This window comes from Pseudomonas sp. 3HC3, from assembly GCF_044904505.1.
Taxonomy (GTDB): Bacteria; Pseudomonadota; Gammaproteobacteria; order Pseudomonadales; family Pseudomonadaceae; genus Aquipseudomonas; species Aquipseudomonas putida_Y.
Genome location: NZ_JADDRH010000004.1, coordinates 56,773 through 114,443, shown reverse-complemented (window position 1 = coordinate 114,443; position 57,671 = coordinate 56,773). Strand labels below are relative to the sequence as shown.

Genomic DNA, 57,671 nt, shown 5'->3' with positions numbered 1-57,671 from the left:
TCTGGTCTTCGCTGATGCGGCCTTCCATGAAGGCACGGGCGTAGACGCCTGGCGAAGCGTGGCCCTGGAAGAAGACCAGGTCGCCGCCGTGTTCTTCGGTAGGGGCCTGGAAGAAGTAGTTGAAGCCGATGTCGTACAGGGTGGCACTGGAGGCGAAGCTAGAGATGTGTCCGCCCAGGTCCGAGTCTTTCAGGTTGGTGCGCATGACCATGGCCAGCGCGTTCCAACGCACCATCGAGCGAATGCGGCGTTCCATGAACAGGTCGCCAGGCATGCGTGCTTCGTGGGTGACAGGGATGGTGTTGCGGTATGGCGTGGTGATCGCATACGGCAGCTGGGAGCCACTACGGGTGGCCAGCTCGCCCATACGGGTCATCAGGTAATGAGCGCGGTCTTCGCCTTCTTTGTCGAGGACCGACTCCAGGGCATCCAGCCATTCCTGGGTTTCGATTGGATCGAGGTCTTGCATGGCTTGCTCCAGGGCGGAAAGGCAACCAGAATCGATTGCCTGAGATTGCGACTGGCCTTATGGGCAGACGTCGTGAATTCTTGGATTACCGGGGTGTCTTCCGGCGCGTTGTAGTTTTACTACATTTGCTTTCGCATTTCATGCTTTTACACGACACGAGTAGTAGTAAAACTACATTTGTGCGACGTTTGGTCGCACCTTGGCTTGTGAGGAAAAACGTTCATGTTGGTTGGCATTGTGTCGCGAACGGGTGGTTCTTGATGTTTGTTGCCAAGTTTTCATTTTTTTCAGCTATTTCCAACTTTTGTACGACAGTCCAACCGTGGTCCGGCTTCCCCTTGGCCGCTTTCTCCCCTCTATTTCACGCCGATCAAGGATAGACCATGCGCCTACCTTTGCCCTCCGATCTGCCCGCCATCTTGCAGCCGCTGGTCACTCGCAACCAGCAGTTCATCAGCGATGCCGTCGCCGGCCACCCCGAACTCGACCTGCAGGCCTGGAGCCCGCTGCACCGGCAGCAGTTCGACCAAGTGGCTGCTGCCAGTGAATTCGTGCTCAGCCTGGCCCAGCGCGAGCCCGCCATGCTGTTTGCCCTGCTGGCCAGTGGCGAGCTGGAACGGCGTTACGCCCCGGGTGAGCTGCGCGGGCAAATCGCCGCAACGGCCCAGGCAGCACAGAGCGAGGACGAACTGGCGCGCAACCTGCGCCGCGCGCGCAACCGCCAGCAACTGCGCATTATCTGGCGCGACATTACCCGTCAGGCGGAACTTTGCGAAACCTGCCGGGACCTGTCGGACCTTGCCGATGCGGCCATCGACGAAGCCTACCAATGGCTGTACCCGCGCCATTGCCAGCAGTTCGGGACACCCATCGGCAACCGCAGCGGCCAGCCGCAGCACATGGTGGTGCTGGGCATGGGCAAGTTGGGAGCGGTAGAGCTTAACCTGTCGTCGGACATCGACCTGATCTTCGGTTTCCCCGAGGGCGGTGAAACCGAAGGGGTGAAGCGCTCGCTGGACAACCAGGAGTTCTTCACGCGCCTGGGCCAAAGGCTGATCAAGGCGCTGGACCCGGTTACTGTCGACGGCTTTGTATTCCGCGTTGACATGCGCCTGCGTCCCTATGGTTCGGCGGGTGCCCTGGTGCTCAGCTTCAATGCACTGGAGCAGTACTACCAGGACCAGGGCCGCGACTGGGAACGTTACGCGATGATCAAGGCGCGGGTGGTGGCCGGCGACCAGGCGGCCGGCGCGCAGTTGCAGGAAATGCTCCGCCCGTTCGTGTACCGCCGCTACCTGGACTTTTCCGCAATCGAAGCGCTGCGCACCATGAAGCAGCTGATCCAGCAGGAAGTGCGGCGCAAGGGCATGGCCGAGAACATCAAGCTGGGTGCCGGTGGTATTCGCGAAGTGGAGTTCATCGCCCAGGCCTTCCAGCTGATCCACGGCGGGCGTGACCTCAGCCTGCAGCAGCGGCCGTTGCTCAAGGTGCTGGCCACCCTCGAAGGCCAAGGCTACCTGCCGCCAGCAGTGGTGGCCGAGTTGCGCGAGGGCTATGAGTTCCTGCGGTACACCGAGCACGCCATCCAGGCCATCGCCGACCGCCAGACGCAAATGTTGCCGGAAGGTGAGACCGATCAGGCACGAGTGGCCTACATGCTCGGCTTTGCCGACTGGCAGAGCTTCCATGACCAGTTGATGTACTGGCGTGGCCGCATCGACTGGCATTTCCGCCAGGTCATTGCCGACCCGGATGATGAAGACGGCGAAGGCGAACTGGTGGTGGGTGGCGAGTGGTCGCCGTTGTGGGAGCAGGCGCAGGATGAAGAAGCCGCTGGCCGGCAATTGCAAGAGGCTGGCTTCAAGCAACCCGCCGAAGCCTTGCGGCGCCTGGCCGGGCTGCGTTCCAGCCCGCAGTTGCGCTCGATGCAGCGCATCGGCCGTGAGCGACTTGACGCGTTCATCCCACGGCTGTTGGCCCAGGCGGTGGAGCATGACAACCCCGACCTGGTGCTGGAGCGGGTGCTGCCATTGGTCGAGGCGGTGGCACGGCGTTCGGCCTACCTGGTACTGCTGACCGAAAACCCCGGTGCCTTGCGCCGTTTGCTGACGCTGTGCGCCGCCAGCCCGTGGATTGCCGAGCAGATTGCCCTTTACCCGTTGCTGCTCGACGAACTGCTCAATGAGGGCCGCTTGTTCAGCCCGCCCCTGGCGCCAGAACTGGCCAGCGAGCTGCGCGAGCGCCTGACGCGTATCCCCGAAGACGACCTGGAGCAGCAGATGGAAGCGCTGCGCCATTTCAAGCTGGCCCACAGCCTGCGCGTGGCCGCCTCGGAAATCAGCGGCAATCTGCCGTTGATGAAAGTCAGCGACTACCTGACCTGGCTGGCTGAAGCCATCCTCGACCAGGTGCTGGCCCTGGCCTGGCGCCAGACCGTGGCCCGCCACGGCCAACCCAAGCGCAGCGACGGCAGCCTGTGCGACCCGGGTTTCATCATCATCGGTTACGGCAAGATGGGCGGCCTGGAGCTGGGCCACGGTTCGGACCTGGACCTGGTCTTCATCCATGACGGCGATCCGCAGGCGGAAACGGACGGTGCGAAGCCTATCGACAGTGCGCAGTTCTTCACGCGTCTGGGGCAGCGCATCATCCACTTGCTGACCACCCAGACCAACTCGGGCCAACTGTACGACGTGGATATGCGCCTGCGCCCGTCCGGCGCCTCGGGCCTGCTGGTCAGCTCGCTGGGCGCCTTCGAGCGCTACCAGCAGAACGAAGCCTGGACCTGGGAACACCAGGCGCTGGTACGGGCCCGCGTGCTGGTGGGTTGCAAGCAGGTGGGTGCGGCATTCGAAGGTGTGCGTGCCAAGGTACTGGGCCAGGCGCGCGACCTGGAAAAGCTGCGCGGCGAGGTGAGTGAAATGCGCGCCAAGATGCGTGACAACCTCGGTACCAAGGCTACGGCTGCCGGTACTGCGGCGAACGCCTTCGACGCAGGTGTACCCTTCGATATCAAGCAGGATGCCGGCGGTATCGTCGATATCGAATTTATGGTGCAATACGCCGCTTTGGCCTGGTCCCATGACCATCCGGCCCTACTGCGATGGACCGATAACATCCGCATTCTGGAAGAGCTGGAGCAGGCGAACTTGATGCCGGCCAGTGACGCGGTGCTGTTGCGTGAAGTGTACAAGGCGTTCCGCTCGGCCTCCCACCGCCAGGCCTTGCAGAAGCAGGCCGGGGTGATTGATGCGGCGCAGTTTGCCGATGAACGCCGTGAAGTGCGGCGGATCTGGGGTGAGTTGGGCTTAAGCTGATACCGTGTTGGCTTGTTCGCGGGCAAGCCCGCTCCCACAGGTACTGCACAGGCCCTGAGCAGTGTGCAATCCCTGTGGGAGTGGGCTTGCCCGCGAATAGGCCATGTGAGTGGTACACTGTCCGCCACATAGCCTGAATATAAAGAGGGGAGGCCAGGCTGTACCGCAGCCTGTAGCCTCCCCGAGCGTTTCTGGACTAAGCATGAGAATACTGATCATTGGCCCCAGCTGGGTCGGCGACATGGTAATGGCGCAGACCCTGTTCCAGTGCCTGAAACAGCAGCACCCCGACTGCGTGATCGACGTGCTGGCCCCTGAATGGAGCCGGCCGATCCTCGAGCGCATGCCTGAAGTGCGTCAGGCCTTGAGCTTCCCGCTCGGCCACGGTGCGCTGGAGTTGGCCACGCGGCGGGGCATCGGCAAGTCCCTGGCCGGCCAGTACGACCAGGCCATCCTGCTGCCCAACTCGCTCAAGTCGGCGCTGGTGCCCTTTTTTGCAGGCATTCCCAAACGCACCGGCTGGCGGGGTGAAATGCGCTTCGGCCTGCTAAACGATGTGCGCAAGCTGGACAAGGCCCGCTATCCGCTGATGATCGAGCGCTTCATGGCCCTGGCATACGCGCCCGGCGCCGAGCTGCCGCAGCCATACCCGCGTCCCAACCTGCAGATCGAAGCGCAAAGCCGCGACGCCGCCCTGGCCAAGTTCGGGCTGGAACTGGACCGTCCGGTACTGGCGCTGTGCCCTGGCGCCGAGTTTGGCGAAGCCAAGCGCTGGCCGGCAGAGCACTATGCCGCTGTGGCCGATGCGATGATTCGCCAAGGCTGGCAAGTGTGGCTGTTCGGCTCGAAGAACGATCACCCGGTCGGTGAGCAGATCCGCGACCGGCTGATTCCGGGGATCCGTGAAGAGTCGTACAACCTGGCCGGTGAGACCTCGCTGGCTGAGGCCATCGACCTGATGTCCTGCGCCCATGCCGTGGTGTCCAACGACTCCGGCCTGATGCACGTGGCCGCTGCGCTGAACCGTCCATTGGTGGCGGTGTACGGCTCGACTTCACCCGGCTTCACCCCGCCGCTGGCCGAACAAGTGGAAGTGGTGCGCACCGGTATCGAGTGCAGCCCGTGCTTTGACCGCACTTGTCGCTTCGGCCATTACAATTGCCTGCGTCTGCTGGAACCGGGCAAAGTGATCGCCGCCCTGCACAGCCTCAGCGGACCGGACCTGATCGATACCGTGGCCGAGGTCGACTAAGTGCGGGTACTGATCATCAAGACCTCGTCGCTGGGGGATGTAATTCACACCCTGCCGGCGCTTACCGATGCCGCCCATGCCATTCCCGGCATCCGTTTCGATTGGGTGGTGGAAGAAGGCTTCGCCGAAATCCCCAGTTGGCACCCTGCGGTCGACCAGGTCATCCCGGTGGCGATCCGTCGCTGGCGCAAGAACCTCTGGCAAACCATCAAGAGTGGCGAGTGGAAGGCGTTCAAGCAGCGCGTGCGCGAGCGCAAATACGACCTTGTGATCGACGCCCAGGGCCTGGTCAAGTCGGCCTGGTTGACCCGTTACGTGAAGGCACCCGTCGCCGGCCTGGACCGCTACTCGGCGCGCGAAGGCTGGGCGAGCCGCTTCTACGACCGACCTCTGTCGGTCGCTACCGGCCAGCACGCGGTGGAGCGGGTACGCCAGCTGTTTGCCATGGCCCTGGCCTATGATCTGCCGGAAGGCATCGGCAACTACGGCCTGGACCTCGACCGCCTGCAACTGCCGCCGGCTGCGCCCTATGTGGTGTTCCTGCATGGTACCACCTGGGCGACCAAGCACTGGCCCGAAGCCTACTGGCGCGAACTGGCCGAGCGCATGGGCCGGCGCAAGCTGGAAGTGCGCCTGCCCTGGGGTAATCCGGCCGAGAAGGCGCGTGCCGAGCGAATTGCCCAAGGCTTGAACAACTGTCAGGTGCTCCCCAAATTGAACCTTGCCGGCGTCGCTCGTGTTCTGGCGGCGGCAAAGGCCTGCGTGGCGGTCGACACCGGCCTTGGCCACCTGGCGGCGGCACTCGATGTGCCCACCCTTTCGCTGTTTGGCCCTACCAACCCGGGCCTGACTGGCGCCTACGGACGGACCCAGATTCACCAAGCCAGTGACTGGCCTTGCGCTCCCTGCCTGCAGAAGAAGTGCACCTACAAACCGGGCGCCGATGACCTGGCCCGGTTCGATCTGAAACGCGAGTGGCCGCTGTGCTTCACTCGCCTGAATCCCGAGCATGTGGCGAGCCGCTTGAGCGCGTTGCTGCTGGCTGAGGATGTCCGTTGATGCAACTGGCTTTCGTGCTTTACAAATATTTCCCCTTCGGCGGGCTGCAGCGCGATTTCATGCGCATTGCCCTGGAATGCCAGAAGCGGGGCCACCAGATCCGCGTGTACACGCTGATCTGGGAGGGTGACATTCCGCCGGGCTTCGAAGTGCTGGTGGCGCCGGTGAAGGCGATTTTCAACCACCGCCGCAACGAGAAGCTCAGTGCCTGGATGGCCGCCGACCTGGCCAAGCGCCCGGTCGACCGCCTGATCGGCTTCAACAAGATGCCGGGGCTGGACGTGTACTATGCCGCCGACGGCTGCTTCGAAGACAAGGCGCAGACCCTGCGAGGCGGTTTGTACCGCCGCTGGGGCCGCTACCGGCACTTTGCCGAGTACGAGCGTGCGGTGTTCGCCAAGGACGCCCATACCGAAGTGCTGATGATTTCCGAAGTGCAGCAGCCGCTGTTCATCAAGCATTACGGCACCCCGGTAGAACGTTTCCACCTGCTGCCGCCAGGCATTTCCCAGGATCGCCGGGCGCCGGCCAATGCCGCCGAGATCCGCGCCGAATTCCGCAAGGAATTCAACCTGGGGGATGACGACCTGCTGCTGGTGCAGATTGGCTCAGGCTTCAAGACCAAAGGCGTGGACCGCAGCCTCAAGGCACTGGCCGCGCTGCCGTCAGCCCTGCGCAAACGCACCAGGCTGATGGTGATCGGCCAGGACGACCCCAAGGTATTTCAGCTGCAAAGCGCTACCCTGGGCCTGGGCGACCAGGTGCAGTTCCTCAAGGGCCGTAGCGACATCCCGCGCTTCCTGTTGGGCGCCGACCTGCTGATTCACCCGGCTTACAACGAGAATACCGGTACGGTGCTGCTCGAAGCGTTGGTCGCCGGCTTGCCGGTGCTGGTGTCCAAGGTGTGCGGTTATGCCCACTACATTGCCGAGGCCGACAGCGGCCTGGTGCTGGATGAGCCGTTCGAACAAGAGCAGCTCAACGGCTACCTGCAGCGCATGCTCGAAGACCCGCAGGCCCGCGCCAGCTGGTCGCGCAATGGCCTGGCATTTGCTGATAGCGCCGATCTGTACAGCATGCCGCAGCATGCTGCCGACGTGATCCTGGGGCAAAAAACCGCATGAAGCTGATATTGGCCGAACCCTTCAAACGCCTGTGGGCCGGGCGTGATGCCTTCGACGCCGTGGAGGCGCTGCAAGGCGAGGTCTATCGCGAGCTGGAAGGGCGCCGCACGCTGCGCACCGAAGTGGCTGGCGAGGGCTTTTTCGTCAAGATCCACCGCGGCATCGGCTGGGGCGAGATCTTCAAGAACCTGTTCACCGCCAAGCTGCCGGTGCTCGGTGCCGGCCAGGAATGGCGGGCGATCCAGCGCCTGCACGAGGTGGATGTGCCGACCATGACCGCAGTCGCCTACGGCGAGCGTGGCAGCAACCCGGCCACGCAGCACTCATTCATCATCACTGAAGAACTGGCGCCGACCATCAGCCTGGAAGACTTCAGTATCGACTGGGTCAAGCAGCCGCCCGAGCCGCGTCTTAAGCGTGCACTTATCGCCGAGGTGGCGAAGATGACCGGCGGCATGCACCGCGCCGGGGTCAACCACCGCGATTGCTACATCTGCCATTTCCTGCTGCACACCGACCGACCGGTGACGGCGGATGACTTCAAGCTGTCGGTGATCGACCTGCACCGGGCGCAAACCCGTGCCAGAATCAGCCGCCGCTGGCGCGACAAGGACCTGGCTGCGCTGTACTTTTCGGCCTTGGACATCGGCCTGACCCAACGCGACAAGCTGCGCTTCCTGCGCGGTTACTTCCAGCGTCCACTGCGGCAGGTGCTGAAGGACGAAGCTGCGCTGCTCGCCTGGCTGGAGCGCAAGGCCCAGAAACTCTACGATCGCAAGCAACGCTATGGGGATGCACTCTGATGGCGAGTTGGACACTGGCGCCGGGTTACGAACACCTGGCGGCGGACTTCGGCAGCCTTGATGCGGTATTCGCCCTCCAGGGCGAACGCCTGACCCGCGACCCGCTCAGTGAGGTGGTACGCATCGAACGTGACGGGATCAACTACTACGTCAAGCGCTACACCGGGGCCGGCAAGCACATGCGACGGTACCTGGGGCGGCCACGCATCAAGGCCGAATGGCAAAACCTCAAGCAATTCGCAAAATGGGGTATCCCCACCGCCGAAGTCGTGGCCTGGGGCCTGGAGCGCAACGGCCTGGCCTTTGGCCGTGGCGCGATGATCACCCGTGAACTGCCGCGCACCGAAGACCTGTCGGCCCTGGCCGAACAAAACGATCCGCGCTTGGCCGACCGCACCTGGGTCGACCATATCAGCCGTCAACTGGCGCGCCATACCCGGGTCATGCACGAGCACCGCTTCGCCCATAACGATTTGAAGTGGCGCAACCTGCTGGTCGATGACCAGGGCACGCTATTCTTCATCGACTGCCCCACCGGCGACTTCTGGCGCGGATTCATGTGGCGCCACCGGATGATCAAGGACCTGGCATGCCTGGACAAAGTGGCCAAATACCACCTGTCAGCTACCCAGCGCCTGCGCTTCTACCTGCAATACCGTGGCCGTGACCGGCTGAATGTGCGTGACAAGAAGCGCATTCGTCGGGTACTGGGCTTTTTCGAGGGAAGGGAATGACCGATTACCTGGCCAGCGCGGACCTCGCGCTGCTCAAGCGCCATGGCCTGGACGACTTCGAGGCGCTGTGGGCGCTGCAACTTGATGCTGTGGACGAACCCAACACCGGCCGTGGTGGCTGGAGCAGCGTCTTCCGTCTGGAACTCGAAGGCAAGGGCTACTACCTCAAGCGCCAGAGCGACTACCTGACCCGGACGTTGCACCGGCCGTTCGGCGAGCCCACCTTTGCCCGGGAATTCCGCAACATCAGTCGCTACCAGAAGCTGCGCATTCCGGCATTGCAGGCGGTGTTCTACGGCGAGCGCAAGCAGGGTGGCAAACACCGGGCCATCCTGATGACCCGCGCTCTGGACGAATGGGCCGACCTCGAAAGCCTGCTGGCGCAATGGCCGCGGTTGGGTGAGGCCGAGCGCACCGGCATCCTGCAGGCCTGCGGCCAGCTGGCGCGTACCCTGCACAGTGCCGGGCAGGTGCATGGCTGCTTCTACCCCAAGCACATTTTCTTGCGCCAACGGCGCGACGGCTGGGATGCGCAACTGATCGACCTGGAAAAGACCCGTCCCCTGTTGCTCGGCATGCGTGACCGTCTCAAGGACCTGGAGCCACTGCTGCGCCGCGCCCAGGCGTGGAGCGTGCAGGATGTACGTACTTTGCTGGCTACCTACCTGGGGCAGCCCGCCGACGGCGCGCTGGTCGATACCTGGCTGCAACGGTTGACGCAACGCCGTCGTGAAAAAGAGGCCCGCTGATGCGTTTGTCTGAATTGAAGGATGCCGGGCGCAGCCCATCGCTGCCCCTGAGCATCACGTTGGTTGATGCCGCCGGCAGCGCCGACTTGCAATTGCTCAGCCTGCTGCGCGTGTTGCCGGGCCAGCGTTATGTGGGCGCTGGTGTCTGGCGTGGTACACCGGTGCTGGCGAAGTTGCTGGTCGGTGGTAACGCCGCACGGCATTTCCAGCGCGAACTGCAGGGTGTGAAATTGCTGGCCGAACAAGGCCTGACCACGCCGAAGCTACTGGCCGACGGCCTCAAGGAAGGCGAGGGCGGCTGGCTGCTGTTCGAGTTCCTTGACGGTGCCCAAAGCCTGGCCGATGCCTGGGCCGCAGTGGAAAAACTGCCAGTGCTGGCGGACGAGCAGCACCTGGTACTGGGCGAAGCGCTCACGGCTGTGGCGCGCATGCACGCTCAAGGCCTTTGGCAGGAAGACCTGCACCTGGACAACCTGCTGCGCCATGCCGGCAAGCTGTATCTGATCGATGGTGCGGGCATAAGGGCGGAAACACCCGGTCAGCAGTTGTCGCGTCCACGCGTGCTGGAAAACCTCGGGGTATTCTTCGCCCAGTTGCCCAAGCGCCTGGAGCCGTTCATAGAAGAGCTGCTGGTGCATTACCTGTTGGCCAACGCCGAGCATGCGTTGCCGCTGGAAGCCCTGCAGAAGCAGGTGGACAAGGTGCGCAACTGGCGCCAGAAGGACTATCTGGACAAGGCTGGCCGCGAGTGCAGCCTGTTCAGCGTCCAGCGCACCCTCTCGGGCTTGCAGGCGATCCGCCGCAGTGAAGTCGAGGCCATGCAGCCTGTGCTGGAGCAGGCCGATACGCTGATCGACAAGGGCCATTTGTACAAGACCGGTGGCGCTGCCAGCGTGGCACGCATCGAGGTCAATGGTCGCCAGTTGGTGATCAAGCGCTACAACATCAAGAACACCGCGCATTGGTTCAAGCGCTTCTGGCGCCCGAGCCGGGCCTGGCATTCCTGGATTGAAGGCCACCGCCTGGAGTTCCTCGACATCGCCACGCCACGCCCCCTCGCGGTGCTGGAACAGCGGGTGCTGGGCCTGCGCAGCCGTGCCTACCTGGTCACCGAGTATGTCGACGGCCCGGACCTGACGGCATGCTTCGCGCCCTACGTCGAAAGCGGCGATGCGCCCGAGGAGCAGGTGGATGCCTTGGTGCACGTGATGCAGCAGCTGATTCGCGAGCGCATCAGCCACGGCGACTTCAAAGGCCATAACCTGTTCTGGCACAACGGCCAGTGGTCGCTGATCGACCTTGATGCCATGTGCCAGCATGCCACCCAGCTCAGCTTCGCACCGGCCTATGCCCGTGACCGGGCACGGCTGCTGCGCAACTGGCCCAATGGCAGTGCCTTGCATCAGCGGCTGGACCGGCTGTTGCCAAAACTGGTCGACTGAGGCCGCCGGCTCCGCTGTCAGTGGGCCGGCGGTGGTTGATCTGGCAGTGTCAGCCAGTCACTGCTGCGCCCTGCCTGGCGAACGCGTATCAGCCAATGGCCGTTTTCGTGGCGCAGCACCGCCCACGGCACCACGCTGGCGTTGCTGGCGATGGCAATCTGCAAGTGGTAATGATCCGGCAGCAGGTGGCGGCGCACAGGTAACTGTCCGTTCTCGAGCGCCAGGTACAGCTGATCGTCAGCCTGAAAAAGCCCTTGTTCAATGTTTACCGGCAGGCCGGCCGCAGGCGTTTGTAGATAGCAGTCCTGCAGTAATTGCTTCAGGTCGGGCAACCCGTCGTACCAGAGCACCGGTGAGTCGATCACCCACTGCCCGTCGGCTTTGCGTCTGAGCGGTTGCTGCAGATAGGCATCTGGCTGGTCAGGGTCGATGGCCCGCCAGCGGTAGCCGTCGAAGCTGACCCGGTAATAGCGGTTGTCGTTGTCCTTGACGAAGTACAGCGATTGCCCACCAAACGCCGAGCTTTGCTCGTAGACACCTTCACCGTAGATACCGTCTATGCGATAGCGCAGGCTGCTGCTGTCCGGTTGCGCCTGGACGCGTGCGGGCAGCGGCAGTGGCGGCTGTTTGGGCATCCCGCGCAGCGATCGGCGTAGCACTCTGGAACCCAGAAAACTGGTACCCGCATCGTTGAGGTGGCTAAGCGCCTGATAGGCATGCCGCATCACCCCTTCCACATCCTCTTGCTTGAAGGCCTCGGCGCCATCCCAGATATCGATTGCCATGCGGCCGATCGACAGTACCAGCAACGCGCGGTTGGGCAGCAGCAGGCTGATGAAGTCCAGCAAGCGCCAGCTCAACGCCATCACCGATTCCGCGTTCACCTCCTTGGTCGTCATGCTGTCGGCATCGGCCTGGGCGATCAGCGCCCGAGCCTCGGCCATGTAGTAGACGAAGAAAAGGTCGTCTTTGACCTCGGGCGTTTTCAGATGTGTGCTCATGCGTCCCTTGTCCAGTAGCCGCTGCACCGTAGCAGCAGGCAGCAATGGCAGGCGTTGGGCCACGTATGCTTTCAACTTGGGCTGCTGGCGCAATGTGCGAAGCAGTTCGCGGGTCGTGCGAAACCGGCGCCAGGCCCTGCGGTCCGGGGCATCCGGGGTGTACAGCACGCATGCCGGAGACTTGTACGGGGTGCTGTTGAGCAGAAGCACGCCCTGCAAGGTATGGCCCATGATGTTCAACTGCCGAACAGTGACCGGGTAGCCTGCTACCGGCGCACGCAAGGCATTGTGTGGTTGGTCCAGCACTGCGCGCACCCAGTTGTAGCCATGTTCGAAAGGGTCTTCGCCAAAGTGTCCGGCATAGCGCGCCTTGACTGCTTCAGCGTGCATGCGTGCACGGTTGACCTTGCTGTGCGCAGTCAGGCGCCATTTGCCCGCTCTGGAACTGATGAGTTGGGTGTGCAGGTATTTTGCGTAGCTGTCACCCACGTTCAGTTCCCGGACCATGTGCTTGACATACTGCGGCGTGAGCCCGGCGGGCATGGCTTTGTCGTGGGCGTGGATCACCCGGGCAGTCAGCCAGTAGTCGGTGGCGAACCACGGCAAGTTCTTGAGGGCGATCTCTTCGAGGGTGTTGATTTCCTCGACCATCTCCACCATCTCGTGGCCCACGCGTCGCATGCCTACATAGGTGACATAGGACGAGAGGGCGAAGGGATGCATGATGGCGCCCGTGCGGCGGGCGCGCACGATGATGATTTTGATTTCGCGAGGATCTGTGTCGTACCCCAGTTCATGGCTCAGGCGCTCGCGAAGGCGTGCGTTGGCCCAGGCCAGCAGGCTATTGCGTTGTTTGAAGTCGTTAAGGCTCAGCACTCCCGGGGCAGCAGCCTGCTCGGCGATTGCTACCAGCGTTTGCATTGCCTGCATCATATGGCTCAGGCCTTGCGCAGGTGTATTGCGCAGCCAGTTGGGCAGGTTCTTCTCAAGCAATTGGGAGTAGCGTGTTTGCAGGGTGGGTTTGGCGCCGACTTCGTGCCATAGCGCCAGGGCTTTATGTATTCGGGTGTGCTGGTCTGGTGAGCCGTTGCTCCACAAACCGGTGTCACTCAGGCGTTGGCGTTGGGCTTCTATCACGCTGTCGATCTGGGCCTCCAGCAGGCTGTCGGCGTACCAGTCATAGCGCAGGCGCTGTGACCGGCGAGCGCGGTCCGCCTGCGTGTCAGTGTACAGATGCAGCAGCGGTCTGCTCTGGAGTGGGTCTTCCAGGCGTTCGCAAAGCTCCAGGTGCAGTGCGGCAAGGGAGTCGAAGGCCTCGATGCCTTGTGACAGGCTGCACAGCAAGGCAGCGCCTGCGGCATCCTGAGGCGTGAGCATGTGGCCCTCGGCGGTACCGGCAACGATGATCAGTGTGCCTGGCAGGTAGCTGCGCCAGTTGGGCCGTATGCCTTCCAGCAGCACGCGGTAGACCTGTGGCCTGCTGGCCAGTGGAAGATGCCTGCGTTGCGAGGGTAGCGGTTGTTCCAGGCAGGCCCGCAGTTGCTCGGCCGGTCCATTGGCCAAGGTCTGGTCTCCCAGGCGCAACTCAACCTCGGCCAGCATCAGCGCCTTGCGCAGTGCCAGCAGCTTTTGTCTGGGGTTTTCGCCTTGCTCATCGGCCGTGGTCCAGAAGCTGGCCAGTTCGCCGTGCAGCCAGGTGCGTGTGTCGGGGTTGATGGGGTGTTGAAGGTCGAGGGTCGGGAGGCCGTCGAGCAGGTCACCGATCTGTCGGTCGATCTGTTCCAGTTGTTCGAGGGGGCGCATGGGGCGGTTCCTTGGTTGAGGAAAACCCAATGCTTGGCAATGCCTGCGGTTGCGTGGTGGTAGCGGGCTAGCGCCCCCGCCGCCAGAGCAGCCCGCGCAGGCTCAGCAGGGCCGGCAAGCCCAGGCCGGCCCATGCCAGAACGTCCCAGCCACCGTCGCCGAGCAGCGCAGCGAACAGGCCCAGGAAGCCAAGCAGGGCAATCAACGCTGGCCAGGCGAAGAGGCGTGCAGTGGCTTGCGACCTGTGGCTCATGCGCGCGCCTCCCTGGGTTTGCGCAGCTTGCCCCACCACAGGTAGAGGCCGCTACCGAGCACGATGATTGTCAGCACGTCCAGTAACGCCCAGAGGATCTGCATCGGTCGCCCGCCGTAATCGCCGAAATGCAGTGGCTGCGACAGGCCCATGACATCCATGTACCAGGGACGGTCGCCTACCGCAGTCACTGCAAGGGTGCGAGCATCGATCAGTACCGGCGTGAACAGGTGCGAACTCAGGTGGGTGGCACCGTTCATGAACACCGCATAGTGGTGCTCGCTGGAGAAACGCGTGCCAGGAAACGCGATGAAGTCCGGGCGCATGCCCGGCGCGGCCTGTTCGGCAATGTCCAGCAGGCGAGTGGCTGGGGCGCGCTCGACGAGCGGCGGGGCGTCGCGGTAGGGGGCAACCATCGCAGCCAGGCTGTCGTTGCGCCAGGCAGCGATGACCAGGTCGGACAGGGCGCTGATTACCCCGGTCACGCTTACCGTCAATACCCAGGCCAGGGTGACCACGCCGATCAGGTTGTGAAGGTCGAGCCAGCGCAGGCGGCGGGATTTTTTGTGGCGTACGGTGCCGAACTCCAGGCGGCGCATGAATGGCGCATAGAGCACGGTGCCGGAGACGATGGCGACAATGAACAATACGCCCATGAAGGCCAGCAGCAGCTTGCCCGGCAGGCCTGCGAACATGTCCACATGCAGGCGCAGCATCACCATCATGAAACCGCCGTTGGCGGCCGGCATGGCCACCGCCTCGCCGGTGCGAGCATCGAGCATGAAGGTGTGCGACAGGTTGGGGTCGGTGCCGGCGGTGGCGGCGGTAATGGCGACCACGCCGTTGGGCTCGTCTTCATCGTAGCCGAAGTACTGCATGACCTCGCCGGGGCGATGTTGTTCGGCCTTGAGCACCAGTTGCTGCAGGTCGAGGTGCGGGGTGCCTGCCGGCATTTCACGCAGTTCGGGGGCGTCGCCTAGCAGGTGTTCGAGTTCGTGGTGGAAGATCAGCGGCAGGCCGGTGACTGCCAGCAACAGCAGAAACAGGGTACAGACCAGGCTGCTCCAGGTGTGGATCAAGGACCAGCGGCGGATGGTGGGGCTTTTCATACGGTACCGATTGTTGTCGGTTGGAACCCGGGGCCGCAGGGCGGCCCCAGCTCACTCAGAACTTGTAAGTGGCGCTGGCGACAACGCTGCGCTCATCGCCGTAGTAGCAGTAGTACGCGTCACAAGTAGAGAGGTAATCCTTGTTCAGCAGGTTGGTGGCGGTGATCGCGACCGACGCGCCCTTCAGGCTGCCGTTCAGGCGACCGAGGTCGTAATGCACCGAACCATCGAAGACGGTGTAGGCCTTGGCCTTGCCCAGGTAGGTATTGCCTTGGTCGCCGTAGGTATTGCCGGTATAACGCGCGCCCAGGCCGATGCCGAAGCCGTCAAGCACGCCCGAGTGCCAGGTATAGTCGCCCCAGATGGACGCTTGCTGGTTAGGCATCAGTTGCAGGCGGTTACCTTTGAAATCGCCATCCTGCACCTCGGACTTGGCCAGGGTGTAGGCGGCAATCACCTTCAGGTTGTCGGTCACATCGGAAACCGCTTCCAGCTCAAGGCCGCGGACTTTCACTTCACCGGTCTGGCTGGTGATGGTCACACCACCGACCGTGTTGGTGACCGAGACGTTTTTCTGAGTCAGGTCGTACACGGCTGCCGACAACAGGGTGTTGGACCCCGGCGGCTGATACTTCACGCCCAGCTCCCACTGTTTGCCTTCGGTGGGCTTGAACGAGTCCGAGGCCGACACACTGGCATTGCTGGACGGCTGGAACGACTCGGCATAGGACAGGTACGGCACGAAGCCCGAGTCGAACACGTAGCTGATGGCTGCGTTGCCGCTGAACTTCTTGTCCCGCTGGGTATTGGTGGCATCGCCCTGGTTGAAGAACTTGGTGCCGGTATGCACCCAGTCTTCACGACCGCCCAGGGTCAGGCGCCAGTTACCAAGCGCCATCTGGTCCTGCACGTACAGGCCGGTCTGACGGGTTTTCTGGTTGTAGTCGTAAAACGCGGTCGAGCGATCCGGGCGAGTGATCGGCAACCCATAGACCGGGTTGTTGACGTTGCTGTCCGGCACGGTGAAGTCGAAGATCGACAGGTAGTTGGTGTTGATGCGCTGGTGGTCCAGGCCGATCAACAGCGTGTGGTCGATGTCCCCGGTAGCGAAGTCCGCCTGGAAGTTGTTGTCCACCGCAAACTGGCTGATGTCTTCATCGGTGTTGGTGGACATGCGGCTGACAGTGCCATCGTCCTGCACCGGCGGCGAGCTCTTGTTGTAACTGCCAGGGGTGATGGTCTGGAACGACAGGTCCGACTTGGTGTAGCGCAGGTTCTGGCGGAACTGCCAGACGTCGTTGATGCGGTGTTCGAAGGCGTACCCCAGCGCGTAGTAAGTGCGGTCATAGAACTCGTAATCCGGGTCACCCAGGTTCTTGTGGTGCGAGATCTTGCCGAATGGCATGTCGATCTTGGTGCCCTGGATGGGCCGGAACTGGCTGGTGGCACCGGTATCGTCACGTGTGAACTGGCTGAGGAAGGTCAGCGTCGTGTCTTCGTCAATGTTCCAGGTCAGGCTTGGGGCAATGTTGTAGCGCTTGTTGTCAATGTGGTCAATCTGGGTGCCACTGTCACGGATAACGCCGCTGACGCCATAGAGAAAGCGACCTTCATCGTCGATCTTGCCGGTGCTGGCAAAGTTGATCTGACGATGGTTGTCGCTGCCGTATTGAAGCTCGATTTCGTGAGCGTTTTCGGCTTGCGGACGGCGGCTGACCATGTCCAGCAGGCCGCCAGGTGGGGTCTGGCCGTAGATCGATGAGGCCGGGCCGCGCAGCAGGGCGAGGCGGTCGAGGTTCCAGGTTTCGGCTTTCGGGTTGGCGTACACGCCGCGGGGCAGCGGCAGGCCATCGAGGAACTGCGTTGGCTCGAAGCCGCGCACGCGCATCCAGTCATACCGCGTATCGCTGCCGAAGCTGGCGGAGACGATACCTGGCATGTAGCGCACTGCATCATCCAGGCTGTGTACACCACGATCTTTCATTTGCTCGCGGGTGGCGACAGAGATGGAGCGGGGGACTTCTACAAGAGCCGTGTCAGTCTTGGTGCCAGCAGCGGTGCGTGAGGCCATGTAGCCTTCAACCGGGCCCCAGGCGCTTTCGCTGGCGCTGGTGGCATTGACTGTGGTTTCCGGCAAGGCCAGGGTGCCATCCGGCACGGCCACCAGGCTGTAGCTGCCCGCACTGCTCTGCTGCAACTGCAGGCCGGTACCGCTCAGGGCGGCTTGCAGTGCGCCCAGGCCGTCGTATTGGCCGCTGACCGGGGCCGAGGTACGGCCGCTGACCAGTGCCGGGTCGATGGCCAAGGCAATGCCGGCCTGGCTGGCGATCTGGTTGAGAGTGGTGGCCAGTGGCGCGCTGGGCAGGTTGTAGGCGCGCGACGTGGATTGCTCGGCGGCGAACAAGGCAGGGCTGGTCAGCGGGGCAGCCAGGCCGATGGCCAGGGCCACCAGGCTGGGGCGCAGGATATGATCAACGGCACGGGACATGCGGCGGTTCCTCGACGGGTAAGTGCTTGCTGCTTCCTTGCCGAGCGAGATCTGAAAAGTGACAGGGTGAATCTGAAAAATATTGAGAATTATTTAAAATGGGTTTTGCCAGCACCGGCCTCTTCGCGGGTGAACCCGCTCCTACGACGACCCCGATGTGTGCCCACCACCGTGGTAGGAGCGGGTTTACCCGCGAATACGGTGGCGGCGGCAACGGTGAACGGCTAGTGGAAATTGGCCAGCAGGCCCGGCCTCTTCGCGGGTGAACCCGCTCCTACGACGACCCTGATGTGTGCCCACCACCGAGGTAGGAGCGGGTTTACCCGCGAATACGGTGGCGGCGGCAACGGTGATCGGCAGGTGGAAATTGGCCAGCAGGCCGGGCCTATTTGGAAGTGACGTTCACCCACCACTGGGTATGTCGCTCGATCTTCACCGGCAACGCCGGCACCAGCGAGGCCAGCGCCAGGTCGGTGTTGGTCAACGGGAAGCTGCCGGTCACGCGCAGGTCGGCGACCTTGGCATCCACCCCGAGGTAGCCGCTGCGGTACTGGCCCAATGTGGCGAGCAGGTCGCCCAGGCGTACGTTGTCGACCACCAGCATGCCGCGGGTCCAGGCATCGGCACCGGCGGGCACCGTGCCAACCTGGCCGAGGCCGTTGGCGTTCATCAACACTTGCTGGCCTTCGCGCAGCACCTGTTCGTCGCCGCTGTCATGCGGCATGGCGGCAACCGAGGCTTGCAGCACTTCCAGGCGCGTACCGCCGGCTTCGCGGCGCACCAGGAAGCGCGTGCCCAGTGGCCGCAAGCGACCATCTTCAGTACGTACCAGCAGCGGGCGCGGGTCTTGGTGGCCGGTTTCGACCGAGATTTCGCCTTGGTGCAGCACAATCACCCGTTGCGCGCCGGCATAGTCGATGTCCACGGCGGTGTGGGTGTTCAGGCTCAGCAGTGTGCCGTCTTCCAGGCGCAAGGTACGCAATTCACCCGTGGCGGTGCGCTGGTCGGCCAGCCAGTAGCTGGGTGCCAGCGACGGCGCGCCGCTCCATGCCAGTAGCGCGCCGAGCAGAAACGTGCCGGCCAGCCCGCCGCCAACCTTGCCAATGCGCCGCCGCAGGCTGGCGCGCGATTGCAGCAGCGCCTGGCGTGCCGGGCCAGCCGCCGCGCTAACGCGCTGGTCCATGGCGCCGAGCTGGCGCCAGGCACGTGCGTGCTCTTCGCTGGCGGCATGCCAGCGCATGAATTCATTGCGTTCATCAGGCGTGCCGCTGCTGTCGCCGAGGCTGAGTTTCCAGGCAATCGCGGCTTCCAGGACCCGGGACGAAACCGGGACGTTGCTCACGTCGGCTCCCCGTACAGGGCTACGTAGCACTGGCGCATGCCTTGGGCGATGTACTGGCGCACCCGTGATACCGAAACGCCAAGGCGCTCGGCAATCTCGGCATGGCCCATGCCGTCCAGACGGCTGTGCAGAAACGCCGCGCGAGCCTTGCTCGACAGCTTGCCGAGCAGGCGGTCGATGGCTTTGAGGTCTTCAAGGATCAGGTGCTGCATTTCTGGCGAGGGCTGTTCGGCTTCAGGGATCAATGCCAGCTCGGCCAGGTAGGCCTGTTCCAGCGCGGCGCGACGGAAGTAGTCGAACATCAGCCCCTTGGCCACGGCGGCCAGAAACGCGCGGGGTTCGCGGGGAGTGTCCAGTTGCTCACGACCAAGCAGGCGCACGAAGGTGTCCTGGCTCAGGTCTTCAGCACGTTGGCGGCAGGCCATGCTGCGTTGCAGCCAGGCGAGCAGCCAGCCGCGGTGGTCGCGGTATAACGCACCGACCAGATCGGCGTGTGGGCTCTGTGCAGAAGACAAGCAGCGTCCCCCCGGAACGAATGCATTAACTAACGATAATTATTCGCGATTGTGGCAGAGGGGAGGGGGTGGGTGCAATGGACGCTTATCGGATTGCCATCATGGAAAAGGCTGATAGGCACTACAACACTCAATTCCTACAAACCGTGACTCTGAATCTTGCGCCGTCGCCACCCGCGCAACCGTTGCTCCAGCTGCAGCGGGCTGTCCAGTTGCTGGCGCCGGGCCTGGCTGAACAGGATCAGCGCCAGCTCTGCGGTCACCAGGGCATCAGCACTGGCATGATGGCGCTCTTCAACCTGCAAGCCAAACCGCGCTACCCAGTCATCCAGCCCGGCCTCGCGCAGCACTGTGTCGGGGTTGAGCATCGGCGCCAGCTCGGCGATATCGAGGAATGGCGACTGCAAGCGGTACCCCAGGCTCTCTTTCAGCGCACGCGCCAGCATGCGCTGGTCGAATGGCGCGTGAAACGCCAGCACCGGGCTGTTGCCAATGAAGTCGAGTAAATCCAGCAGGGCCTCGACCGGGTCGCAACCGGCAGCCAGGGCGCTGGGGCCCAAGCCGTGGATCAGTACGCTGGCGTTGGTCTTCTGCAAAGGCCGGTGCAGTGTGCGTTCGAACTGCTGGGCAAAGTCGATGGCACCGTCTTCGATGGCCACCGCCCCGATCGACAGCACCTGATCACGGTTGGGGTTGAGCCCGCTGGTTTCCAGGTCCAGCACCACCCAGCGCTGCTCGCGCAGGGTACATACCCCCAGCGGCACGGGCTTGAGCATCCGCGCCAGACGCTGGCGTGTGGTGTGGTCCAGTTCGGGCGCGCTGGGGCGCAGCCAGGCGAACAGGCTCACAACTGGTACCGCAAGGCCAGGCTGCTTTGCAGGCGTTGGGCCTGACGCAGGGACTCGCGCAGGATGCGCCGGTCCAGGTGGTTGAGGCTGTCCGGGTCGAGCCGGTTGGAATAGGGCAGGTTGTCGCGTACCTGGCGCTGGTGCTGCTGCATGCGGGTTTGCTGGATGAAGTGGTAGGCCTCTTCATAGGCGGCGCCGTCCAACGGCTCGATCACACCCTTGGCCACCAGTTGGCGCAGGCGCTCCAGGGTATTGCAGGCACCTATGCCATTGGCCAGGGCCAGCAAACGGGCACCATCGACGAAGGGCGTCAGGCCTTGGACCTTGAGGTCGAGGGTCGCCGCCTTGTCGTTGCCCTGGCGGGTCAGCACGAACTCGCGCAACCGGCCCACCGGAGGGCGTTGGCGCAGGGCGTTGTCAGCCATCATGCGCTGGAAGATGCGGTTGTCGGCTACCTGTGCCAGCAGGCCCTGGCGCAGTTTCTCGCAACCTTGCTCGTCACCCCAAACCACCCGCAGGTCGAAGTAGATGGTCGAACCCAGCAGGTTCTCCGGGCTGGCTTCGCGAACAAAACCGGCAAAGCGCCGCGCCCACTCGCTGCGCGACAGGCACAGTTCTGGGTTGCCGGCCATGACGTTACCCATGCACAGGGTGAAACCGCACTGGGCCAGGCACTGGTTGATGTATTGCGCCAGCGGCAACAGGCGAGCGCGGATGGCGTCGGCCTCGGCGCTGTCGACCGCTTCGAAGAGGATGCCGTTGTCCTGGTCGGTGTGCAGGGTCTGCTCGCGTCGCCCCTCGCTGCCAAAGCACAGCCAGCTGAACGGCACGCCCGGGTCGCCACGTTCGGCCAAGGCCAGTTCGATGACCCGGCACACGGTATGGTCGTTGAGCAAGGTAATGATCTGGGTGATCTGCGTCGACGATGCGCCATGGGCCAGCATGCGTTCCACCAGCTGGCTGATTTCACCGCGCAGCGAGACCAGCGTATCCAGGCGTGGCGCATGGCGTATGGTGCGCGCCAGGTGAACCAGATCGACCCGTTGCAGTGAGAACAGGTCGCGCTCGGAAACCACTCCGCACAGGCGTCCGTTTTCTACCAGGCATACATGGGCAATATGCCGCTCGGTCATGGCCATGGCGGCATCGAAGGCACTGGCCTGGGGGGGGAGGTAGAACGGTTTGGCTGTCATGTGCCGGTCGATGGCGGCGCCCAGGTCGGCATCTGTTGCAGCCACCACCTGGCGCAGGTCGCGCAAGGTGAAGATACCGATGGGGTAGCGTTGCGGGTCGACCACCACGATGCTGCCTACCTGCTGCTCGTGCATCAGCCGCACGGCTTCGCGCAGGGGCGTATCGGCGCTGCACACCACCGGGTGACGCATGGCCAGTTCACCCAGAGGGGTGTTTAGCGAGTACTGGGTACCAAGGGTTTCCACAGCGCGCTGGCGTACTTGCTGGTTGACCTGATCAAGCAGGCTGCTGACACCGCGCAGGGCAAAATCCCGAAACACTTCAGACATCGAGAACACGCGGATGAATGCGGCCTTGTTCAGTTGCAGGCAGAAGGTGTCTTCACCGGCCAGGTGCTCGGTGCGGGTTGCCCGCTCACCCAGCAGGGCTGCCAGCGGGAAGCACTCGCCGCTGGTGATCTCGAACGTGGTCTCGACACCCGGTTTGGCCAGATGCTGGCGCTCGCCAACCACGCGGCCCTGCTTGACGATGTAGAAGTGCTCGACCGGCCCGTCAGCAGGTTTGACGATGCTTTCACCGCAGGCGTAGAAGCGCAGCTGGCACTGCTCGACCAAGAAGGCCAGGTGGCTGTGCTCCATCTGGTTGAACGGCGGAAAGCGCTGCAGGAACTGCAATGTGCCCTGGATGTTTTGCAGTACTGCCGTCTTGCCCGCCTGGCTGTAGGCGTCCTTTTTACTCATGAAACTGACCGTATCGCTATGCCGAACTATATATATCTATATATAGGTACCGGCCATGTTGTTCTCTGCCTCCATGGTCGGCTTGCGGCGAGGTGGTGCCCATTGGACGTAAGTCTATGAGCGCCCCTGTCAGAGACCCGACGAAAGGAGAAACGGGTTACGCAAGTACTGCGGTCCTAATGCTGAAGCGGAATTATTTTGACGAGACAAGCATGCCCGAGCACACCGACATCCTGAGCGACGCCGAGCGCGAGGCCTTGGCCGTGATAAACCAGAGTGCGCCTGTGGCTGCCAGGCCGTTGGTGCTTGTGGTGGATGACAACGCGGTTAACCGGGAGGCACTGATCCTGTACCTGAAAAGCCGGGGCATCGATGCGGTTGGGGCGGATGGGGCCGAGGAAGCCAGGTTGTACCTGCACTACCAGAAGCGTATCGGGTTGATGATTACCGATTTGCGCATGCAGCCTGAAAGTGGGCTGGACTTGATCAGGACAATTCGCGCGTCGGAGCGGGCGGCGTTGTCGATCATTGTGGTGTCGGGCGACACCGATGTGGAAGAAGCAGTGGATGTGATGCACCTGGGCGTGGTGGATTTCCTGCTCAAGCCGGTGGATTTGGGCAAGCTGTTGGAGCTGGTGAAGAGAGAATTGAAAATGGATTGATGCGCAGTGGGGGCCGCAAAACGGCCCCCTTGGCGCAGATGTTACTTACAACCCGTTACGTGCCTTGAACTCGCGGCGACGGCGGTGCAGTACCGGCTCGGTATAACCGTTCGGCTGCTTGCCACCTTCCACCACCAGCTCCACTGCCGCCTGGAACGCCACGTTGTCGTCGAAGTTCGGCGCCATCGGACGGTACAGGGCGTCGCCAGCGTTCTGCTGATCGACCACCACGGCCATGCGCTTGAGGCTTTCCAGCACCTGTTCCTGGCTGACCACGCCGTGGCGCAGCCAGTTGGCCAGCAGCTGGGCGGAGATGCGCAGGGTGGCACGGTCTTCCATCAGGCCGACGTTGTTGATGTCCGGCACCTTCGAGCAACCCACGCCCTGGTCGATCCAGCGCACCACGTAGCCGAGGATGCCCTGGGCGTTGTTGTCCAGCTCGTTGCGGATCTCTTCGGCCGACCAGTTGGTGTCCGCAGCCAGCGGAATGGCCAGAATGTCGTCCACCGACGCCGGGGTACGTGAAGCCAGTTCACGCTGGCGCGCCTGGACGTCCACTTTGTGGTAGTGCAGGGCGTGCAAGGTGGCGGCAGTTGGCGACGGCACCCAGGCGGTGTTGGCACCGGCCAGCGGGTGGGCGATCTTCTGCTCGAGCATGGCTGCCATCAGGTCAGGCATGGCCCACATGCCTTTGCCGATCTGCGCCCGGCCTTGCAGGCCGGTGGCCAGGCCAACGTCGACGTTGTTGTTTTCGTAGGCGCCGATCCACTTCTCGTTCTTCATGGCACCTTTGCGCACCACGGCGCCGGCTTCCATCGAGGTGTGGATTTCATCGCCAGTGCGGTCAAGGAAACCGGTGTTGATGAACGCCACGCGCTCGGCGGCTGCCTTGATGCAGGACTTGAGGTTGACCGTGGTACGGCGCTCCTCGTCCATGATGCCGACCTTGACGGTGTTGCGCGGCATGCCCAGCAGGTCTTCGACCTGGCTGAAGATCTCGGCGGCGAAGGCCACTTCCTCAGGGCCGTGCATCTTCGGCTTGACGATGTACACGCTGCCGCTGCGGGTATTCTTGCGGGTGGTGTTGCCGTTGAGGTTGTGCAGGGCGATCAGGTTGGTGAACAGCCCGTCCTGGATACCTTCAGGGATTTCGTTGCCTTGGGCATCGAGGATCGCCGGGTTGGTCATCAGGTGGCCAACGTTGCGCACGAACAGCAACGAACGACCGTGCAGGGTCACGCTGCCGCCGTTAGGCGCCGCGTACTCACGGTCCGGGTTCATGGTGCGGGTGAAGGTTTTGCCGCCCTTGCTCACGCTTTCGGCCAGGTCGCCTTTCATCAGGCCCAGCCAGTTGCGGTAGACGATGACCTTGTCGTCAGCGTCTACGGCTGCAACCGAGTCTTCGCAGTCCATGATGGTGGTCAGTGCCGACTCCATCAGGATGTCTTTGACGCCAGCGGCGTCGGTGCTGCCGACCGGGGTGCTGGCATCGACCTGGATTTCGAAGTGCAGGCCGTTGTGCTTGAGCAGCACGGCAGTGGGTGCAGCGGCGTCGCCGTGGAAGCCGATAAGTTGCGCATCGTCGCGCAGGCCAGTGTTGCTGCCGCCTTTCAGGGCAACAACAAGCTTGCCGCCTTCGATGCGGTAGCCCGTGGAGTCGACGTGCGAGCCGGCGGCCAAGGGCGCGGCTTCGTCGAGGAAGGCGCGGGCGAAGGCGATGACCTTGTCGCCGCGCACCTTGTTGTAACCCTGGCCTTTTTCGGCGCCGCCTTCATCGCTGATGGCATCGGTGCCGTATAGGGCGTCGTACAGCGAACCCCAGCGGGCGTTAGCGGCGTTCAGGGCGAAGCGGGCGTTCATCACCGGCACGACCAGTTGCGGGCCGGCCATGTGGGCGATTTCTTCGTCCACGTTCTGGGTGGTGGCCTGGAAATCGTCGGCTTGTGGCAGCAGGTAGCCGATTTCCTGGAGGAATGCTTTGTAGGCTGCGGCGTCGTGGGCCTGGCCTTTGCGTGCCTGGTGCCAGGCGTCGATCTTGGCTTGCAGCTCGTCGCGCTTGGCGAGCAGGGCTTTGTTCTTTGGAGCGAGGTCATTGATGATCTTCTCTGCACCCGCCCAGAACTGCTCGGCGACGATGCCGGTCCCGGGGATGGCTTCGTTGTTCACGAAGTCGTACAGGACCTTGGCGACCTGAAGGCCACCGACTTGAACGTATCCAGTCATTGCTTGCCTCACTCTGCTCAGCTATTTCGCTCTTCTGTATTAAGCCTGTAGCGCTTCTCTAAACACGGCACCAGTGCATGCCCCTTCGGGGCGGCTGGGTGCGGCCGGCCAGACAGGCTGGCAGACAGTGTGCGTATTTTCACAGGCGCCTTGGCAGACATCCAAACGACGTTTTGTAGTCCGCGCCACGGGATACTACATGAAGCAGTAGGCGGGGCAAAATCAGACTAAAAGCGCCGTTATGCGACCCGATGGTCGCGTATGGTCACGCTGGGAGTGGGTATGTTCGCAAAAAACAGGTGGATTGTTCCAGATAAATCTTGAAACAGTACACGATTAGCTGTGCGGATTGCCCTGCGGCAGGTTGCCGCGCCTTGCCTATACTGATTCGATCCCCCGATTTTCTGCCGCCCGGCGCGGTCCGACACGAGGAAGGGCTTGTGGATCATCTTGTACTGACTGTAATTGCCCCTGACAAGGCCGGCCAGGTCGAACGTATTGCCCAGTGCATCGCCGACCACAGTGGTAACTGGCTGGAAAGCCGCATGTCGCGTATGGCCGGGCAGTTTGCTGGCATTCTGCGGGTGGCGGTGCCGGCAGAGAATTACGCCGAGCTTGTGGCCTCGTTGCAGGGGCTGGCCAGGTATGACATTCGCGTGCTGATTGCCGAGAGCGGGATAGAGCCTTCTTGCACCTGGAAGCCTATTGCCATGGAGCTGGTGGGTAACGACCGGCCGGGGATCGTACGGGACATTACCCGCTTGTTGGCGGACCTTGGGGTGAATCTGGAGCGGTTCACTACCGAAGTGCGGCCCGCGCCAATGAGCAGTGAGCCGTTGTTTCATGCCGATGCGTTGCTGGCGTTGCCGCTGGCCCTTTCGCTGGATGAACTGCAGCAGAAGCTGGAGAGTCTGGCGGATGATTTGATGGTGGAGTTGCAGTTGCGGCCGGAGGATTGATCCTGGCCGGAGGTTATCCCGATATCACGGGGAAGGCCCTGTGGATAACCTGGGGGCGTACCTCTCCAGCCCAGGTATCACGTGCCTTGCAGAGCTTTGCTCAAAAAACACCCAATTATCAGCAGCTTGTGCACAAAGCACGGGGACGAGGGTGTGGATAACCTATGGAGATGTTTCTGCAGGCCAATAGCTACATGGCCTGCAGAGTTTTGATCGTTTTCTGATCAGCTACGTTTGCGCAAGTTCAGCCATGCATCCACGCTGTAAATCGCCAAACCTGCCCATATGAACATGAAGGCCACCAAGGTGCTCGACGACAAATGCTCATCGAACAGCAGTACGGCCTGCAACAGCACCAAGGTCGGTGCCAGGTACTGCAGGAAGCCCAGCGTGGTGTACGGCAGGTGCCGTGCGGCGGCGTTGAAGCATACCAGCGGCACCAGCGTTACCGGCCCTGCCGCCATCAGCCACAGCGCCTCGCTGCTGGTATAGAACGCGCCCTGGGCACTCATCGCTGACGGGTGCAGCAGCAGCCAGCCAAGGGCCAGCGGTACCAGCATCCAGGTCTCCACCACCAGGCCCGGCAGTGCTGCTACCGGCGCCTGCTTACGGATCAGCCCATAGAAGCCGAAGCTCAACGCCAGCACCAGTGACACCCATGGCAGGCTGCCCACTTGCCACACCTGCTGCGCCACACCCACGGCGGCCATGCCCACCGCCAGCCATTGCAGGCGGCGCAGGCGCTCACCAAGAATCAGCATGCCCAGCAGTACGTTGATCAGCGGGTTGATGTAATAGCCCAGGCTGGCCTCGAGCATACGGCCGTTGTTCACCGACCACACGTAGGTCAGCCAGTTACCGGCGATCAGTGCCCCGCTCAGTGCCAGGATGCCCAGCCGGCGCGGGTTGTTGCGCAGTTCACGCCACCAGCCGGGGTGTTTCCACACCAGTAGCAGCAGCGAGCCGAACAGTGCTGACCAGAGCACCCGGTGGACAATGATCTCCACCGCCGGGACGCTCTGGATTGCCTTGAAGTAGATGGGGAAAAGGCCCCAGATGATGTAGGCGCTCAAGCCCAGTATGTACCCGCGACGCGGGTTTGCGGCGTGCATGCAGAATCCTTGCTTAGGTTGCTAAATAAAGCGACGCCTATTGTAGACAGAGGTGGGCGCGCTTCTAGAACAATTTCAGCGGTGCTTCATCCAGTGCGGCCATTTGTTCGCGCAAGGCGAGAATCTGGTCGCCCCAGTAGCGTGGCTGGCCGAACCAAGGGAAGCTGGGCGGGAACGCCGGGTCGTCCCAGCGCCTTGCCAGCCAGGCGCTATAGTGCAACTGGCGCAGGGCGCGCAGGGGCTCGATCAGGGCCAGTTCGCGCGGGTCGAAGTCGTGGAACTCGTTGTAGCCGTCGATCAGCTCGGCCAGTTGCCCCAGGCGCTCCTCGCGGTTGCCGGCCAGCATCATCCACAGGTCTTGCACCGCTGGGCCCATGCGGCAATCGTCGAGGTCGACCACGTGGTACACCTCGTCACGGTGCATCAGGTTGCCGGGGTGCAGGTCGCCGTGCAGGCGGATGAGTTGGTGTGGTGTGCGAGCGTAGATGTCCTCCACCCGCTTGAGCAGATCGCGGGCCACGGACTCGAACGCCGGCAACAGTTCACGCGGGACAAAATTACCCTCCAGCAAGGTGTTCAGCGAGGCGTGGCCAAAGTTGTCCACAGCCAGTGCCTCGCGGTGCTTGAACGGTTTGCTGGCGCCCACGGCATGCATGCGACCGAGCAGTTGGCCCAGGCGATACAACTGGTCGAGGTTGCCAGGCTCAGGGGCGTGGCCGCCGCGACGGGGGAACAGCGTGAAGCGGAAGCCCTGGTGTTCGAACAAGGTGCGGTCATCGTGCTGCATGGGCGCAACCACCGGGACTTCGCAGTCGGCGAGCTCGGCCGTGAAGGCGTGTTCTTCAAGGATGGCTGCATCGCTCCAGCGGCCTGGGCGGTAGAACTTGGCAATCAGCGGCTGCGCGTCTTCGATGCCTACCTGGTACACGCGGTTTTCGTAGCTGTTCAGCGCCAGCACCCGCGCATCGCTGAGAAAGCCCAGGCTTTCCACTGCGTCCAGGACCAGGTCGGGGGTGAGGGTGTCGAAGGGGTGGGACATGGTGGCTCCGGAGGGTAAGCGGCGTGCGGCCATGGTAGCGCGTTATGCCTGTGCCGGCTTCTCAACAGGCATGCGCGAAATCCGCTCACCGCGTTGCCAGGCTAAGCCGGTATCCCGATGAGCACATAGGACGGATGGAACTGCACCCGCACCGAACTGCCGGCCGCCACCTGCTGCCCAGCCAACCACTGCGCCTCTGCAATGGCACACAACGTCTGCCCATTACCCAGCGCCAGCCTGACCTCGCTGGGGCCGTCATCCTCGGCCAGCACTTCCTCCACCGTCGCGCTCAAACAGTTGCTGCCCCCCTCGGCTTCTTCCTCTTCCGCCAGCAACCGCACCCACCCGGCCTTTAGCAGCGCCACCACCATCGTTCCCGGTGTCAGTTCCAGCCGCGCAGTGCTGTCGTGGGTGATCAGCGCATCGATCTCCAGCCCGCCGCTCAATGCCAGGCTGACTCGGTCATACCGGCCTTCAGGGCGCAGGCCGCTGACCTGGCCCTGCAACTGGTTGCGCGCACTGGTGCGCAGCATCAGGCGCCCGAGCAGGTCGAGGTCGCTGGATTCTTCGGCGGCTTCAAGGATTTGTGCCTGCAGGGCCTGCAGCCGTTGGTACAGGCGCAGCACCCGCTCGCCTTCCGGCGACAAGTGCGCACCGCCGCCGCCACGGCCACCGGTGCTGCGCTTGACCAAAGGCTGGCTGGCCAGATTGTTGAGCTCGTCGATGGCATCCCAGGCCGCCTTGTAGCTGATACCCGCTGCCTTGGCGGCGCGGGTGATCGAGCCTTGTTCGGCAATGTGTTGCAGCAGCGCGATGCGCTGTGGGCGGCGGGCGATGTGCTGGGTGAGAAGGGGGGGGAGGGACATGGGTATTCCGTATACAAGGGTGCTTTACAAATGGGCAGGTCGCGCCAGGTCATAAATACCCCGGTTTGGGCGTACGTGCCAGGCAATACACATCCACCCGCCGTGCACCTGCCTTGCGCAGTGCCTGGGCAATAGCCTGCGCAGTGGCACCGGTGGTCAACACATCATCGACGATGGCGACATGCTTGCCTTCCAGTTCGCCCATTACCGCGAACGCCTGGCGCAAATTGTGCCGTCGTGCCCTGGCGCCCAGATGTTGCTGTGCCGGTGTTTCGCGTGTTCGCACCAGCAAACGCTCGTTGCATGTTACCCCGACGTGTGACGACAACCACCGCCCAAGCATCCCCGCCTGGTTGAACCCCCGCTCGCGCAGTCGACGCCTGGCCAAAGGCACAGGCAACAGCAGGTCAGGGCGAGGCAACCCTTCGGCATAGCGATACAGCAGCCCCTGCCCGAGTAGCTCAGCCATCAGTCGCCCCAAAGGCCATTGGCGATTGTGCTTGAAGCGGCTGATCAACGTGTCCACCGGAAAGCCGAACTGCCACAGGGCAATGACCTGATCGAAGGCCGGCAAGCGGCGGCTGCACAGGGCGCAAGTCAGGCCGGGCATGGGCAAGGGCAGGGCGCAATGCCGGCATTGATCACCCAGCCAGGGCATCGCCTGTTCGCAGGTGATGCACAGCGGGTAGTGCTGCTCGGCAGGCTCATCGCAGAACAAGCACTGCTGATTAATAAGTGAGCACTTGTAAACCAGTCGCTTCCAGTACAGTTGACAGTTCATAGGCCTTCCATGACTATGCGAGCTATCCGTGATGCGCTGGCGGGCTTTCCTGTCCCGGCGCCAGCTACAGCCTAAACAAGGAAACGCCGATGAGCGCCAGCACAACTGCAACAACACGTCACGACTGGTCCCTGGCCGAGGTCAAGGCGCTGTTCCAGCAACCGTTCAATGACTTGCTGTTCCAGGCGCAGACCGTGCACCGCGCGCATTTCGACCCCAACCGCGTGCAGGTTTCGACCTTGCTGTCGATCAAGACCGGTGCCTGCCCGGAAGATTGCAAATATTGTCCGCAGTCCGGCCACTACAACACCGGGCTGGAAAAACAGAAGCTGATGGAAGTGCAGAAGGTGCTGGAAGAAGCTGCCCGCGCCAAAGCCATCGGTTCTACCCGTTTCTGCATGGGGGCGGCGTGGAAGCACCCATCGGCCAAAGACATGCCCTACGTGCTGGAGATGGTCAAAGGCGTCAAGGCCATGGGCCTGGAAACCTGCATGACCCTCGGCAAACTCGACCAGGAGCAGACCAAGGCCCTGGCCCAGGCTGGCCTGGACTACTACAACCACAACCTCGACACCTCCCCAGAGTTCTACGGCAGCATCATCACCACACGTACCTACAGCGAGCGCCTGCAGACCCTGGCCTACGTGCGCGATGCCGGGATGAAAATCTGCTCTGGTGGCATTCTGGGCATGGGTGAGTCGCTGGATGACCGTGCCGGCCTGCTGATCCAGTTGGCCAACCTGCCGGAGCACCCGGAGTCGGTGCCGATCAACATGCTGGTCAAGGTAGCCGGCACGCCGCTGGCTGAGGAAGAGGACGTCGACCCGTTCGACTTTATCCGTATGCTGGCCGTGGCCCGTATTCTCATGCCCAAGTCTCACGTGCGTCTGTCCGCCGGCCGTGAGCAGATGAACGAGCAGATGCAGGCCTTGGCCTTCATGGCGGGCGCCAACTCGATCTTCTACGGCGAAAAACTGCTGACCACCGCCAACCCCCAGGCCGACAAGGACATGCAGCTGTTCGCACGCCTGGGTATCAAGCCCGAAGCGCGCGAAGAGCACGCCGACGAAGTGCACCAGGCAGCCATCGAGCAAGCGCTGGTCGAGCAGCGCAGCAGCGAGATGTTCTACGACGCCGCGACAGCCTGACATGGCTTTCGATCTGGCTGCGCGCCTGGCCGAACGGCGCGCCGCAGACCTGTATCGGCAGCGGCCATTGCTGGAAAGCCCGCAGGGGCCGGAAGTGGTGGTCGACGGCCAGCGGTTGCTGGCCTTCTGCAGCAATGACTACCTGGGCCTGGCCAACCACCCCGAGGTGATCGCCGCCTGGCAGGCCGGCGCCGAGCGCTGGGGTGTGGGTGGTGGTGCCTCGCACCTGGTGGTTGGCCACAGCACCCCGCACCATCAGGTTGAAGAGGCACTGGCTGAACTCACCGGCCGCCCGCGCGCGCTGTTGTTCTCCACCGGCTATATGGCCAATCTGGGCGCCATCACCGCGTTGGTGGGGCAGGGCGACACGGTGCTGCAAGACCGCCTGAACCATGCGTCGCTGCTGGATGGCGGGCTGCTCAGTGGTGCCCGCTTCAACCGCTACCTGCACAACGACCCGGCCAGCTTGGCCAGCCGCCTGGACAAGGCAGTCGGCAATACCCTGGTGGTGACCGATGGCGTATTCAGCATGGACGGTGACCTGGCCGACCTGCCGGCGCTGGCCGATGTCGCGCGTGCCCGCGGCGCATGGTTGATGGTTGACGACGCCCATGGCCTGGGTACCTTGGGCGCACAGGGCGGCGGTATCGTCGAGCACTTTGGCCTGGGTGTGGATGACGTACCGGTGCTGATCGGCACGCTGGGCAAGGCTTGCGGCACTGCCGGCGCCTTTGTGGCTGGCAGCGAAGAGCTGATCGAGGCGCTGGTGCAGTTCGCCCGCCCCTACATCTACACCACCAGCCAGCCACCGGCGCTGGCCTGCGCCACACTCAAGAGCCTGGAGCTGCTGCGCCGTGAAACCTGGCGTCGTGAGCATCTGGCAGCCTTGATTCGCCAGTTCCGGGAAGGCGCGCAGCAGATGGGGCTTCAGTTGATGGACAGCCCGACGCCAATCCAGCCCATCGTGATCGGCGACAGTGCGCAGGCGTTGCGCCTGTCACGCCTGCTGCGTGAGCGCGGCTTGCTGGTGACGGCCATCCGCCCACCCACCGTGCCGGCTGGCAGCGCACGCCTGCGGGTGACCCTGAGTGCCGCGCACAGCGAGGCGCAGGTGCAGCTATTGTTGAATGCATTGGCCGAGTGTTATCCACAGTTGGAGAACGCCGATGCGTAATCGACTTGTTCTGTTGCCTGGCTGGGGCTTGGGAACTGCTGCGCTGGAGCCGCTGGCGGCTAGCCTGCGTGGTCAGGACGCCCGCCTGCAGGTAGAGCTGATGCCCCTGCCAGAACTGGCACACAGTGATGTGCAGGCCTGGATCGACCATCTGGATCGCAAGCTGCCCAACAATGTCTGGCTGGGTGGCTGGTCACTGGGTGGCATGTTGGCCAGCGCGCTGGCGCACAAGCGTGGCGACCACTGCTGCGGGCTGCTGACCTTGGCCAGCAACCCCAGCTTCCTGGCCCGTCCAGACTGGCCCCATGGCATGGCCGAAGACACCTTCGGCACCTTCCTCGACGGCTGTCGCAGCCATACCCAGGTCACCCTCAAACGCTTCCGTACCTTGTGCAGCGACGGCGCCCTGCAGCCGCGCACCCTGTTGCGCCAACTGGGTGTCGGCGTGCCGGATACCGACCCGTTGTACTTGGCCACTGGCCTTGAAGTGCTGGCCAAGCTGGACACCCGCGAAGCCTTGCAAGCCTATGGAGGCCCGCAGCTGCACCTGTTTGCTGGCAGCGATGCGCTAGTGCCGGCAGAGGCGGCAAAGGCGTTAAGCGAGCTGTTGCCCGATGTGGAAGTGGGCTTGGTCGAAGACAGTTCCCACGCGTTCCTGCTGGAGTACCCGCAGGAACTGGCGACGGGCATCAAGAGTTTCCTGCATGAGAGTGGCGATGACTGACCTTTCCCGTCCGACCCTGCCCGGCGCATTGCCCGACAAGCGCCAGGTGGCGGCCTCGTTCTCCCGCGCCGCGGCCAGCTACGACAGCGTGGCGGCCCTTCAGCGCGCTGTAGGTCTGGGCCTGCTGGAGCAGTTGCCGGCAGGCCTGCAGCCGTCACACTGGCTGGACCTGGGCAGTGGCACCGGCCATTTCAGCCGCATGCTGGCTGAGCGTTTCACCCAGGCCTGTGGCGTGGCGGTGGATATTGCCGAAGGCATGTTGCTTCACGCCCGTCATGTAAAGGGTGGGGCGCAGTATCACGTGGTTGGCGACGCCGAGCGTTTGCCGCTGCGCGATGGCAGCGTCGACCTGGTGTTTTCCAGCCTGGCGGTGCAGTGGTGCGATCAGTTCGCCAGTGTGCTGGCCGAGGCGCAGCGGGTGCTGCGCCCAGGCGGTGTACTGGCCTTCAGCAGCCTGTGCGTGGGCACCCTCGACGAACTGCGCGCCAGCTGGCAGGCGGTGGATGGTCTGGTGCATGTAAACCGCTTCCGCCGTTTTGAGGATTATCAGCGCCTGTGCGCAGCCAGCGGTTTTGAACAGCTTGAGCTGGAGCGGTGCCCGCATGTGCTGCACTACCCGGATGTGCGCAGCCTGACCCACGAACTGAAGGCGTTGGGGGCGCACAATCTGAACCCTGGGCGACCTTCCGGTCTCACCGGCAGGGCGCGAATGCAGGGCCTGTTGCAGGCCTATGAGGCATTTCGCCAGCCCGCGGGGCTGCCAGCCACCTATCAAGTGGTCTATGGTGTGTTGCGCAAGCCACAGGCGTAAGGGGAGCACGATGAGCCAGGCCTTTTTCATTGCGGGTACCGACACCGATGTTGGCAAGACCACCATCGCCGCCGGCCTGTTGCATGCGGCGCGCTTGCAGGGCATGAGCACGCTGGGTGCCAAGCCGGTTGCCTCAGGCTGCACGATGACGCCGAAAGGCTTGCGCAATAGCGATGCCTTGGCGCTGATCGACGAAAGCACGGTCAAGCTGCCCTATGAGCAGGTCAATCCGTTTGCCTTCGAGCCTGCTATTGCTCCGCATGTGGCGGCGCGCGAGGCAGGGGTGACGCTGGCTGTGCCAGACCTGCTCGCAGCGATGCGCAATGTGCTGCAACAAAATGCCGACTTCACCCTGATAGAGGGAGCCGGTGGCTGGCGCGTACCGCTGTCGGGCCTGGAGAACCTGTCCGACCTTGCCGTTGCCCTGCGGTTGCCGGTGATTCTGGTGGTAGGCGTGCGCTTGGGTTGCATCAGCCATGCCTTGCTTAGCGCCGAGGCGATCGAGCGCGATGGGCTGCAGTTGGCGGGTTGGGTGGCAAACATCATCGAGCCGCGCACCTCGCGCCTGGAAGAGAACCTGGCCAGCCTTGCAGAGCGCCTGCCGGCACCTTGCCTGGGGCGGGTGCCCAAGCTCAAGCAGGCCAGTGCCGACATGGTGGCTGAGCATCTGCAGCTGGATCTGCTGGATTAGTGTGTTGCAGGCCCGGCCTCTTCGCGGGTAAACCCGCTCCTACGAGGGAACGCATACCGTTGTAGGCGCGGGTTTACCTGCGAAGCGGCCAGTGCAGGAATACCCAAGGCCTATCAACTGGCATTGAGCCATTAGGGATTTAAACGGGCCTTTTTGTCCCCAGCCTGCTTTAATTGGGGCTGTTCGTCATCCAGCGTCAATGGAGTCCTGACATGGAAATCACCGGTAGCTCCGCCTACTACGCGGGCCTGAGCGCAATCCAGACCGGGCAGAACCGCGTCGATCAGGCCGCCAGCCAGATCGCCAACACCACTGCCGAACGTACCGCCACTAGCCAGTCCAGCGATTTTCAGGCCGAACGCTTGCGCGCGGTCGACCGCAGCCAGCAGATGGACATGGCCACCAGTGTCGTGCAACAGGCGGTGGGCAAGACCGAAGTCGAGCTTGGAGCAAAGGTCGTCAAGGCATCCGACGAAATGCTTGGCCGGATCATCGACACCTACGCCTGAACACTTGCGTCATCCCCTATTTCAGCGCCTGCCCTTGTAGGAGCGGGCTTGCCCGCGAATGCGTCCGATCAGACAGCAGTCTGGTTTGGTTGGACGCATTCGCGGGCGAGCCCGCTCCTACAGCGTTTTTGTCGAGCAATGGCGGATTTGCCATTTTCCGTGGCGTAAATGGCACCATAGTCCATCCTTGACAGAGAGCTAAGCTAAACGTAAGTTTCAAACAACTGTTTGATCGGCTTCCGCCAAGCGCGGGTCACCCCACAGAACTCACCTAGAGGTTCATCGCAATGCCTGACTACAAAGCCCCCTTGCGTGATATCCGCTTCGTTCGCGACGAGCTGCTTGGCTATGAGGCGCACTATCAGAGCCTGCCGGGCTGCCAGGACGCCACGCCCGACATGGTCGACGCGATCCTTGAAGAAGGCGCGAAATTCTGTGAGCAGGTGCTGTCGCCGCTGAACCGTGTGGGTGACCAGGAAGGCTGCATCTGGAGCGAATCGGGGGTGAAAACCCCAACCGGCTTCAAAGAAGCCTACGAGCAGTTCGTCGAAGGCGGCTGGCCTAGCCTGGCGCATGACGTCGAGCACGGCGGCCAAGGCCTGCCAGAGTCGCTGGGCCTGGCCCTGAGCGAAATGGTCGGTGGCTCGAACTGGTCGTGGGGTATGTACCCAGGCCTGTCGCATGGCGCGATGAACACTATTTCTGCGCATGGCACTGCCGAGCAGCAGCACACCTACCTGACCAAGCTGGTGTCCGGCGAGTGGACCGGCACCATGTGCCTGACCGAACCGCACTGCGGTACCGACCTGGGCATGCTGCGCACCAAGGCCGAGCCACAGGCCGACGGCAGCTACAAGGTGTCGGGCACCAAAATCTTCATTTCGGCCGGCGAACACGACATGGCCGACAACATCGTCCATATCGTTCTGGCCCGCCTGCCGGACGCACCGGCCGGCACCAAGGGTATTTCGCTGTTTATCGTGCCGAAGTTCCTGCCCAACGCCGAGGGTGGCGTGGGTGAACGCAACGGCGTGAGCTGCGGCTCGATCGAACACAAGATGGGCATCCACGGTAACGCTACCTGCGTGATGAACTTCGATGCTGCCACCGGCTACCTGATTGGCCCTGCCAACAAAGGCCTGAACTGCATGTTCACCTTCATGAACACCGCACGCCTGGGTACCGCGCTGCAAGGCCTGGCCCACGCCGAAGTGGCGTTCCAGGGTGGCCTGAAGTACGCCCGTGAGCGCCTGCAGATGCGTTCCCTGACCGGCCCGAAAGCACCGGACAAGGCCGCTGACCCGATCATCGTCCACCCGGACGTGCGTCGCATGCTGCTGACCATGAAGGCCTTCGCCGAAGGCAACCGCGCGATGGTTTACTTCACCGCCAAGCAGGTGGACATCGTCAAGTACAGCCAGGACGAAGAAGAGCGCAAGAAGGCTGACGCCCTGCTGGCGTTCCTGACCCCGATCGCCAAGGCATTCATGACCGAAGTCGGTTTCGAAGCCGCCAACCACGGCGTGCAGATCTACGGTGGCCATGGCTTCATCGCCGAATGGGGTATGGAGCAGAACGTGCGCGACAGCCGCATCTCCATGCTGTACGAAGGCACTACCGGTATTCAGGCCCTCGACCTGCTCGGTCGTAAAGTGCTGATGACTCAGGGCGAAGCACTGAAGGGCTTCACCAAAATCGTGCACAAGTTCTGCCAGGCGCAGGAAGGTAACGAAGCGGTCAAGGAGTTCGTCGAACCGCTGGCGGCCATCAACAAGGAGTGGGGCGAGCTGACCATGAAAGTGGGCATGGCTGCCATGAAGGACCGTGAAGAAGTGGGTGCGGCTTCGGTCGATTACCTGATGTACTCCGGCTATGCTTGCCTGGCCTACTTCTGGGCCGACATCGCCCGCCTGGCCGCCGAGAAACTGGCAGCCGGCACCAGCGAGGAGGCGTTCTATACCGCTAAGCTGCAGACTGCCCGCTTCTACTTCCAGCGTATTCTGCCGCGTACCCGTACCCATGTGGCGACCATGTTGTCGGGTGCCAACAACCTGATGGCGATGGACGAAGAGCACTTCGGCCTGTCGTACTGATACTGGCGCTGTACCCAAAACCCGCCTGCCCTGACCGGTAGGCGGGTTTTTTTGTCTTCAGGTTCAGCGTGGTCCCTCGTAGGAGCGGGTTTACCCGCGAAAGGGCCGGGCCTGCTGGCCAATCTCCACCCGCCGTTCACCGTTGCCGCCACTACCGTATTCGCGGGTAAACCCGCTCCTACCACACTGATCGGTGGTGGCCACACCTCAGGGGTTGGCCACAGGCCGTCGTGTAGGAGCGGTTCACCCGCGAAGAGGCCGGCCCTGCTGGCCAATCTCCACCCGCCGTTCACCGTTGCCGCCGCCACCGTATTCGCGGGTAAACCCGCTCCTACCACACTGATCGGTGGTGGCCACACATCAGGGGTTGGACACAGGCCGCCGTGTAGAAGCGGGTTTACCCGCGAAAGGGCCGGCCCTGCTGGCCAATCTCCACCCGCCGTTCACCGTTGCCGCCGCCACCGTATTCGCGGGTAAACCCGCTCCTACCCCACTGATCGGTGGTGGCCACACATCAGGGGTTGGCCACAGGCCGTCGTGTAGGAGCGGGTTCACCCGCGAAGAGGCCGGCCCTGCTGGCCAATCTCCACCCGCCGTTCACCGTTGCCGCCGCCACCGTATTCGCGGGTAAACCCGCTCCTACCCCACTGATCGGTGGTGGCCACACATCAGGGGTTGGCCACAGGCCGTCGTAGGAGCGGGTTTACCCGCGAAGGATGCGACACGGTGCATGGGAAGTTCGTTCATCCAACCGCAAATTCAACTGTTCCAGTGCACTGCCGATGAAGTGAGGGCACAATGCCATTATTGATCTGCCGGGTTGGAGATTACCCTTGTTTCGTCTTAACGCTGTTCGCGCTAGCCACTTCCTGCCGTCGCTGTTCTTGTTGCTGGCAGGGCTCGCCGCAGCCTATGTGAGAGACCTCAGCGTCTTTTTCACATCGCTGTTCAATGTCCTGCCTACCTTGGTTCTACTGCTGGGCGGCGCCTACTGCGCGGTTTACCGCCGTCAGCGTGAACTGTTCCTGATGCTGACGGTGTACATCGCCTACTTCCTGCTCGATACCCAGACCGACTTCTACCGTGACCATGGCCGCGTGCGTGAGGATGCCGCGGTGATCTTCCACCTGGTCTGCCTGCTGCTGCCGGCGCTGTTCGGGCTGTATGGCGCCTGGCAGGAGCGTACGCACCTGCTGCAGGACCTGGTCGCCCGCGGTGCAGTGCTGTTTGCCGTGGGCAGCGTGGCGGTGGCCCTCCAGCAAAGCTACCCCGAGGCGTTGCTGATCTGGTTGGCGGAGATCCGCTGGCCGGCTTTGCATGGCCACTGGATGAGCCTGATCCAGATGGTCTACCCACTGTTCCTTGGTGTGTTCATTCTGCTGGTGGTGCAGTACCTGCGTGCACCCCGGCCGCTGCACGCCGCGCAGTTGATCGGCCTACTGGGCATTTTCTGGATGCTGCCGCAAACCTTCATCCTACCGTTTACCCTGAACATCATGTGCAGCCAGGTAATGCTGATGATCGCCGCAGCAGTGGCGCACGAGGCTTATCAGATGGCTTTCCGTGACGAGCTGACTGGCCTGCCGGGGCGCCGTGCGCTGAACGAGCGCATGCAGCGTCTGGGGCGTAACTATGTCATCGCCATGACCGATGTCGACCATTTCAAGAAATTCAACGACACCCACGGCCACGATGTCGGTGACCAGGTGCTGCGGTTGGTCGCCAGCCGCTTGTCCAAGGTCACCGGCGGTGGCCGCGCCTACCGTTATGGTGGGGAAGAGTTCGCCCTGGTGTTCGCCGGCAAGACCGCCGAGGAATGCGTGCCGCATGTGGAGGCCGTGCGTGAAGTGATCGCTAATTACGTGATGCACCTGCGCGACCAGCACAACCGCCCACAGGACGATACCGCCGGCCGCCAGCGCCGCGCTGGCAGCGGCGGCGGCACGGTCTCGGTCACCATCAGTATCGGCGTGGCCGAGCGCCAGACCGATCATCGCAACCCCGAGGCGGTGCTGAAATCCGCCGACCAGGCGCTATACAGCGCCAAAGGCGCGGGGCGCAATTGTGTCATGGTGCATGGGCGACAATCACCGCGTGGGGCAGTGCGTACAGTGTGACCAGGTTAGACTATATAGTCGATTGATGACCCTATGTCTCGCAAAAGTTGTTCGGTTACACTGCCATTAACCCCAGTGTCGCGGTTCCCCGAGACCGCCCCGACCCGACTAGCGAGAGGTTGTCATGGCTGACTATAAAGCGCCCCTGCGCGACATGCGCTTCGTACTGAATGAAGTCTTCAACGTGGCCGAGCAGTGGACGCAGTTGCCCGGTCTGGCCGAGGTTGTCGATGCCGACACGGCCATGGCCGTGCTGGAAGAAGCCGGCAAGGTCACCGCCAAGACCATTGCGCCGCTCAGCCGAGCTGCCGACGAAGAGGGCTGCCACTGGGACAACGGCGTGGTACGCACCCCAGCCGGTTTCATCGAGGCCTACAACACCTACGCTGAAGGCGGCTGGGTGGGCGTGGGCGGCGACCCGCTTTTCGGCGGTATGGGTATGCCCAAGGCCATCTCGGCCCAAGTCGAGGAAATGGTCAACGCATCCAGCCTGGCCTTCGGCCTGTACCCGATGCTGACCGCCGGCGCCTGTCTGTCGATCAACGCCCACGCCAGCGAGGCCTTGAAGGAAAAATACCTTCCGAACATGTATGCCGGCGTTTGGGCCGGCTCCATGTGCCTGACCGAGCCGCATGCCGGCACCGACCTGGGCATCATCCGCACCAAGGCCGAGCCCCAGGCTGACGGCAGCTACAAGGTCAGCGGCACCAAGATCTTCATCACCGGTGGCGAACACGACCTGACCGAGAACATCATCCACTTGGTACTGGCCAAGTTGCCGGATGCACCGGCGGGGCCGAAAGGTATTTCGCTGTTCCTGGTGCCGAAGTTCCTGGTCAATGAAGACGGTAGCCTCGGTGCGCGGAACCCGGCCACTTGCGGTTCGATCGAGCACAAAATGGGCATCCAGGCTTCGGCTACCTGTGTGATGAACTTCGACGAAGCTGTCGGCTACATCGTCGGTGAGCCGAACAAAGGCCTGGCGGCCATGTTCACCATGATGAACTACGAGCGCCTGGGCGTCGGCATTCAAGGCCTGGCGTCGGCCGAGCGCTCCTACCAGAACGCCGTGGAGTACGCCCGCGATCGCCTGCAAAGCCGTGCCCCGACTGGCCCGCAAGCCAAGGACAAGGCTGCCGACCCGATCATCGTCCACCCGGACGTGCGTCGCATGCTGTTGACCATGAAGGCACTGATCGAAGGTGGCCGCGCCTTCTCCACTTACGTGGCCATGCAACTGGACAGTGCCAAGTACAGCGAAGACACCAGCGTGCGCAAACGCAGCGAAGAGCTGGTGGCACTGCTGACGCCGGTGGCCAAGGCCTTCCTCACCGATCTGGGCCTGGAGTGCGCAGTGCACGGCCAGCAGGTATTTGGCGGGCATGGTTACATTCGTGAGTGGGGGCAGGAGCAGTTGGTGCGCGATGTGCGCATTACCCAGATCTACGAAGGTACCAATGGCATCCAGGCCCTCGACCTGATGGGCCGTAAAGTGGTGGCCAGCGGCGGGGCATACTACAAGCTGTTCTCTGATGAGATTCGCCAGTTCATTACTCATGCAGGCAGCGAACTGGACGAATTCACCAAGCCACTGCGTGCTTCGCTCGATCAGCTCGATGGGCTGACCGAGTGGGTATTGCAGCAGGCCAAGGGCAACCCGAATGAAATTGGCGCGGCTTCGGTCGAGTACCTGCATGCCTTCGGCTATGTTGCCTATGGCTATATGTGGGCACTGATGGCGCGGGCGGCGCAGGCGGGCGATGGGGATGCGGCGTTCTATTCGGGCAAGCTGGGTACGGCGCGGTTCTATTTTGCACGGTTGCTGCCACGGGTGGATTCGCTGGTGGCTTCGGTGAAGGCGGGGAGTGAGTCGCTTTACTTGCTGGATGCCGAGCAGTTCTGATCGATTTTTGGGGCTGCGCAGCTGCCCCAGCCATGGCATATCTGTGAACGAATCTCCTGTGTAAGCTTTTTCCTACACGACGTGGTGACTTTTCACCACTGTTCTAAGATTGGATCCACGGTTAATCTTTACCACATGGACGTTGCGCAGGAAGCGCAAAGGACAGATCAAGGACGACGACGAAGGACCACCTGCCAGGATGGCGGGGCGATACGGATGTCACAGGGAAACAGTCTGGAAAACCCCGCTTCGGCGGGGTTTTCTTTGCGTGCGTGTTTTTCAGGCCAGCACATCCCGCGGTGACGCCCCCAACAGGCGGGCGTCCGTCTCTTCCTCCAGCAACGTGCGCAGCAGCTCTACAGAGGCCTGCTGGCGCTGGGCATCGCGGAATACCAGGCCAACCTTCAACGGCACGCGTGGCTCGCTCAACGGCTTCCACAGCAGCCCCTGATCATCTTCGGCGGCCTCCTTGGCGCGCCCCGGCAGAATGGTAGCCAGCGCCGTGTGCGCGAGGCTATCGAGAATCCCTGCCATATTGTTCATCTCTGCCTGCACCTGCGGCCGTCGGCCCTGGCTGGCCAGCTGCGCCTGCCAGATCTGGCGGATCTGGAACTCTTCGCCCAGCATCAGCATGGGCAACTCGGCGGCCTGACGGATGGACACCTTCTTGAAGTCCTTCAGCGGGTGGGTATCGGGTATGACCAGTTGCAGCTCATCTTCGTACAACAGCAAGCCATGCAGCCCAGGCTGGCGCGGCGGCAAGTAGCTGATGCCGATGTCCAGGCTGCCGTTGAGCAGGCGCCGTTCGATCTCCAACCCCGACAACTCGTAAATCTGCACGACCAGGTGAGGTTGAGCCTTGCGCAGCCGTTCAAGCAGTTGCGGTATCAGGCTTGGCCGCACTGTCTGCAATACACCGATAGCCAAGGTGCGCAGCGACTGGCCCTTGAAGTTGCGCATAGCCTCGTGGGCACGCTGCAGGCCGTCGAGCAACGGCAGGGCATGGTTGTACAAGGTGTGTGCGGCCAAGGTTGGCAGCAAGCGTTTGTTGCTGCGCTCGAACAGGCTCAGGTCGAGACTGTGCTCCAACTGGCGGATCTGCTGGGAAAGCGCCGGCTGTGACAGCGACAGGCGTTCGGCGGCACGGCCTACGTGGCCTTCTTCGTACACCGCGACGAAATAACGCAGTTGGCGGAAATCCATAAGCAACACTTATCGAAAATGCTGGAAAAACGAAATGGTCGAAATCCCTGTTGAAGCCTAGTCTATCGCCGTATTCCAAAGGGTTACAGCGATGATTCGGTCGATTGTTACCATGGATGAAAAACACTTTTGATAGGCAAGGCAAAATATCGAGTGCCGGCATCAAGACCGCACCGTGGCTGCCCTTTACCGTGATTGGTTGGAGCCCTGATGAACCTGTTCAACCTGCGCCGCTCGGCTCCTGCCGCCGCCGCCGAGCCCAAGCGTGCGCCGGTGATCGTGCCGCAAGCATCTGAGCTGTCGCCTGAGCGCCTGATGCCCGGCGCCGAACGTGCAGCGCAGGTATTCGTGCGTGGCCAGGGCTCCTGGTTGTGGGACAACGAAGGGCATGCCTACCTGGACTTTACCCAGGGCGGCGCGGTCAACAGCTTGGGCCACAGCCCCAGCGTTTTGGTCAAAGCGTTGGGAGCCCAGGCTCAGGCGTTGATCAACCCGGGCTCGGGCTTTTACAACCGTGGCCTGCTGGGGCTGGTCAACCGGCTGTGTCAGAGTACCGGCAGTGACCAGGCCTACCTGCTCAACAGCGGTGCCGAGGCCTGTGAAGGGGCGATCAAGCTGGCGCGTAAGTGGGGCCAGCTGCACCGCAATGGCGCCTATCACATCATTACTGCCAGCCAAGCCTGCCATGGCCGTAGCCTGGGCGCGCTGTCCGCGTCCGATCCGTTGCCATGCAATCGCTGCGAGCCTGGCCTGCCGGGTTTCAGCAAGGTGCCGTTCAACGACCTGGCGGCGCTGCACGCCGAGGTGGATTCACGCACCGTGGCGATAATGCTCGAGCCGATACAGGGTGAGGCGGGCGTTATTCCCGCTACTCAGGAATACCTCAAGGGCGTGGAAACGCTCTGCCGCGAACTGGGCATCCTGCTGATCCTAGATGAGGTGCAGACCGGTATTGGTCGCTGTGGTGCGCTGCTGGCCGAGGAACTCTATGGCGTGCGCGCCGACATCATCACCTTGGGCAAGGGCCTGGGGGGCGGCGTGCCACTGGCCGCCTTGCTGGCCAGGGGCAAGGCATGCTGCGCCGAGCCTGGTGAGCTGGACGGCAGCCACCATGGCAACGCGCTGATGTGCGCCGCCGGCCTGGCGGTGCTGGACAGCGTGCTCGAACCTGGCTTTCTGGCCCAGGTACAGGACAACGGTCGTCACCTTCGTGAAGGCCTGAGCCGCCTGACCGGGCGCTATGGTCAGGGTGAAGTGCGCGGTCACGGGCTGCTATGGGCCCTGCAACTGAAAGAGAACCTGGCCCGCGAGCTGGTGGCTGCGGCCCTGCACGAGGGCCTGCTGCTCAACGCGCCGCAAACGGATGTGGTGCGCTTTTCTCCGGCGCTGACTGTGAGCAAAGGCAACATCGACGAAATGCTGCTGCGCCTGGCGCGCGCTTTCGCCCGCCTGCATGCCCAGCAGCAGGCCCGCCGCGAAGTACCGGCGTAGCGGCCTGCCAAAGAATTCAACGAACCGTCTGGCGTTCCTGCGCATCGCCCCTGGCCTGTTTCATTCGGCCCGGGGCGTTTTTTTTGCCTGTGGAACCTCTTCGGCTGGCAGCTAGTCTTTGATGTAACCCTTCAGGAGAAACTCGCATGGACTTTATCCGCATTATCATCGCCATTATCCTGCCGCCGCTGGGGGTGTTCCTTCAGGTCGGGTTTGGCGGGGCGTTCTGGCTGAATATCCTGCTGACCCTGCTGGGGTACATTCCGGGGATCGTGCATGCGGTGTACATCATCGCCAAGCGGTGACACAGGCTGAGCCCGCGCCTGCAGGAGCAGCGAAAGGTTGCTCCTGCAGGGGCGTCTGTAACTACTGCACTAACACCCGGCAATAGAATTTCCACTCTTCTTCCAAGGCATGCGCCAGGTTTTCCGCCTTGCGGAACCCATGCCGCTCCTCCGCATAAAAATGCCCTTCAGCGTCGATCCCGTTGGCCTGCAACGCAGCCAACATGGAGCGTGTCTGCTCCGGCACCACCACCGCATCCAGCTCACCCTGGAAGAAAATCACCGGTACCTTGATTCGCTCTGCATGCAGCAACGGCGTGCGCTGGCGATAGCGTTCAACGTCCCGCTGCGGGTCGCCGATCAGCCAGTCCAGGTAATCGCCTTCGAACTTGTGGGTGGCACGGGCCAGGGCTACCGGGTCACTGACCCCGTACAGGCTGGCGCCGGCGCGGAACACGTCTTGAAACGCCAAGGCGCACAGGGTGGTGTAGCCCCCGGCGCTGCCGCCGCGGATGAACGCCTTGCGTTTGTCGACCAAGCCCTGAGCCGCCAGGTATTCGACCACCGCGCAGGCATCGGCCACATCGCTTTCGCCCCAGCGCTGATGCAGTGCCTGGCGGTATTCCCGGCCATAGCCGGTGCTGCCCCGGTAGTTGAGGTCGGCCACGGCAAAGCCGCGCTGGGTCCAATACTGGATGCGCGGGTCGAGCACGGGATAGCAGGCTGAGGTTGGCCCGCCGTGGATGAACACCACCAGCGGTGCTGCGCCTTGCGACTGCGCTGGCGGGTAGAAGAAACCATGGGCCTGCTCGCCGCCACTGCCGTAGTGGATCGACTGCGGTAGGCTGATTTGCCCTGCCGGCAGCATTTCGGCACCGCCGGCCAGCACACGTACGTCGTGGTTGTTGCGGTCAATGGCAATGACTGCCGGTGGGCTGATGGGCGACGCTGCAATGGCATACAGGTGTTCGCTGTCCATGGTCAGGCTGCGAAAGCGTGTGTAGGCACTGGCAAAACGCTCCATACGGCCATCTTCACCACGCAGCCCCAATTGCCCGAAGCCGTCTTCGAACCAACTGGCCAGGTAGCTTTGCGGGCTCAGTGCCAACCAGGTACAGGTCCCCAATTGCCAAGGCGCAGCAGCATGGTCCGCCGATGCGGCAGGCAACGCCTGCCATTGGCCATCGACCTCACCCCAGGGTTGCCAGAAGCCATTGCGGTCGGACAGGCAGTAGAGCCGACCTTCGGCATCGAAGCGTGGTTGTTGCAACGATTCTTCTGCGGCGGCTACACATTGCGCCGGCCCCCAGTGGCCGCTGGCATCGCGCGCGCGGCACATCAGCCGGGTGACGGTCCAGGGCTGTGCCGGGCGGTCCCATTCGATCCACGCCAGGCGCTGGCCATCGGCGCTGACAGCAGGCGAGGCGTAGAAGTCGGCGCCCTCGGCGAGGACTTCGCGGCTGCTGTTACCCAGAGCGACCAGGCGATGCTCTACCTGTTCGGCATGGCGCTCTTCGACGGCCAGCACCTGGCCGTTGTGCCACTGCACATCGCCATAGCGGCAGCTGGCATCCTGGGTCAGTGCACGTGGTAACAGATCGTCCAGCGGCTGGGTGTAGACCTGCTGGTCCTTTTCGTTGACGAACACCAGCCCGTCGCCGCCCAGGCAGAAGCTGCCACCACCATATTCGTAGACCCGACTGCGCACGCTGAAGCCGTCCGGGGTCAGGCAGCGGGCTTGGTAGTGCAACCAGTGCCAGATACGGCAAGCACCGTCGGCCGGGCGGAATTCGTTCCAGAACAGCCCGTCGGCACTGACCTTGAGTTCGGCGAAGTCGGTGCCGGCGGCAACTGCCTGGGCCGCGCTGAATTCAGCCGCGGGCGATGACACGGGAGTTTCGATCATTGCGGAAGGTCATCTGTTCGATCGCGAGCTGGGCGGTTTCTGCCTCCTCGCGGGCCTTGAGAATGATGCCGTGCTCGGTCGACTTGGCGCACACCGGGTCGGCGTTGCTGGCATCGCCGGTCAGCATGAAGGCCTGGCAGCGACAGCCGCCGAAGTCCTTTTCTTTCTCGTCGCAGGAGCGGCAAGGTTCGCGCATCCACTCATAGCCACGGAAGCGGTTGAAACCGAACGATTCATACCAGATATGGTGCAAGTCGTGGTCGCGTACATTCGGGAACTGCACGGGCAACTGGCGGGCGCCGTGGCAGGGCAATGCGGTGCCGTCCGGGGTGATGGTGAGGAACAGGTTGCCCCAGCCGTTCATACAGGCCTTGGGACGCTCTTCGTAGTAGTCAGGGGTAACGAAAATAAGCTTGCACGGGTTACCCTCGGCCTTGAGCTTGTCCCTGTATTCGTTGGTGATACGTTCGGCCCGCTCGAGTTGCGCGCGGGTTGGCAGCAGCCCCAGGCGGTTGAGGTGCGCCCAGCCATAGAACTGGCAAGTGGCGAGCTCGACAAAGTCGGCCTCCAGGGCAATGCACAACTCGATGATGCGGTCGATCTTGTCGATGTTGTGCCGATGGGTGACGAAGTTGAGCACCATCGGGTAGCCATGGGCTTTCACCGCGCGGGCCATTTCCAGCTTCTGTGCAAAGGCCTTTTTCGAGCCAGCCAGCAGGTTGTTCACCTGCTCGTCGCTGGCCTGGAAGCTGATCTGGATATGGTCCAGGCCAGCCTTCTTGAATTCGGCGATGCGTGCCTCGGTCAGGCCAATGCCCGAGGTGATCAGGTTGGTGTAGTAACCCAGGCGACGGGCCTCTGCGATCAGCTGGGCAAGGTCCTGGCGTACCAGCGGTTCGCCGCCGGAAAAGCCGATTTGTGCGGCACCCATTTCCCGCGCTTCAGCCATGACCTTGAACCACTGTTCGGTGCTCAGCTCCTGGCCCTGGGCGGCGAAGTCCAGCGGGTTGGAGCAGTAAGGGCACTGCAGCGGGCAGCGGTAGGTGAGTTCGGCCAGCAGCCACAGCGGCAGGCCGACCTCGGGGGTAGGCGGCAACTCAGGCGAGGACGATCCAGTGTTCGGCACGGGCCACCTCCATGAACTGCTCGATGTCGTCCGCCACTTGCGGGACACCGGGGAATTGCTGTTCGAGTTCGCTGATAATTGCTGCCACGTCGCGCTGGCCGTCGATCAGGCCACCGATCAGGCTCGCGCTGTCGTTGAGCTTGATCATGCCTTCGGGGTACAGCAACACATGGCCCTTTTGCGCCGGCTCGTACTGGAAACGATAGCCGGGGCGCCAGTTCGGTACCTGGTTACGGTCGAAACTCATAGGGTGATTCCCTTGTGCCACACCCGTTCCTGGGTGACGGAATGATAGGGTGGGCGGTTCAGTTCGTAGGCCATGCTCATGGCATCGAGCATGCTCCACAGGATATCCAGTTTGAACTGCAGTATCTCCAGCATACGCTCCTGGCCCGCACGGGTGGTGTAGTGCTGCAGGGTAATCGCCAGGCCGTGTTCCACATCGCGTCGAGCCTGGCCCAGGCGGGTACGGAAATACTCGTAGCCGGCGGGGTCGATCCACGGGTAGTGCTGTGGCCAGCTGTCCAGACGTGACTGGTGGATTTGCGGGGCGAACAGCTCGGTCAGCGAGCTGCTGGCGGCTTCCTGCCAGCTGGCGCGGCGGGCGAAGTTGACGTAGGCGTCCACAGCAAAGCGCACGCCAGGCAATACCAGTTCTTGCGAGCGCAATTGGTCCGGGTCCAGCCCGACAGCCTGGCCCAGGCGCAGCCAGGCTTCGATGCCGCCATCCTCGCCAGGCGCACCATCGTGGTCGAGCAGGCGCTGGATCCACTCGCGGCGCACTTCGCGGTCCGGGCAGTTGGCCAGGATCGCAGCATCCTTCATCGGGATGTTGACCTGGTAGTAGAAGCGGTTGGCCACCCAGCCCTGGATCTGCTCGCGGGTGGCGCGACCTTGGTACATCGCCACGTGGTACGGGTGATGGATGTGGTAATAGGCGCCCTTGGCGCGCAGGGCCTGCTCGAATTCGGCAGGGGACATTGGCAGTGCGTCGCTCATTCGGCTGGCTCCTGTAAAGCGATTGTCAGGGCTGAGACATATTCACCCTGTGGGAGCGGGCATGCCCGCGAACACCGGCGAAGCCGGTGCCATACACCGTGTTGGATGCTTCGCGGGCATGCCCGCTCCCACAGGGCCTGTGTCGCATCACGGACTGTTTTACAACTCGATGCTCATGCCATCGAAGGCAACTTCCACACCGCGGCGCAGGACTTCGGCGCGCTCGGGGGAGTTTTCATCGAGAATCGGGTTGGTGTTGTTGATGTGGATAAGCACTTTGCGCTGGCGCGGGAAACCGTCGAGCACTTCGAGCATGCCGCCAGGGCCGTTCTGGGCCAGGTGACCCATCTCGCGGCCGGTGCGGGTGCCCACGCCACGGCGCTGCATTTCGTCGTCTTCCCACAGGGTGCCGTCGACCAGCAGGCAGTCGGCACCGTGCATCATCGCCAGCAGCTTTTCGTCTACCTGGCCCAGGCCCGGGGCGTAGAACAGCTTGCCGCCGGTGCGGGTGTCTTCGACCATCAAACCAAGGTTATCGCCCGGGTGCGGGTCGAAGCGGTGTGGCGAATAAGGCGGCGCGGCGCTGCGCAGAGGGAAGGGGGTGAACTTGAGGTTGGGGCAGGCGTCGATCACGAAGCTGCCTTCCAGCTCGATACGGTTCCACTGCAGGCCACCGTTCCAGTGGCTGAGCATGTTGAACAGCGGGAAACCGGTGGTCAGGTCCTGGTGGACCATGTCCGTGCACCACACCTGATGCGGGCAGCCTTCGCGCAGGCTGAGCAGGCCGGTGGTGTGGTCGATCTGGCTGTCCAGCAGGACGATGGCGTTGATGCCGGTGTCGCGCAGGGCCCGGGCCGGTTGCATCGGCGCAAAGGCCTGCAGTTGGGCGCGGATGTCGGGCGAGGCATTGCACAGTATCCAGTGCACACCGTCGTCGGACAGGGCGATGGATGACTGGGTGCGCGCCGTGGCTTGCAGGGTGCCATCACGGTAGCCCTTGCAGTTGACGCAGTTGCAGTTCCACTGCGGGAACCCGCCACCGGCGGCGGAGCCGAGAACCTGGATGTACATGGCCACTCTCTATGCAGAAACCGGATCGGAAAAAACGAAAACGCCCCGGCAGGCCGAGGCGTGAAACTATAAGCCTGGCTTAGCGGTTAGCGAAGTACATGGTAACTTCGAAGCCGATACGCAGGTCAGTGTATGCAGGTTTGGTCCACATGGAATTACTCCTTCCGAATGAGGGTTGGGTTGTTCAGCTACTACTTGGGTACCGCCATGCGCTGGCAGTTCCCTGAAACCGAGATTGCGCTATCTTACAAGAAAAATTTGAACCGGAAGGTTAATTATTCGAGAAGCGCCGTTGCAGTTCGCGTAATAATCATCGATTTTCGTCCTGCTAGGAAGTGTCTGGCGCGGCAGCGTTGGCCAAGCATAGCCAAGCGGAACCTGTGTCGAGCAGGTTGCTCAGCAGGTGGTCCAGATCCGTCTGCCGCGTAGTCAGGATAGACCTGCGCAGCACATCCAGCTTATCGGGTTGTGTGGCCAAGTGTGTCTGCCACGCCCATTCGGCGACATCGGCATTGGCCATGGCGGGCTCGTCGAATTGTCCAGCCAATGCCTGGCGAGCGGCGGGGTCAAGGGTGACGCCATGGCGCAGCAGGCCGAGCAGGTGGTCGAGCACCTGTGCCGGACCGGTGTGGGGAGACTGCACGCCGAACAGCAGCCCACCGACACCCTCGACCTGACGAAAGGCGCTGAACACCGCATAGCCGAGTTGCAATTCTACCCGCAGGCGTTGGTAAACCGGCCCTTGCAGCAACTGGGCTAACAGGCGGCCTGCGGCTTCTTTGGCCGCAGGCAACGGGTAGAACAGCAGCAGGGCATGTTCGCTGCCTGGCACTTGGGCGTGCTGCCAGCGGTGGTTTGCCCATGTTGGCAGGGGGCCAGGCCGCGAGCCTTGCCCAGGGCACCGCTGCAGCGCAGTGCCCAAGGTGTTTAGCGCGGTATCCTCGAAGCCTGCAGCCATGCCATGCCATTCGGTGTGCAGCCACAGGCTGTCGAGTTGTTGCTGGTTCAGCGTGTCGGCGGGCACCGCTGCGGGCAGGCTACCCCGTACCGCGTCTGGCAGTTGCTTGAGCAGGGCCCTGATGGGGATCAGGGCCGGGGGCTGCGCCGTGCAGGGCAGCCAGCAATTGGCAGGTGGCTTGAGCATCAATGCCAAGGCTTGTTCCACTGCCCGCAGCACTGCTGCTGGCAGGCCGGCGCAGCGCAACTGCCAGTATTCTCCGGCGCTGCTGTACTGCAGTTGCACGGAGGCGCGGTCACAGCGTTCCTGCAGTGGTGCCAGGGCCTGTTCCAGCACACGCTGTAGCTGCTGGCGCAAAGGCGAAGGTACATGCCAGCGCAGGTACAGCGCAGCGTATTGGCGCGCCGGCGGGAGCTGGTCACTGATCTTCAGCGCTGCCGGCAGCGGCTGCGCCTTGGCATGGGGCAGGTCAGCCATCAGCAATGGGTCGACTGGCAAGCGCTGCCAATTGCCATGGTCGCTACCTGGCAGGCTTTCCAGCAGGGCGCCAAGCGCCTGCAACCCCTGGGCATCCAGCTTGGCGAACGGCTGGCCTGTGCTGTCCCGGCGGGCCAGCTCGAGCGCGCTGGCACTGTGTGCACGGCTGCACTGCAGCAAGCCGAATTGGTGGTTCAACTGGTCGCGGTCGGCCTGGCGGATGAACCTGAACCAACCTTGCAGCAGGGCGCTGGCTTCGTCTGGGCAAGCGTCGGCACTGAGCTTCAGGTCAAGGTGCCACAGCAGCTGACCGGCGAACGCATACAGCCTTTCGGCCGTGAAACGTTGTAGCCAGCCACGCTCGCGAAGCGCGCCCAGCCAGGTACCTGGGCGGCTGTCCTCCAGGTAAGCGATCAGCAGTTCCAGAGCGTGCTCGGCACCGCTGGGGAGGTCTTGGTGAGTGAAGGTCAGAACGTTAGCCAGTGCGGGCAGTGGCGGCGGCAGCGCTCGCGGCACGCGCTCACCTGCGGCGAACAGTTCGGCGTGCTGCCGGGCAAGGCGTTCAAGTTCATCCAGCGGCTGTGGCCCGCAAAGGCTCAAGCAGATCTGGCCGCCTTGGTAGAAGCGCTGATGAAAGCCCGCAAGCGCTTGCTGGAAAGCTGCGTCGTGCAAGGCCAGGGTGTATCGATTGCCAGCATGAAAAGCGCCCAGTGGATGCTTGGCTGACACTGACTGCAGCAGGGCGAACTGCTGTTGGGCCGATGGATTGCGCGACCAGGCGATGAATTCGGCGTGGATCACTTCGCGTTCACGGCGTTGGCGTTCGATGCCCAGATCCGGTTCTGCCAGCATTTGGCACAGGCGCTCGAGACCGCCATCGAGCGCGTTGGGTGGCACCTCGAAGAAAAAGTCGGTGGCGTGTTCGCGGGTGCTGGCGTTGACCTGTCCGCCCACGGCTTGCACGTAGCGCATCAGGCCGTCTTCCAGCGGGAAGCGCGGGGTACCGAGGAAGAACAGGTGTTCGAGGAAGTGCGCCAGACCGGGCCATCTGGCAGCTGCGTCGTGGCTGCCCGCATGCACCCGTAGTGCGGCGGCCGAGCGTTTGAGGCGCGGGGCGTGGCGCAGGGTCAACTGCAAGCCGTTGGCGAGGGTGAGTTGGCGAGTGGCGTCAGGCATGGGGGCTCCGGTGGCTGCTTTCCATGCTAACCGATTTGTTCGCAGGCCCGGCCTTTTCGCGGGTATGGCGCCGGTATGAAAGGCAGCGCAGATCCCGTGGGAGCGGGCGTGCCCGCGAATGGGCCGCATAGCGGCCCCTGTCAGCCTTTACGCAGGTGCAGCTCCTGGCGCAAATCGGTCAGGTAGGGAAACGCCATGCGCCCCTGCACCACCCGCTCATGCTCAAGCTCTGCCAACAACTGGCACTCATCCCGCCCTGCCATCGCCAGCAAGCTGCCATCCGGGCCGATGATGCTGCTCTGCCCGCAATACTGGATCTCGTCTTCCGCACCGCAGTAGTTGGCATATACCAGGTAGCACTGGTTTTCCTGCGCCCGCGCCCTCACGGTCACCTGGCAGGTAAAGTCGTACGGCGTCATGTTCGCCGTCGGCACCAGGATCAGCTCGGCGCCATCCAGCGCCAGGCGCCGGGCGTTCTCTGGGAACTCGATGTCGTAGCAGATCAGCAAGCCAACCTTCCAGCCTTCCAGTTCCACCACCGGGAAGTGGTCCACGCCTGGGCTGAACATCGAGCGGTCCAGTTCACCGAACAGGTGGGTCTTGCGGTAATTGCTCAGGCTGCGGCCATGCGCATCGATCAACTGCACGCTGTTGTAGATCGCCCCGTCATCGCCGCGCTCCGGGTAGCCATAGACAATGGCGATGCGGTGCGCCTGGGCGATCTCCACCACGGTCATGGCTGCGGGGCCATCGGCGGCCTCGGCCAGGCGCTCGACCTGGGCCAGGCCGATGTTGTAGCCGCTCAGGAACATCTCCGGGCACACCAGCAACCGGGCGCCTTGTGCGGCCGCCAACTGCGCCTGGTGGCGCAGCCGTTGCAGGTTGCCGGGCACATCCAGTGGCTTGGGTGCACCTTGGTACAGAGCGATGCGCATGGTGCCTCCTTGTCTCAATCCGCCAGGGCGATCGGGCCGATTTCGTTGAACACATCGCCCGGGCCCGGGTTGTCGGGGTGGGTGTGGCCACCAAAGTGGTTCATGATACCCCACACCGCATTCAGCGACGTCTGCACCGCGCCTTCAACCCAGGCGGGGGTCCATGACACGTCGTCACCGGCAATGAAGATACCGCGCTGCTCCGCCGGCATGTCCTGCTGCATGAAGTGCGCGTACATGCGCTGGTTGTAGCGGTAATGGCCCGGCAGCGCGCCTTTGAAGGCACCGAGGAAGTACGGGTCGGCCTCCCAGGAAACCGTGATCGGGTCGCCGATGATATGGCCGGCGATATCGGTCTTTGGGTAGATCTTCTTCAGCGCATCCAGGGCCAGTTGTACACGCTTCTCCACCGGGTGCGGCAGCATCTTCAGCGCGTCGCTCATCCACGAGTACGACAGGCAGATCACCCCGGGCTTGTCGTTGCCGTTGTCGAACAGGTAAGTGCCGCGGGTGAGGCGATCGGTGAGGGTCATGCTCAACAGGTCACGGCCGGTTTCCGGGTCCTTGTCCTTCCAGAACGGGCGGTCGACCATGACGAAGGTTTTCGACGACTGCATGTAGCGGGTACGGTCCAGGGCCATCCACATCTTTTGCGAGAACAGCGATTCCTCGCAGTCGATCTGGGTGGTCAGCAACCAGGTCTGGCAGGTGGCGAGTACTGCGCTGTAATGGCGGGTATCGCCCCAGTTGTCGGTGACCGCCAGGCGGCCATCGGCGGCGCGGGCAATGCGCTTGACCCCGGTACGTGGTGCGCCGCCATGCAGCGTGCTCAGGCTGGTGCCCTCCGGCCAATGGACGCAGCGTTCCGGTATATGGCGCCAGATACCTTGTGGCACTTGTTCCACGCCCCCGACCACCAGGTGCTGGTGGTCGTCGCAGTTGGTCATCACCACACGGAAGATTTCCAGCATCGAGTTGGGGAAGTCCGAGTCCCAACCGCCGGTGCCGAAACCGACCTGGCCGAACACTTCGCGGTGCTGGAAGCTCAGCTTGGCGAACGAGCGCGAGGTGGCGACGAAGTCGTAGAAGGTGCGGTCGTCCCACAGCGGCACCAGCTTGTTCCAGAGTTCCTTCAGGCGAGGTACATCACGGTCGCGGATGGCCTGCTGGATATCGGCGAACTGCGCACCGCTCTCCAGCGCATCGGCCCAGGCGTCGGCGACCTCATGAAACAGTTGTGGCAGGTCGGTGGGCTTCTCGGCGTAGTAGGTCTGGCCTTCCAGGTCGATAACTGTGCTGCCCGAAGCCGGGGTCAGCGGGTTGGGGAAGGGTTTGGTTTCCAGGCCCAGCTTGTCGACGTAGTGGTAGAAGGCAGTGGACGACACCGGGAAGCGCATGCCCCCCAGCTCGGCAACGATCCCGTCAGTGCCATTGAAGGCTTGCGAGCGCAGCCGGCCGCCCAGCCTGGACGCCTCGTACACCACCGGTTTGAGGCCCAGCTTCATCAGCTCGTAGGCCGCTACCAGGCCGGCAATACCGGCACCCACAATGGCCACCTCTTCCCCATGGCGCTCAGCCGGAATGCTGCCCAGGCCTGCCGGGTGTTCCAGCCAGTCGTCGAAAGCAAAAGGGAAGTCCGGGCCGAAAATGGTGATTGGCTTCTTGCCGTCGGCGGGGTGGCGGTTCTTCTTGTTCATGAAATGACCTTGCCAGAGAGGCTGCGCGAGGAGCGGAGCCTGAGTATAGGAGATGCCCGGCTGTCATTTTAGGTAGTGGGGTGTTCGTTATTAAGGTGCATAGTGTTGTCTGAATGTAGTTAGTTTCGTCGTAATGATTAGGTTAATGTTCATTAAGACGAGGCAGGCGGTCGAGGCAATTCAAAAACCGCCCTGGCCCTTTGTGGGAGCGGGTTCACCCGCGAATGCGTCGGTAGATTCTCTGCCCTATTCGCGGGTAAACCCGCTCCTACAACCGGCTCCTGCCGCGAAATCTAGAACTGACCCTCGCCCGCTAACCTCACCCGAGCGCCAGTCCGTTCAAAGCGGCTGTCCACGGTCCACCTTGCTGCTGAGAATGATCGACGTGGTGGTTTTCTCCACCCCGTCGACACTGCCAATCTGGTCGAGCAACTGATCCAGCTGCTCGGGCGAGTCCGTACGCAGCCAGGCCACATAGTCGAATTCGCCGCTTACCGCACACAGCTGCTGCACCTGGCCCATCGCACTCAGGCGCCGCACCACGTCCTTGCCGGAACGCGGCTGTACCTTGATCCCGACATACGCCTGCAACCCGCCGCCTATCACACTCTGGCCCAGGCGTACGCCATAGCCGGAGATAACCTTGTTTTTCTCCAGCCGCTCCAGGCGCGAATTGACGGTGGTGCGGGCGATGCCCAACTGGCGGGCGAGGGTGGCGACGCTTTCGCGGGCGTTGATCTGCAGCAGGGCGATCAGCTGGCGATCGATTTCATCCAGCGTGATGGAGCGGGAATCCGACATGGCGAGTCTCTACGGTTGGCCTGCTAGCCTAGCCAGCCTGTGCCAATCAGGGCAAGGCCAGGTGCAGTCGATCGTTGATGGCGTCGGTTTGGCACTTTCTGTGAGAACGGCCGCGTATCTCTGAAGGCTGCGTCTTCGGCACTAATTCGGCATGATGAAGCGGTAGTCCAACGGGAACCTCAGCGTGAACCTCGACCACCTGCTCGAATGCTGGCGACTGGAAGTCGCCAACAAGAAAAGGCCCGGACGCCGTATCAGCCTACTGTTCAACGTGCTGCACCGCGCACGCAAGGACAACAAACTACGTTTTCTCTTCGCCTATCGCCTGGCCCAGTACCTCGACGCCCGCGGTGGCCTGGCCCGGCGCCACGCCAGGCGCATGCAGCAGCGCCTTAACCTAAAGTACGCCGTGGACATCGACATCGGCGCCCAGATCGCCCCCGGCCTGCGCATCGCGCACCTGCCTGGGGTAGTGATTACCCGGCACGTGAGCATCGGGCGCAATTTCTTCATCCGCCAGAACTGCTCGATCGGCATCAAGACCCTGGGGCTGGATGAGTACGCCCTGCGCATTGGCGACAACGTCAGCATGGGCGCCAACAGTTGCATCGTTGCTGATCGCATCGACATTGGCGATGACGTGGTGATTGGCGCGATGTCGTTGGTTACGCGGGATATTCCGCCTGGCATGACCTTCTACAACCCACGGCAGGTCGAGATGCGTCCGGGAGGGGATTAACCAACAGCGGTACATTTGCGGACGTTGGCAGAGGGGGGGAGCAGGTTGGGAGGTTTCTTATGGGGTTGCCCATGGTTTATGGCCATCGCCCGATGGACTGGATCGTGCAGTGGTGCGGCCTTCTTCGTTTATCCCCAGGCGCCGCGCCAGTGATGAGCGCACCGAACGAATACGCAAAGTCTTGAGGCAGTTGTCTCTGTAGCCAGCTTCTTGGCGTCCATTGTCACGGGGCAGGCCCAGGTTCATTCATAGGCTTGCTCATCTGTGAGCCGATTAGCGAGCATATTCGGCTCATTTTGTGAGCTGATAATGGCGGCTATTCGGCTCATTGTCTGATCCTCAAGCTAGGGTGTTTAGCTTGAAGTATCGATAGGGCACCTTTCCGCGATTATCGGCGTGCTGGGTGATCGGCTTCTTGGTGGGGCTGATTTCGCTGAGATACCGTTTCAGCGCCACTTCCAAGGTCATGCGCTCGGCGCCGCTGCGCTGGATGTACGCGCCCCTGACCATTTATTTCTTGCGGGCATGAAAAAGCCGCGCAGTGCGCGGCTTCTAAGCTGGTGGGCCCACACGGACTCGAACCGTGGACCAAAGGATTATGAGTCCTCTGCTCTAACCAACTGAGCTATAGGCCCTCAGTAAGTGGGCGGATTATAACGAGGGTTTCGCACCTGTGCCATCTGAAAGATCCGATAGTGCTATGCGAAGAAACGCGGCCGCGAATTCCTCTGGTGGTAGCGGGAGGCTGACGATGTAGCCCTGGATCTGCTCGCAGCCCTCGGCCGCCAGAAAACGCTGCTGGGCCTGGTTCTCCACGCCTTCGGCAATGATGGTCAACTGCATGCTGCGGCCCAGGGCAATGATCGCCCGGGCGATGGCGGCGTCGTGTGGGTCGTCGGGCAGGCCGCGGATGAACGACTTGTCGATCTTGAGGATGTCCAGCGGCAGGCGCTTCAGGTAGCTCAGCGACGAATAGCCGGTGCCAAAGTCGTCGATGGCTAGCTGTACGCCGAGTTTCTTCAACTGGTACAGCACGGCCAGGGCCTCTTCTGCCTGGCTCATGATGAAGTTCTCGGTGATTTCCAGCTGCAGGTCACCGGCCCTCAGCTGGTAGTGCTTGAGCAGTTGTTCGATGCGCCGTGCCAGGTGTGGGTGGCGCAGCTGGGCGCCGGCAAGGTTGATCGACAGCGGGCCGAAGGGTTCATAGTGCTGCTTCCAGGCCTGCATCTGCCGGCAGGCTTGCTCCAGTACCCAGTCGCCGAGCTGCAGGATGGTGCCGTTCTCTTCCGCCAGATGGATGAAGTGTTCCGGCGGTACCTCGCCAAAGGTCGGGTGGCTCCAGCGGATCAGCGCTTCGGCACCCACCAGGCTCTGGGTCTTCAGGCTGAGCTTGGGCTGGAAGCACAGGCTCATTTCGTTGCGTTCGACGGCCCGGCGCAGTTCATGCTCCAGGGCGATGCGCTCGCTGGCCTGGGCGGTGAGGTCGCGGGTGTAGGCTTCGACGCGGTTGCGGCCTTTGGCTTTGGAGCGGTACATGGCAGCGTCGGCGTTGCGGATCAGTGTGGAGACGTCAGTGCCATCCTGTGGATAAAGACTGATGCCGATGCTGGCGCTGGTGAAAAACTCGTGCTCGCCGGCCTGGAACGGTGCGTTGAAGCAGGCCAATAGCTTGTTGGCGATAGTGCTGGCGTCACTGGGCTTGTGCAGGCCGGGCAGCAGAATGATGAATTCGTCGCCACCCAGGCGGGCTACGG

Annotated in this window: 48 protein-coding genes, 1 tRNA gene and 1 pseudogene (2 of these 50 only partly in view); 22 read left to right on the top strand and 28 right to left on the bottom strand. The window is 62.8% G+C overall.

Annotated elements, in window-relative coordinates:
• Positions 1-469: the 5' end (the start) of a pyruvate dehydrogenase (acetyl-transferring), homodimeric type gene (gene aceE / locus INQ47_RS09485; protein WP_404701573.1), read on the bottom strand. Its footprint begins 2,177 nt before the window's first position; 469 of the gene's 2,646 nt are visible here — the first part of the coding sequence; it begins with the start codon at positions 467-469; its stop codon lies off the left edge, out of view.
• 383 nt (positions 470-852) lie between these two features.
• On the opposite strand from aceE, the gene glnE reads away from it, so the two are divergent.
• The 8 genes from glnE to INQ47_RS09445 all read left to right on the top strand — a co-directional run bounded on the left by glnE (position 853) and on the right by INQ47_RS09445 (position 10,949).
• A complete protein-coding gene (gene glnE / locus INQ47_RS09480) occupies positions 853-3,786 on the top strand; it encodes a bifunctional [glutamate--ammonia ligase]-adenylyl-L-tyrosine phosphorylase/[glutamate--ammonia-ligase] adenylyltransferase (protein ID WP_404701572.1) in 2,934 nt (977 codons plus the stop codon).
• A 202-nt stretch (positions 3,787-3,988) separates the two neighbouring features.
• A complete protein-coding gene (gene waaF, locus INQ47_RS09475) occupies positions 3,989-5,038 on the top strand; it encodes a lipopolysaccharide heptosyltransferase II (protein WP_404701571.1) in 1,050 nt (349 codons plus the stop codon).
• Positions 5,039-6,097: a lipopolysaccharide heptosyltransferase I gene (gene waaC, locus INQ47_RS09470; RefSeq protein ID WP_252461501.1), complete on the top strand. Its 1,059-nt coding sequence runs from the start codon at positions 5,039-5,041 to the stop codon at positions 6,095-6,097.
• Positions 6,097-7,221, top strand: a complete 1,125-nt coding sequence (locus INQ47_RS09465; protein WP_010951696.1) for a glycosyltransferase family 4 protein — start codon at positions 6,097-6,099, stop codon at positions 7,219-7,221. The genes waaC and INQ47_RS09465 overlap by 1 nt, the downstream gene beginning before the upstream one ends.
• Positions 7,218-8,024, top strand: coding sequence for a lipopolysaccharide core heptose(I) kinase RfaP (rfaP, locus tag INQ47_RS09460; protein WP_404701570.1), 807 nt, complete (start codon positions 7,218-7,220; stop codon positions 8,022-8,024). Before INQ47_RS09465 ends, rfaP begins: the two co-directional genes overlap by 4 nt.
• Positions 8,024-8,758, top strand: a complete 735-nt coding sequence (locus tag INQ47_RS09455) for a lipopolysaccharide kinase InaA family protein (protein ID WP_021782669.1) — start codon at positions 8,024-8,026, stop codon at positions 8,756-8,758. Before rfaP ends, INQ47_RS09455 begins: the two co-directional genes overlap by 1 nt.
• Positions 8,755-9,507 carry a lipopolysaccharide kinase InaA family protein gene (locus tag INQ47_RS09450; protein ID WP_021782670.1) on the top strand — a complete coding sequence of 251 codons (753 nt, stop codon included), beginning with the start codon at positions 8,755-8,757 and terminating at the stop codon, positions 9,505-9,507. Before INQ47_RS09455 ends, INQ47_RS09450 begins: the two co-directional genes overlap by 4 nt.
• Positions 9,507-10,949: a lipopolysaccharide kinase InaA family protein gene (locus INQ47_RS09445; RefSeq protein WP_404701569.1), complete on the top strand. Its 1,443-nt coding sequence runs from the start codon at positions 9,507-9,509 to the stop codon at positions 10,947-10,949. Before INQ47_RS09450 ends, INQ47_RS09445 begins: the two co-directional genes overlap by 1 nt.
• A gap of 17 nt (positions 10,950-10,966) precedes the next feature.
• On the opposite strand, the gene INQ47_RS09440 is transcribed toward INQ47_RS09445, so the two are convergent.
• The 8 genes from INQ47_RS09440 to INQ47_RS09405 all read right to left on the bottom strand — a co-directional run bounded on the left by INQ47_RS09440 (position 10,967) and on the right by INQ47_RS09405 (position 22,242).
• A complete protein-coding gene (locus INQ47_RS09440) occupies positions 10,967-13,753 on the bottom strand; it encodes a dermonecrotic toxin domain-containing protein (protein WP_404701568.1) in 2,787 nt (928 codons plus the stop codon).
• A 67-nt stretch (positions 13,754-13,820) separates the two neighbouring features.
• Positions 13,821-14,006 (bottom strand): hypothetical protein, encoded by a 186-nt coding sequence (locus INQ47_RS09435; RefSeq protein ID WP_011953272.1) that lies wholly within the window; start codon positions 14,004-14,006, stop codon positions 13,821-13,823.
• Positions 14,003-15,115, bottom strand: a complete 1,113-nt coding sequence (locus tag INQ47_RS09430) for a PepSY-associated TM helix domain-containing protein (protein ID WP_404701567.1) — start codon at positions 15,113-15,115, stop codon at positions 14,003-14,005. The genes INQ47_RS09435 and INQ47_RS09430 overlap by 4 nt, the downstream gene beginning before the upstream one ends.
• A 55-nt stretch (positions 15,116-15,170) precedes the next feature.
• Positions 15,171-17,603 (bottom strand): TonB-dependent siderophore receptor, encoded by a 2,433-nt coding sequence (locus tag INQ47_RS09425; protein WP_404701566.1) that lies wholly within the window; start codon positions 17,601-17,603, stop codon positions 15,171-15,173.
• Positions 17,604-17,988: 385 nt separating this feature from the next.
• Positions 17,989-18,945, bottom strand: coding sequence for a FecR domain-containing protein (locus INQ47_RS09420; protein WP_404701565.1), 957 nt, complete (start codon positions 18,943-18,945; stop codon positions 17,989-17,991).
• Complete coding sequence (locus tag INQ47_RS09415; protein ID WP_252460763.1) at positions 18,942-19,460, bottom strand: RNA polymerase sigma factor; 519 nt, start codon at positions 19,458-19,460, stop codon at positions 18,942-18,944. Before INQ47_RS09415 ends, INQ47_RS09420 begins: the two co-directional genes overlap by 4 nt.
• Positions 19,461-19,597: 137 nt before the next feature.
• Positions 19,598-20,308, bottom strand: a complete 711-nt coding sequence (locus INQ47_RS09410) for a PolC-type DNA polymerase III (RefSeq protein WP_404701564.1) — start codon at positions 20,306-20,308, stop codon at positions 19,598-19,600.
• A complete protein-coding gene (locus INQ47_RS09405; protein WP_252460761.1) occupies positions 20,305-22,242 on the bottom strand; it encodes a putative nucleotidyltransferase substrate binding domain-containing protein in 1,938 nt (645 codons plus the stop codon). Before INQ47_RS09405 ends, INQ47_RS09410 begins: the two co-directional genes overlap by 4 nt.
• 116 nt (positions 22,243-22,358) lie before the next feature.
• On the opposite strand from INQ47_RS09405, the gene INQ47_RS09400 reads away from it, so the two are divergent.
• Positions 22,359-22,904, top strand: coding sequence for a response regulator (locus INQ47_RS09400; protein ID WP_021782678.1), 546 nt, complete (start codon positions 22,359-22,361; stop codon positions 22,902-22,904).
• A 45-nt stretch (positions 22,905-22,949) separates the two neighbouring features.
• On the opposite strand, the gene INQ47_RS09395 is transcribed toward INQ47_RS09400, so the two are convergent.
• Positions 22,950-25,127 (bottom strand): malate synthase G, encoded by a 2,178-nt coding sequence (locus INQ47_RS09395; RefSeq protein ID WP_392504588.1) that lies wholly within the window; start codon positions 25,125-25,127, stop codon positions 22,950-22,952.
• 440 nt (positions 25,128-25,567) lie between these two features.
• On the opposite strand from INQ47_RS09395, the gene INQ47_RS09390 reads away from it, so the two are divergent.
• Positions 25,568-26,086 (top strand): glycine cleavage system protein R, encoded by a 519-nt coding sequence (locus INQ47_RS09390; protein ID WP_021782680.1) that lies wholly within the window; start codon positions 25,568-25,570, stop codon positions 26,084-26,086.
• 224 nt (positions 26,087-26,310) lie between these two features.
• Here INQ47_RS09390 and rarD read toward each other — a convergent pair whose 3' ends face one another.
• From rarD to INQ47_RS09370, 4 genes are all read right to left on the bottom strand, one after another.
• On the bottom strand, positions 26,311-27,198 hold the full coding sequence (rarD, locus tag INQ47_RS09385) for an EamA family transporter RarD (protein ID WP_252460757.1): 888 nt from the start codon (positions 27,196-27,198) through the stop codon (positions 26,311-26,313).
• Positions 27,199-27,262: 64 nt separating this feature from the next.
• Positions 27,263-28,237, bottom strand: coding sequence for a serine/threonine protein kinase (locus INQ47_RS09380; RefSeq protein ID WP_021782682.1), 975 nt, complete (start codon positions 28,235-28,237; stop codon positions 27,263-27,265).
• Positions 28,238-28,338: 101 nt separating this feature from the next.
• Positions 28,339-29,103, bottom strand: a complete 765-nt coding sequence (locus INQ47_RS09375; protein ID WP_252460752.1) for a TOBE domain-containing protein — start codon at positions 29,101-29,103, stop codon at positions 28,339-28,341.
• Positions 29,104-29,152: 49 nt separating this feature from the next.
• Positions 29,153-29,884: a ComF family protein gene (locus tag INQ47_RS09370; RefSeq protein ID WP_404701563.1), complete on the bottom strand. Its 732-nt coding sequence runs from the start codon at positions 29,882-29,884 to the stop codon at positions 29,153-29,155.
• Positions 29,885-29,973: 89 nt separating this feature from the next.
• On the opposite strand from INQ47_RS09370, the gene bioB reads away from it, so the two are divergent.
• The 9 genes from bioB to INQ47_RS09325 all read left to right on the top strand — a co-directional run bounded on the left by bioB (position 29,974) and on the right by INQ47_RS09325 (position 41,054).
• Positions 29,974-31,032, top strand: a complete 1,059-nt coding sequence (bioB, locus tag INQ47_RS09365; RefSeq protein ID WP_014589423.1) for a biotin synthase BioB — start codon at positions 29,974-29,976, stop codon at positions 31,030-31,032.
• 1 nt (position 31,033) lies between these two features.
• Positions 31,034-32,206: an 8-amino-7-oxononanoate synthase gene (gene bioF, locus INQ47_RS09360; protein ID WP_252460750.1), complete on the top strand. Its 1,173-nt coding sequence runs from the start codon at positions 31,034-31,036 to the stop codon at positions 32,204-32,206.
• Entirely contained in the window at positions 32,199-32,930 is a 732-nt protein-coding gene (locus INQ47_RS09355; RefSeq protein ID WP_252460749.1) for an alpha/beta fold hydrolase, read from the top strand. Before bioF ends, INQ47_RS09355 begins: the two co-directional genes overlap by 8 nt.
• Positions 32,923-33,741 (top strand): malonyl-ACP O-methyltransferase BioC, encoded by an 819-nt coding sequence (gene bioC, locus INQ47_RS09350; RefSeq protein WP_404701562.1) that lies wholly within the window; start codon positions 32,923-32,925, stop codon positions 33,739-33,741. Before INQ47_RS09355 ends, bioC begins: the two co-directional genes overlap by 8 nt.
• A gap of 10 nt (positions 33,742-33,751) precedes the next feature.
• Complete coding sequence (gene bioD / locus INQ47_RS09345) at positions 33,752-34,432, top strand: dethiobiotin synthase (protein WP_252460746.1); 681 nt, start codon at positions 33,752-33,754, stop codon at positions 34,430-34,432.
• A gap of 212 nt (positions 34,433-34,644) precedes the next feature.
• On the top strand, positions 34,645-34,941 hold the full coding sequence (locus tag INQ47_RS09340; protein WP_049587144.1) for a hypothetical protein: 297 nt from the start codon (positions 34,645-34,647) through the stop codon (positions 34,939-34,941).
• 287 nt (positions 34,942-35,228) lie between these two features.
• Positions 35,229-37,034, top strand: coding sequence for a phenylacyl-CoA dehydrogenase (locus tag INQ47_RS09335; RefSeq protein ID WP_404701561.1), 1,806 nt, complete (start codon positions 35,229-35,231; stop codon positions 37,032-37,034).
• An 833-nt stretch (positions 37,035-37,867) separates the two neighbouring features.
• Positions 37,868-39,151, top strand: coding sequence for a diguanylate cyclase (locus INQ47_RS09330; RefSeq protein WP_404701560.1), 1,284 nt, complete (start codon positions 37,868-37,870; stop codon positions 39,149-39,151).
• A 124-nt stretch (positions 39,152-39,275) separates the two neighbouring features.
• Positions 39,276-41,054 (top strand): acyl-CoA dehydrogenase C-terminal domain-containing protein, encoded by a 1,779-nt coding sequence (locus INQ47_RS09325; RefSeq protein ID WP_252460428.1) that lies wholly within the window; start codon positions 39,276-39,278, stop codon positions 41,052-41,054.
• 279 nt (positions 41,055-41,333) lie between these two features.
• On the opposite strand, the gene INQ47_RS09320 is transcribed toward INQ47_RS09325, so the two are convergent.
• On the bottom strand, positions 41,334-42,257 hold the full coding sequence (locus INQ47_RS09320; protein ID WP_252460426.1) for a LysR family transcriptional regulator: 924 nt from the start codon (positions 42,255-42,257) through the stop codon (positions 41,334-41,336).
• A gap of 210 nt (positions 42,258-42,467) precedes the next feature.
• Here INQ47_RS09320 and INQ47_RS09315 point away from each other — a divergent pair, with 210 nt between their 5' ends.
• Together INQ47_RS09315 and INQ47_RS09310 are read left to right on the top strand one after the other, a co-directional pair.
• The gene (locus INQ47_RS09315; RefSeq protein WP_404701559.1) at positions 42,468-43,748 is read left to right on the top strand and encodes an aspartate aminotransferase family protein; all 1,281 of its coding nucleotides are present in this window, start codon (positions 42,468-42,470) and stop codon (positions 43,746-43,748) included.
• A gap of 146 nt (positions 43,749-43,894) precedes the next feature.
• Complete coding sequence (locus tag INQ47_RS09310; RefSeq protein WP_009681539.1) at positions 43,895-44,053, top strand: YqaE/Pmp3 family membrane protein; 159 nt, start codon at positions 43,895-43,897, stop codon at positions 44,051-44,053.
• A 61-nt stretch (positions 44,054-44,114) separates the two neighbouring features.
• Here INQ47_RS09310 and INQ47_RS09305 read toward each other — a convergent pair whose 3' ends face one another.
• The 10 genes from INQ47_RS09305 to INQ47_RS09260 all read right to left on the bottom strand — a co-directional run bounded on the left by INQ47_RS09305 (position 44,115) and on the right by INQ47_RS09260 (position 55,178).
• Positions 44,115-45,938 (bottom strand): prolyl oligopeptidase family serine peptidase, encoded by a 1,824-nt coding sequence (locus INQ47_RS09305; protein ID WP_404701558.1) that lies wholly within the window; start codon positions 45,936-45,938, stop codon positions 44,115-44,117.
• Entirely contained in the window at positions 45,904-47,064 is a 1,161-nt protein-coding gene (pqqE, locus tag INQ47_RS09300) for a pyrroloquinoline quinone biosynthesis protein PqqE (protein WP_021782694.1), read from the bottom strand. The genes INQ47_RS09305 and pqqE overlap by 35 nt, the downstream gene beginning before the upstream one ends.
• A complete protein-coding gene (gene pqqD, locus INQ47_RS09295) occupies positions 47,036-47,311 on the bottom strand; it encodes a pyrroloquinoline quinone biosynthesis peptide chaperone PqqD (protein ID WP_021782695.1) in 276 nt (91 codons plus the stop codon). The genes pqqE and pqqD overlap by 29 nt, the downstream gene beginning before the upstream one ends.
• Complete coding sequence (gene pqqC / locus INQ47_RS09290) at positions 47,308-48,063, bottom strand: pyrroloquinoline-quinone synthase PqqC (protein WP_003255592.1); 756 nt, start codon at positions 48,061-48,063, stop codon at positions 47,308-47,310. The genes pqqD and pqqC overlap by 4 nt, the downstream gene beginning before the upstream one ends.
• A 159-nt stretch (positions 48,064-48,222) precedes the next feature.
• Positions 48,223-49,134 (bottom strand): pyrroloquinoline quinone biosynthesis protein PqqB, encoded by a 912-nt coding sequence (pqqB, locus tag INQ47_RS09285; protein WP_021782697.1) that lies wholly within the window; start codon positions 49,132-49,134, stop codon positions 48,223-48,225.
• 79 nt (positions 49,135-49,213) lie between these two features.
• Positions 49,214-49,285, bottom strand: a complete 72-nt coding sequence (gene pqqA, locus INQ47_RS09280) for a pyrroloquinoline quinone precursor peptide PqqA (protein ID WP_003243383.1) — start codon at positions 49,283-49,285, stop codon at positions 49,214-49,216.
• A 177-nt stretch (positions 49,286-49,462) separates the two neighbouring features.
• Entirely contained in the window at positions 49,463-51,745 is a 2,283-nt protein-coding gene (pqqF, locus tag INQ47_RS09275) for a pyrroloquinoline quinone biosynthesis protein PqqF (RefSeq protein ID WP_404701557.1), read from the bottom strand.
• Positions 51,746-51,885: 140 nt separating this feature from the next.
• Positions 51,886-52,680 carry a carbon-nitrogen hydrolase family protein gene (locus INQ47_RS09270; protein ID WP_404701556.1) on the bottom strand — a complete coding sequence of 265 codons (795 nt, stop codon included), beginning with the start codon at positions 52,678-52,680 and terminating at the stop codon, positions 51,886-51,888.
• Positions 52,681-52,694: 14 nt separating this feature from the next.
• Positions 52,695-54,377, bottom strand: a complete 1,683-nt coding sequence (locus tag INQ47_RS09265) for a flavin monoamine oxidase family protein (protein WP_404701555.1) — start codon at positions 54,375-54,377, stop codon at positions 52,695-52,697.
• Between the two features lie 339 nt (positions 54,378-54,716).
• Positions 54,717-55,178: an Lrp/AsnC family transcriptional regulator gene (locus INQ47_RS09260; RefSeq protein WP_003255583.1), complete on the bottom strand. Its 462-nt coding sequence runs from the start codon at positions 55,176-55,178 to the stop codon at positions 54,717-54,719.
• Between the two features lie 184 nt (positions 55,179-55,362).
• Here INQ47_RS09260 and INQ47_RS09255 point away from each other — a divergent pair, with 184 nt between their 5' ends.
• Positions 55,363-55,917 carry a serine acetyltransferase gene (locus INQ47_RS09255; RefSeq protein ID WP_404701554.1) on the top strand — a complete coding sequence of 185 codons (555 nt, stop codon included), beginning with the start codon at positions 55,363-55,365 and terminating at the stop codon, positions 55,915-55,917.
• Between the two features lie 390 nt (positions 55,918-56,307).
• Here the strand turns inward: INQ47_RS09255 and INQ47_RS09250 are convergent.
• From INQ47_RS09250 to INQ47_RS09240, 3 genes and pseudogenes are all read right to left on the bottom strand, one after another.
• A pseudogene (locus INQ47_RS09250) lies at positions 56,308-56,427 on the bottom strand (site-specific integrase); the annotation flags it as partial.
• Between the two features lie 48 nt (positions 56,428-56,475).
• Positions 56,476-56,552, bottom strand: a tRNA-Ile gene (locus tag INQ47_RS09245).
• Between the two features lie 16 nt (positions 56,553-56,568).
• A protein-coding gene (locus INQ47_RS09240) for an EAL domain-containing protein (RefSeq protein WP_404701553.1) crosses the window boundary here: on the bottom strand, positions 56,569-57,671 show its 3' portion. 2,641 nt of this gene lie beyond the right edge of the window; the window shows 1,103 of its 3,744 coding nt (coding positions 2,642-3,744); its start codon lies off the right edge, out of view; it ends in the stop codon at positions 56,569-56,571.

Bases quoted from the DNA above. Each gene is read 5' to 3' on its own strand.
- INQ47_RS09355 (WP_252460749.1), top strand. From the start codon at position 32,199: ATGCGTAATCGACTTGTTCTGTTGCCTGGCTGGGGCTTGGGAACTGCT.
- rarD (WP_252460757.1), bottom strand. From the start codon at position 27,198: ATGCACGCCGCAAACCCGCGTCGCGGGTACATACTGGGCTTGAGCGCC.
- INQ47_RS09445 (WP_404701569.1), top strand. From the start codon at position 9,507: ATGCGTTTGTCTGAATTGAAGGATGCCGGGCGCAGCCCATCGCTGCCC.
- INQ47_RS09450 (WP_021782670.1), top strand. From the start codon at position 8,755: ATGACCGATTACCTGGCCAGCGCGGACCTCGCGCTGCTCAAGCGCCAT.
- INQ47_RS09400 (WP_021782678.1), top strand. From the start codon at position 22,359: ATGAGCGCCCCTGTCAGAGACCCGACGAAAGGAGAAACGGGTTACGCA.
- bioF (WP_252460750.1), top strand. From the start codon at position 31,034: ATGGCTTTCGATCTGGCTGCGCGCCTGGCCGAACGGCGCGCCGCAGAC.
- INQ47_RS09435 (WP_011953272.1), bottom strand. From the start codon at position 14,006: ATGAGCCACAGGTCGCAAGCCACTGCACGCCTCTTCGCCTGGCCAGCG.
- INQ47_RS09270 (WP_404701556.1), bottom strand. From the start codon at position 52,680: ATGCGCATCGCTCTGTACCAAGGTGCACCCAAGCCACTGGATGTGCCC.
- INQ47_RS09265 (WP_404701555.1), bottom strand. From the start codon at position 54,377: ATGAACAAGAAGAACCGCCACCCCGCCGACGGCAAGAAGCCAATCACC.
- INQ47_RS09380 (WP_021782682.1), bottom strand. From the start codon at position 28,237: ATGTCCCACCCCTTCGACACCCTCACCCCCGACCTGGTCCTGGACGCA.
- rfaP (WP_404701570.1), top strand. From the start codon at position 7,218: ATGAAGCTGATATTGGCCGAACCCTTCAAACGCCTGTGGGCCGGGCGT.
- INQ47_RS09425 (WP_404701566.1), bottom strand. From the start codon at position 17,603: ATGTCCCGTGCCGTTGATCATATCCTGCGCCCCAGCCTGGTGGCCCTG.
- INQ47_RS09395 (WP_392504588.1), bottom strand. From the start codon at position 25,127: ATGACTGGATACGTTCAAGTCGGTGGCCTTCAGGTCGCCAAGGTCCTG.
- INQ47_RS09440 (WP_404701568.1), bottom strand. From the start codon at position 13,753: ATGCGCCCCCTCGAACAACTGGAACAGATCGACCGACAGATCGGTGAC.
- INQ47_RS09320 (WP_252460426.1), bottom strand. From the start codon at position 42,257: ATGGATTTCCGCCAACTGCGTTATTTCGTCGCGGTGTACGAAGAAGGC.
- bioD (WP_252460746.1), top strand. From the start codon at position 33,752: ATGAGCCAGGCCTTTTTCATTGCGGGTACCGACACCGATGTTGGCAAG.
- glnE (WP_404701572.1), top strand. From the start codon at position 853: ATGCGCCTACCTTTGCCCTCCGATCTGCCCGCCATCTTGCAGCCGCTG.
- pqqF (WP_404701557.1), bottom strand. From the start codon at position 51,745: ATGCCTGACGCCACTCGCCAACTCACCCTCGCCAACGGCTTGCAGTTG.
- bioB (WP_014589423.1), top strand. From the start codon at position 29,974: ATGAGCGCCAGCACAACTGCAACAACACGTCACGACTGGTCCCTGGCC.
- INQ47_RS09405 (WP_252460761.1), bottom strand. From the start codon at position 22,242: ATGAGTAAAAAGGACGCCTACAGCCAGGCGGGCAAGACGGCAGTACTG.
- INQ47_RS09465 (WP_010951696.1), top strand. From the start codon at position 6,097: ATGCAACTGGCTTTCGTGCTTTACAAATATTTCCCCTTCGGCGGGCTG.
- pqqD (WP_021782695.1), bottom strand. From the start codon at position 47,311: ATGAGTTTCGACCGTAACCAGGTACCGAACTGGCGCCCCGGCTATCGT.
- INQ47_RS09315 (WP_404701559.1), top strand. From the start codon at position 42,468: ATGAACCTGTTCAACCTGCGCCGCTCGGCTCCTGCCGCCGCCGCCGAG.
- waaF (WP_404701571.1), top strand. From the start codon at position 3,989: ATGAGAATACTGATCATTGGCCCCAGCTGGGTCGGCGACATGGTAATG.
- pqqC (WP_003255592.1), bottom strand. From the start codon at position 48,063: ATGAGCGACGCACTGCCAATGTCCCCTGCCGAATTCGAGCAGGCCCTG.
- INQ47_RS09340 (WP_049587144.1), top strand. From the start codon at position 34,645: ATGGAAATCACCGGTAGCTCCGCCTACTACGCGGGCCTGAGCGCAATC.
- INQ47_RS09260 (WP_003255583.1), bottom strand. From the start codon at position 55,178: ATGTCGGATTCCCGCTCCATCACGCTGGATGAAATCGATCGCCAGCTG.
- INQ47_RS09430 (WP_404701567.1), bottom strand. From the start codon at position 15,115: ATGAAAAGCCCCACCATCCGCCGCTGGTCCTTGATCCACACCTGGAGC.
- INQ47_RS09310 (WP_009681539.1), top strand. From the start codon at position 43,895: ATGGACTTTATCCGCATTATCATCGCCATTATCCTGCCGCCGCTGGGG.
- bioC (WP_404701562.1), top strand. From the start codon at position 32,923: ATGACTGACCTTTCCCGTCCGACCCTGCCCGGCGCATTGCCCGACAAG.
- INQ47_RS09305 (WP_404701558.1), bottom strand. From the start codon at position 45,938: ATGATCGAAACTCCCGTGTCATCGCCCGCGGCTGAATTCAGCGCGGCC.
- INQ47_RS09455 (WP_021782669.1), top strand. From the start codon at position 8,024: ATGGCGAGTTGGACACTGGCGCCGGGTTACGAACACCTGGCGGCGGAC.
- INQ47_RS09335 (WP_404701561.1), top strand. From the start codon at position 35,229: ATGCCTGACTACAAAGCCCCCTTGCGTGATATCCGCTTCGTTCGCGAC.
- INQ47_RS09325 (WP_252460428.1), top strand. From the start codon at position 39,276: ATGGCTGACTATAAAGCGCCCCTGCGCGACATGCGCTTCGTACTGAAT.
- pqqB (WP_021782697.1), bottom strand. From the start codon at position 49,134: ATGTACATCCAGGTTCTCGGCTCCGCCGCCGGTGGCGGGTTCCCGCAG.
- INQ47_RS09370 (WP_404701563.1), bottom strand. From the start codon at position 29,884: ATGAACTGTCAACTGTACTGGAAGCGACTGGTTTACAAGTGCTCACTT.
- INQ47_RS09375 (WP_252460752.1), bottom strand. From the start codon at position 29,103: ATGTCCCTCCCCCCCCTTCTCACCCAGCACATCGCCCGCCGCCCACAG.